Source organism: Bradyrhizobium sp. SUTN9-2 (genome assembly GCF_003122645.1).
Classification (GTDB): domain Bacteria; phylum Pseudomonadota; class Alphaproteobacteria; order Rhizobiales; family Xanthobacteraceae; genus Bradyrhizobium; species Bradyrhizobium yuanmingense.
On the sequence record NZ_LAXE01000001.1, the window covers coordinates 4428164 to 4474246 of the forward strand.

Consider the following 46083-nt stretch of genomic DNA (forward strand, 5'->3'; position numbering starts at 1 on the left):
CGCGGCTATCCAGAGTTTCGGCCACCTTGGGGTCGATCTGGCCGCCGAAACGGGTCAGGCAGCGGAACGCGGCCTGGATGTGGCCGCCGGGACAGCCGAAGCGGTCGTAGAGGTCGAGATGACGGAATGCGGTATCGAGGTCGTCCCGCCACATCAGCCGCACCACGCGCCGGCCGAGCCAGACGCATTCGGGATTGCCGGCCGGGCCGTTGATGACCTGGGCGGCTTCCGCGAACTCGTCGGTGCGGCGCTGATTCTGGGCGGCGTCCTTGGCGGCGTCGGCGGGCTGGGCTGCTGCCTTGCCCTGTTCGGGGCCCGGCGGACCGCTCTGGGCGGAGGCGCCGCCAGCACCGGTCAGAACGAGCAGGCAGGAGACGGCCAAGGTGGCGGCGAACTGCCGCAGGACCGCATTTCGTGACTCGAACACCCGTTGCCGCATGAATTCCCCAATGTATGCGCTGGCCGTCCGCGTCAGGAGCCCCGCGGACGCGCTAGCTGATGGCGTCCAAATAGGTCTCCAATGCGGCGGAAAAGTCTTTCGGAGTCCATGACCTGTATTTCGAATTTTGTCCAGCAAAGTCACGATCCTAGATCACAGTGAACCGGCGCAGGTAAATTCCTTGGGGGCGCAAGGGATCCACCGGACGTGCCCCCTTGGCAGACGGCGTGCGAGAAGGTAATCGACGGCCCTTCGCGGAGGACGGAACCGATTTCTCTTCGTACGCCACTGGCGCTTCTGCTCGTCTCACTGGGTGCGATCGCTGCCGTGTGGTGGTGGCTTGCCACGCCGATCACGCTCGCGCGCGCCCCGATCGATCCCGCCGACAAGGTTCAATGCGTCTCCTACGCGCCGTTCCGCGGCGAGCAGTCGCCGCTGGACGCATGGACCCATATCGATGCCGACCAGATCGAACAGGACCTGCGCCAGCTCAAGGAGATCACCGACTGCGTCCGCACCTATTCGCTGGAGAACGGGCTCGACCAGGTGCCGGCGGTCGCCGCCAAGGTCGGCGGGATGAAGGTGCTGCAGGGCATCTGGCTCTCGAGCAACCGCACCAAGAACTACGAGCAGGCCGGGCTCGCCATTCGCCTCATCAAGCAATTCCCTGACGTCATCACCTCCGTCATCGTCGGCAACGAGGTGCTGCTGCGCGGTGAGATGACGACGGCGGACCTCGTCGCTCTCATCCGCCTGGTTAAGACCCAGGTCGGCGTGCCCGTGACCTATGCCGATGTGTGGGAATATTGGCTGAAGAACCGCGAGGTGTATGACGCCGTCGACTTCGTCACGATTCATATCCTGCCCTATTGGGAGGATTTCCCGATCAGGGCGAAGTTCGCTGCCGCCCATGTCGAACAGATCCGCGAGCGCATGGCGGTGGCGTTTCCCGGCAAGGAGATCCTGATCGGCGAAACCGGCTGGCCGAGCGCGGGCCGCATGCGCGACGGCGCACTGCCCTCGCGCACCAATCAGGCGCGCGTCGTCTCGGAAATCCTCGGCCTTGCGAAGGCGCAGAAGTTCCGCGTCAATCTCATCGAGTCCTACGACCAGCCCTGGAAGCGCAGGCTGGAAGGCACCGTCGGCGGCTATTGGGGCCTCTACGACTCGGTGCGCAGGAGCCTGAAATATCCGCCGGGACAGCCGATCAGCAATTTCCCGTACTGGAAATGGTACATGGGCGCCGGAATGGGGCTTTCCGTGCTGGTGTTCGCTGTCGCGCTGATCACGCTGCGCCGCCGGCCGTGGACACCGCGTTTCCCGGCCTGGCTCGGCGTCGGCATCTCGGCGACGACCGCCGGAATCCTGCTCGGGATCGGCGCCGACAAGATGTACTACGAGAGCTACGGGATCGGCGGCTGGCTGCTCTGGGGCGCGTTGCTGCTGGCCGGCATCCTGTCGCCGATTTTCTGCGCGCAGGCGATGGTGATCGGCCGCAGCCTGCCGACCTTCCTCGACCTGCTCGGCCCGCGCGAGGGCCGGAAATGGTCGAAGCTCACGGCGGTGCTCGGCCTGACGCTGGCGGTGACCGCGGTGATCGCTTCCGCGACCGCGCTCGGCTTCGTGTTCGATCCGCGTTACAAGGATTTTCCTTACGCCGCGCTGACGATGGCTGTGGTGCCGTTTGCGCTTCTGATGCTGAACCGGCCGCAGATCGGCCAGCGTCCGATCGCCGAAGCGGTGTTCGCGGGGGTGCTGGCGCTGTCCGCCGTGTACGTGCTGTTCAACGAAGGTCGCGACAATTGGCAGTCGCTATGGACCTGCGCGATCTATCTGTTGTTCGCGCTCACGCTGTGGCGGGCGCGGGCCGAGCAAAGCCAAGAATAAGCAGGCCGATCGCAAGGCCCGACAGCACGACATTGTAGAGCACGATGCCGAGGCCGGCGGCGATGAGGCCGACGGTCAGCAGCACGATCGACGGCCGCATCAGGTTCAGCGTCGCAACCACCAGCGCCACGATGCCGAACACCGAATTCTTGAACAGCACGGTCGAGACCGAGCGCGACTTGCAGACCAGGGTCTGAAGCCCGGCGTCGCAGGCGAGCGCTACTTGCGAAAACTCGATCGCGAGATAGCGCACGTAGAGCGCGCAGCCGACGGTGACGAATCCGACCACGAGCAGGAACTGCACCTGGTAGGGCGTGAGGCGGAAGGGCTTCTTTGTCATGGCCGCAATATGGTCGGGAAGGCGCGGCCAGGCAACAGGGCAGGCGAGGTTTCTGTTGATCCGCCCGGGCACTCTCCAGGAACACGCGAGCCTCCCGCTGGTTCTCAACATTGTGTTGCCAACACCGCCTAGGAGTGAGGCATGGACAAGCCGACGCAGGAGCAGCTGAGCGAGCTCAAGAGGCTGAGCAAGGAGGCGCGAGTCGAGGATTGGTCGGACATCGTCCAGTCCAAGGACGAGGCGGAGATGCGCATCCGCGATCTGAAGGAGAAGGCGCGCATGGAATAGGTCATCGCCTGCGCCAAGGGGCGATCAGCAGGCGATCAATTGCGACCTTGCGTGTTCCGGCTCTGCTCCGCCAGCCGGCGCTCGTATTTTTCAGCCAAGGCGAGCAGTCGCTTCCTGATGTGGGGATCGGCCCGCTCGGTCAGTTCGCGGATCAACGCGAGTTGCTCCCGCAGAAAGTTCGCGTCCGTCATCTCCGCTCCGAATCAAGTCCGGTACGGAGTGTGCCGTGTCAGGTTGGTCTCGTTCGTATCATTTGGTACTTGGGCGGAGGCATGAAGCCGCTCACCGGCCATGTGCGACTACCAGACTTACTTCAACCCCAGGCGACGTTCGAGCCAGCTGAGCGCGAACAGCACGAATAACGTGACTGCGATGGCGGCGCCCACCAGCAGCCAGGCGCCCAGCGCGCAGGCGATGCCAAGACCGGCAGCGATCCAGACAGTCGCCGCGGTAGTGAGGCCATGAACCGTCTTGGCCTTGACGTCGTGCAGGATGACGCCCGCACCGATGAAGCCGACGCCGCTCAGCACGCCGGTAACAATGCCTTGGACCACCCTCGAGACTGCATCCGGGTGGTCGCGCAAATTCTGAAACTCGATCACGGAAATCGAGATCAGCGCAGAGCCCAAGGCCACCAGCGCCAGGGTGCGCATGCCCACCGGCTTGTCGTTCATGTCGCGGTCGATGCCGATCACGAGGCCCGTAGCCGCCGCGACGAGTAGCCTCAGCACATCATCCAGTTCGTTCATCAAGACCCGCGTTTCTGGAGGGGCGACGCTTCGCGCACGTCGGACATGGACCTGCGAACTTGCTGCCAAGCGCGGCCGAGGTCCAAGCGTCCGTTGGTCGCATGCTGGCTGCGTGCGCGCCGGGACCGAGGCGTCATTGTCGCCTGAAGAACGACGACAGCGTCGATCCCGCGGACGACGCTGCCGCCTCCGGTTTCGCCGGTGCTGGCGCCGGCTGCGCGGCGGGAGCGGGGGCGGGCTCGTCGCGCTTGGTGCGTTTTGAGGAGTAGCTGCGGCGGCGTTGCGGCTTTTCAGGCTTCGCGCTCGACACAGGCGCCGTTTCGGCTGGAGGGCCAGCGTCCTGGCTCGTCTCCGAACCCTTGTCCGGGACTCTGTCCTGAGTCTTCTCTTGCGTCTTGTCTTGTACCTTGTCCGGACCGCCACGCATCGACAGGCGCTGGCCATCGAACACGGTGGTCTCGCAGTGACGATTGCTCTCGGCGAGACCCGCGCAGAATTTTGCGGCGGCGGCGGCATTGACCAGGGGGCCGGCGCCCAGGCGGAGCTGCATGCCGAGGCCGGTGTTGCCTTCCTTGATCATGATGATCGGCCGCAGCGCTGCGATCTCCGGGTTGGACTTGGTCACGCCGCGCCAGAGCGCGCGCAGGCCGTCGATCGAGTTGGCGCCGCCGAGATCGATCGCAAAGCGCGTCTGCTGAACGGCGATGGCAGGGGATTCGCTCTCGGCTGGCTCTGGCGGCTTGGTTGCTGCCGCCACGATTTCGGCTGCGGCGGGCGCCGGCTCGGCCTTCTGCTCGGCTGTCTCAGGTTGAATCAGTTTCGATGCGGCCGGATCAGGTGGCGCCATGAGGGACTTGGCGGGCACCAGCGGAATGGTCGGCAGCGCCGAAGTCATGGCCGGATTCTGTTGCACGAGCGAGGCGGCGGCCGCGGTCTGCGGCGGCGGGCTCGGCGGCTCCTTCAACGTTTCCTTCTGAGCATCCTTTGGCGAATCCTTCTGAGCATCCTTGGCGGCTTCGCTGCGCGGCTTCTCGCTCGTCGCCGTCGGCGTCGAAGCAACCGGCGCGACATTGGGAGCCGCGGGTGCTGCGTCCTGCGGCTTCGCGCCCGGCGGCGGCGCGGCCGCTTGCTTCGCTATGGCGCCGGTGACGGAATCGAGCCCTTGCTCCAGCACGGTGACGCGCGAATACAGCCGGTCGCGGTCGCTGTTCAGCGTCTCGATCGCGGCGGCGAGCCGGCGCGCTTCGTTCTGGCTCTCCTTGGTCAGCAGCTGCAGCCGGTCGGCCTGGTGCACGAGATCGGCGGACGCAACCTGGTCGCGCCGCCAGCCGAGCTGGGCCTGGTTGGCCATCAGGGCAATGACGACGGCGCCGACGGCCGCCACGCCCCACGAGCCCAGCCGCCACATCATGCGCCGGTCGAAGGCGCTTTCCTCGGCCAAAAGTCCGGAGAACAGCCCGCCGGTCTCCTTGGTGGAGAAAGCGTCCGCCAGTGGGTCGGATTCCTTTGCCATGAATGTTAAGCGCCCAGCCCCGTCCGGCTTCCCCGAATCAATCAGGGAACATTAACAGGAAAAGCGCGCCGCACTTGAATTCCGGGCGTTTGCGGGGGTAGCAAGGCGATAGCTTCCGAGGGCGTTGCCGCCCGTCCGCGCCAATTTGATTCGGCCATAGCTGTCAGGATTTCGATGACCGCCCGTTCCAGCCTCACGATCGTGCTCGCCGCCGGCGAAGGCACGCGCATGCGATCGAGCCTGCCGAAGGTGCTGCATCCGGTCGCGCACCGGAGTCTGCTCGCGCATGTGCTCGCCGCCGCACCCAAGGGAACCGGCACCTCGCTCGCGGTCGTGATCGGTCCCGATCATCAGGCGGTCGCCGACGAAGCCAAGCGCATCCGTCCCGACGCGCTGACCTTCGTGCAGGCCGAGCGGCTCGGCACCGCGCATGCGGTGCTGGCGGCGCGCGAGGCGATCGCGAGCGGCGCCGACGATCTCCTCATCGCGTTCGGCGACACGCCGCTGATCTCGGCCGAGACCTTTGCGCGGCTGCGCGCGCCGCTCGCCCGCGGCGCAGCCATTGCCGCGCTCGGCTTTCGCGCCGCCGACCCGACCGGCTACGGCCGCTTCATCGTCGAGGGCGACCGCCTGGTTGCGATCCGCGAGCAGGCCGATGCCAGCGCGGACGAGCGCAAGATCGATCTGTGCAATGCCGGCGTGATGGCGATCGACGGTCGCCGTGCGCTCGACATTCTCGGCCAGATCGGCGATGCCAATTCCAAGGGCGAATATTATCTGACGGATGCGGTCGAAATCGTCCGCAGGCAGGGATGGGAGTCGGTGGTGATCGAAACCAGCGAAGACGAGGTGCGCGGCATCAACACCAAGGCGCAGCTCGCCGAGGCCGAAGCCGTAATGCAGGCGCGTTTGCGCAAGGCGGCGATGGAGGCCGGCGTCACGCTGATCGCGCCGGAGACGGTGTATCTGTCCACTGACACCGTGTTCGGCAAGGACGTGACGATCGAGCCGTTCGTGGTGATCGGCCCCGGCGTGTCGATCGCGGACGGCGCGGTGATCCACTCGTTCTCGCACATCGTCGAGACGACGCTCGGCAAGAAGGTCTCGATCGGACCCTATGCGCGGCTGCGTCCCGGCACCTCGCTCGGCGACGGCGCGCGCATCGGCAATTTCGTGGAGACCAAGGCGGCGACGCTGGAGGCCGGCGTCAAGGTCAACCATCTCTCCTATATCGGCGACGCCACCGTCGGCGCCAATTCCAACATCGGCGCCGGCACCATCACCTGCAACTACGATGGCTTCAAGAAGCACAAGACGGTGATCGGAAAGGGCGCCTTCGTCGGCACCAACTCCTCGCTGGTCGCCCCGGTGACGATCGGCAATGGTGCCTATATCGGCTCGGGCTCGGTGATCACGAAGGACGTACCCGACGACGCGATGGCGCTGGAGCGGAGCCCGCAAACCATCCGGGAAGGCGGCGCGGCGCGCTATCGCGAGATGAAGACCGGCGGCAAGAAGCCGGAGACGTGAGCGGCGCTATTCTTCGTCGGCGAATTCGGAGAAGATCGCGCGGGTCAGGCGCCAGCCGCGCGGCTTGGCGCGCTTCACCGGCTCGCCTTCGGGATGCTTGATGAAGAGGGGCTTGTTCTCTTTGCCGCGCAGCGGCGGCGGCCAATGCGCAAGGTGCGTGCCCGTGGTCTCGCTGGCGCGCAGATACATCGACGACAGACCCTTGCGGTCGGATGAGCCTTTCATGGCCTGGTTCTCCTGACCGGAATCGTTGGCCAAATGTATTGACAATGAGTTAACTAGCGCGGTTTAAGGCCGGCCAATTCGACGCAGACGACGCAGCGGTCGCGGGCCCGTGCTGTCTCAATCAGCAATAATTATTGAGTATCTGGTTCCCTGCGATTTTCGCTAAAAACCGGGCGTGTCGTTTAGGCGATTTTTCGACGATTTGGGGGATAGTGATCCGCATGTGCGGGATTGTCGGCATTCTCGGGCGCGAGCCGGTTGCAGAGCAATTGGTGGATTCGCTCAAACGCCTCGAATATCGCGGCTACGATTCCGCGGGCGTGGCCACGCTCGAAGGCAAGCACCTGGAGCGCCGCCGCGCCGAGGGAAAGCTGAAGAATCTGGAGAAGCGGCTGGAGGCCGAGCCGCTCAAGGGTACCACCGGCATCGGTCACACGCGCTGGGCCACCCACGGCAAGCCGACCGTCAACAACGCCCACCCGCACGCGACCGAGCGCGTCGCCGTGGTCCACAACGGCATCATCGAGAATTTCCGCGAGCTGCGCGAGGAGCTCGAAAAGAAGGGCACGGTGTTCCACACCGAGACCGACACCGAGATCGTGCTGCATCTCGTCGACGATTTGCTCACGCGCGGCAATAAGCCCGTGGAAGCGGTGAAGCTGACGCTGGCGCGCCTGCGCGGCGCCTTCGCGCTCGGCTTCATCTTCGCCGGCGACAACGACCTCATGATCGGCGCCCGCAACGGCCCGCCGCTGGCGATCGGCTACGGCGACGGCGAGATGTATCTCGGCTCGGACGCCATCGCGCTCGGCCCGTTCACCGACACGATCAGCTATCTCGAGGACGGCGACTGGGCGGTGCTGACCCGCAAGAGCGCCGCGATCTTCGACAAGGACGGCCATGCCGTCCAGCGCGACAAGATCAGGCACGCCGCGTCGACCTCGCTGGTCGACAAGGCCAATTACCGTCACTTCATGGCCAAGGAGATCCACGAGCAGCCCGAGGTGGTCGGCCACACGCTGGCGCGCTACGTCGATATGGCGACCGAGCGCGTCGCGCTACCGGTCAAGCTGCCGTTCGATTTCAAGAACATCCAGCGCATCAACATCACCGCTTGCGGCACAGCGAGCTATGCCGGGTTCGTCGCCAAATACTGGTTCGAGCGCTTTGCGCGCCTGCCGGTCGAGGTCGACGTCGCCTCCGAATTCCGCTACCGCGAGGCCCCCTTGCGCAAGGGCGACCTCGCCATCTTCATCTCGCAGTCGGGCGAGACCGCCGACACGCTGGCGGCGCTGCGCTATGCCAAGGCCGAGGGCGTGCACACGATCGCGGTCGTCAACGTGCCGACCTCGACGATCGCGCGCGAGAGCGAGACGGTGCTGCAGACGCTGGCGGGACCGGAGATCGGCGTCGCCTCGACCAAGGCGTTCACGTGCCAGCTCATGGTGCTGGCAAACCTTGCGATCGCGGCCGGCAAGGCGCGCGACGAATTGTCGGACGAGGACGAGACCAAGCTGGTCCACGGGCTCGTCGAGGTTCCGCGCCTGATGGCCGATGCGCTCACGAGCGAGCTCCAGATCGAGAAATTGGCGCACCGGATTGCCAAGTCGCGCGACGTGCTCTATCTCGGCCGCGGCACCAGCTTCCCGCTGGCGCTCGAAGGCGCGCTCAAGCTGAAGGAGATCTCCTACATCCACGCCGAGGGCTATGCCGCCGGCGAGCTCAAGCACGGCCCGATCGCGCTGATCGACGAGACCATGCCGGTCGTCGTCATCGCACCCCACGACCGCGTGTTCGAGAAGACCGTCTCCAACATGCAGGAGGTCGCCGCGCGCGGCGGCAACATCATCCTGATGACCGATGCCAAGGGCGCGGCGGAGGCGACGGTCGAGTCCCTCGTCACCATCGTCATGCCCGATATGGCAGCAGCCTTCACGCCGATGGTCTATGCCGTCCCGGTGCAGCTGCTCGCCTATCACACGGCCGTCGTGATGGGGACCGACGTCGACCAGCCGCGCAACCTCGCAAAATCGGTGACCGTGGAATAGGCAATCTGGATTTCGATCGGCCGCTCTCTTCCAAAACCTGCTAGAAGACCCTAGCTTGTGGTAGCGACCGACCTGGAACCCGAATGACCCCCCGCGACGACGCGCCTGCGCCTCTTGATCCCGTTCCGGAACCGCATACCGGCCTGATGGGCCGTTTCCGCAATTATTTCCTGACCGGCCTCGTGGTGACGGGGCCGATTGCGATCACCCTCTATCTGGTCTGGTGGTTCGTTACCTGGGTCGACGGCGTGGTGCGGCCGTTCGTGCCGCTGGCCTACCGGCCGGAAACCTATCTTCCCTACGTCATTCCCGGCTGGGGACTGATTGTCGCATTCTTCACGCTGACGCTGGTCGGCTTCCTCGCGGCCAATCTGATCGGCCGCACGCTGGTCGATGTCGGCGAGACCTTTCTCGGCCGGATCCCGGCGGTGCGCGCGATCTATCGCGGCCTGAAGCAGGTGTTCGAGACGCTGTTCTCGGGCAAGGGCTCGAGCTTCCGGAAAGTGGGCCTTGTCGAGTTTCCTTCGCCGGGCATGTGGTCGATCGTGCTGATCTCGCAGTCGCCGAACGAGGACATCTCGCGCAGCCTGCCGGGGCAGGAGGAGCACGTGTCGGTGTTCCTGCCGTGCTCGCCGAACCCGACAACCGGCTTTTTCTTCTATGTCCCCAAGAGCAAGATCATCGAGGTCGATCTCACCGCCGAGGACGCCGCGACGCTGATCATGTCGGCCGGCGTGGTGCAGCCGGGCTCGTCGCCCGATCCGAAGAAGGCGGCCGCGCTTGCGGGCATGGCGAATGCCGCGCGTATCGCCAATGCCTCCACGCTCCGGCCCGAGCCTGCGAAGGCGGAGTAGGGCCATTCCGTTGCGGGATGGTCGCGTTCACGCGGGCGCATTCGTCCTCTGCTAGGCTCAGGTCGACCGAACCTGCCGCTCGGAATTCGACCTGGAGTGCACGATGTCCAAAACCATTGCGATCCTCGCCCCCGGCGCGATGGGCAGCGCGGTGGCCCGCCGCCTCAGCGAGAACGGTGCGCGCGTGCTGACCTCGCTGCAGGGGCGGAGCGGGGCGACGCGCAAACGTGCGGCGGACGCCGGCATGGTCGGCGCCGAGGACGACGCGATCGCGGACGCCGACATAATCCTCTCGATCGTGCCGCCGGGCGAGGCCGTCGCGCTGGCCGAATGGCTGGCGGCGCTGATCGTCAGGCGCGAGAAGAAGCCGGTCGTGGTCGATTGCAACGCCGTCAATGTCGACACCGTGCAAAGAATCGAGGAGATCATCGGCTCTGTGCAGGCGCCGTTCGTCGATGCCGGCATCATCGGCTTTCCGCCGCAGCCAGGTGGCAAGAGCCCGGCCTTCTACATGTCGGGCGAGCATGCCAAGGACGTCGTCGTGCTTGGGGATCTCGGCCTCGACGTGCGGATCGTCGAAGGCCCGGTCGGCGCGGCCTCGGCGTTGAAAATGTCCTATGCCGGCATCGTCAAGGGCCTCGCCGGCATCGGATCGGCGATGGTGATCGCAGCCACGAAGGCGGGCGCGGCCGATGCATTGCGCGACGAGCTCGCGCTGAGCCAGCCCGCCATCTTGGCGCGGCTCGAAGTCGCGCTGCCCGACATGATCCCGAAGGCCTATCGCTGGGTCGCCGAGATGCGGGAGATTTCAGGATTCCTCGGGCCCGATCATCCGGCCAGCCAGATCTACGAGGGCTTTGCGCGGTGGTTCGAGCATCTGGCGGAGGATGCGAAGGGGGAGGCGGCGGATGCGGAGCTGATGAAGGCGTTTGCGGCGAGCATCGCGCGGAAGAAGGCCTGATCGCGCGCATTCTCGCTCTCTCAACACGTCATTGCGAGCGCAGCGAAGCAATCCAGACTGCCTCCGCGGAAAGATTCTGGATTGCTTCGCTGCGCTCGCAATGACGTGGAGGTTCCGGTGCCTTTGCGTCTGTCACGAACCTAGCGGCACTGCCTCAAAGTTAGCCCGCTCCGATCAACGGGATCGCTTCGTCTCGTTCGTACAGATACATCAGGCAGCGCAGCGCCTCGCCGCGCTCGCCCTTCAGCTTCGGATCCTCCTTGAGGATTCGCAGCGCTTCGTCTCTGGCCTGGGCGATCAGCTGGCCGTGCACCTCCGGGCGCGCGATGCGGTAGCCGGGCAGGCCGCTCTGGCGCACTCCCAGCACGTCGCCTTCGCCGCGCAGCTTCAGGTCTTCCTCGGCGATGCGGAAGCCGTCGGTGGTCTCGCGGATCACTTTCAGCCGCGCCTTCGACATCTCGCCGAGCGGCTCGCCATAGAGCAGGATGCAGGTCGATGCTTCGGAGCCGCGCCCGATGCGGCCGCGGAGCTGGTGGAGCTGGGCAAGACCGAAACGCTCGGCGTTCTCGATCACCATGATGGTGGCGGCCGGAACGTCGACGCCGACCTCGACCACGGTGGTCGCGACCAGCAGGCCGATGTCGTGCGCGGCGAACTGGGCCATGACGCGGTCCTTCTCGGTGCCCTTCATCTGGCCGTGGACGAGGCCGACGCGATCGCCGAAGCGCTTTTGCAGGGTCTCGAAACGCTTGGTGGCGTTGGTGAGATGCTCGGTGCCCTCAGCCTCGGACTCCTCGACCAGCGGGCAGATCCAGTAGACCAGCTTGCCGGCTTCGAGCGCACGGCCGACGCCTTCCATGACCTCGCCGATGCGGCTCATCGGCACGGCGCGGGTATCGATGGGCTGGCGGCCGGCCGGCTTTTCGCGCAGCTCGGAGATGTCCATATCGCCGAAATAGGTCAGCACCAGCGTGCGCGGGATCGGCGTTGCGCTCAGCACCAGCACGTCGACAGCCTCGCCCTTGGACGTCAGCGCGAGGCGCTCGCGCACGCCGAAACGGTGCTGCTCGTCGACGATGGCGAGCGCGAGATCCCTGAACACGACATCGTCCTGGATCAGCGCATGGGTGCCGACGAGCAGGTCGATCCCGCCCTCGGCGAGCTCAGTGATGATCTCGCGCCGCTCCTTGCCCTTCTCGCGGCCGGTGAGGATCGCGACCCGCAATCCCGCGCGCTCGGCGAGCGGAGCGATGGTCTTGATGTGCTGGCGCGCCAGGATCTCGGTCGGGGCCATCAACGCGGCCTGCTTGCCGACCTCGGCGACCGCGGCAGCCGCGAGCAGCGCCACCACGGTCTTGCCGGAGCCGACGTCACCTTGCAGCAGGCGCAGCATGCGCAGCGGCTGCTTGAGGTCTTCGGCAATCGCCGCCGCAGCGTTGCGCTGTGACGGTGTGAGCGCGTAAGGAAGGGCATCGATGATCTTGTTGCGCAGATGCCCGTCGCCGGCATTGCGCACGCCCGCAGGACGGCGCAGCTGCGCGCGGATCAGGGCGAGCGCGAGCTGGCCGGCCAAGAGCTCGTCGAAGGCGAGGCGCGACCAGAACGGCCGGTCGGGCAAGATGTCGGTCAGCTCGACCGGCTGGTGCACGCGATTGAGCGCCTCCGCGATCGGCGGGAAGTCACATCGGCGCAGCACCTCCGGGCTGATCCATTCCGGCAGCGCGGGAAGCTTTTGCAGCGCCTGCGCGATCGCGCGGCGGAGCGAGCCGAGCGCGAGCCCTTCCGTCAGCGGATAGACCGGGTCGATCCCTGACAGCTTCGAGATCGCCTCCTCGTCGAGCACGCGATCGGGATGCACGATCTGCGGGATGCCGTCGTACATCTGCAGCGTGCCGGAGACGAAGCGCTTCTCGCCGACCGGCAAGAGCTTTTCGACAAAGCCCGGCTTGGCGCGGAAGAAGGTCAGCACCACGTCGCCGGTATCGTCGCTGGCGTAGACCAGATACGGCGCGCGCGCGTTGCGCGGCGGGGGCGGGCGGTGACGATCGACGGTAACCTCCAGCGTCACCATGGTTCCAACGGCCGCGTCGCGGATCTTCGGCCGGGCCCGGCGGTCGATCACCTGGCTCGGCAGATGCAAGAGCAGATCGACCAGCCGCGGCGTCTCGCTGCGGCTGAGCAGGTACTGCAACAGCTTGTCCTGCTTCGGACCGACGCCGGACAGGCTGGTCACGGGAGCAAACAGCGGATTAAGCAGGCTGGGGCGCATGAGAGCGAATCTAGGATCGTTTCGGCCCGTCATGCCCCGCTTTATGCCGGGCATCCACGTCTTTTTTCGTAGCCGCCCGCGAGCTCCGGCCATGCCAAATCAAGGGCTGACACCGGGGGTCCAAGTGGCTATATCACCCCCGCCCGGCACGTCCGGGCTTTCTGCGTTTGACTGGATTTGAGACATGACGGGAACGACACGATCGAGCAGCGGGCTGGATGACCGCCGCAAGCGGCTTCTGTTCCGCTGCTGGCACCGCGGCACGCGCGAGATGGACCTGATCCTCGGCCGCTTCGCGGATGCCGAGATCGGCAATCTGTCCGACGACGAGCTGAGCCAGCTCGAGACCTTGCTCGAGGTCAACGATCCCGATCTCTATGCCGCCATCACCGGCGACAAGGTGCTGCCGGCCGACGTCGCCGGCGCGCTGTTTGCCCGCATCAAGGCGTTTCCGATCGCGGACGGCAACGCATGAAGCAGGGAATGAAATCTCCGGCCGAGCTGCTCGCGCCCGGCCGCGCGCTGACGCTCGCCAATGTCGCGGAAGGTGCCGAAGGCCTCGTCGTCTCCGATCTCGCGCGCGCCATCGCGGCGCGGCCGAAGAAGCCGGCGGTCAGCCTTGCGGTCGTCTGCCGCGACGGCGGGCGCATGCAGTCGCTCGAACGCGCACTTAGGTTCTTCGCGCCCGATCTGCCGGTGCTGACCTTCCCGGCCTGGGACTGCCAGCCCTATGACCGCGTCTCGCCGCATGGCGGCGTTCTCGCCCAGCGCCTGACCACGCTGGCGCGGCTGGCCTCGCTCACCGGCAGCGACAAGCCGCTGATCGTGCTGACCACGGTGAACGCTGTGGTGCAGCGCGTGCCCGCGCGCGAGCTGGTCGCGGCGCAGGCGCTGTCGGTCGCGCCGGGCAACGTCGTGCCGATGGACACCGTCGTCGCCTGGCTCGAGCACAACGGCTACAACCGCTCCTCCACCGTGCGCGAGCCCGGCGAATACGCCGTGCGCGGCGGCATTTTGGATCTGTTTCCGGCGGGCCTCGAGCAGCCGGTGCGGTTCGACTTCTTCGGGGACAGCCTGGAATCGATCCGCTCCTTCGACGCGGAGACCCAGCGCACGCTGCTCGATATGCGCTCGCTCGACCTCGTGCCGGTCTCCGAGTTCCAGCTCGTCACCGACACCATCCGAAGATTCCGCATGGGCTATGTCGCCGAATTCGGCGCGCCCGAGCGCGACGATGCGCTGTACGAGGCTGTTAGCGAGGGCCGCCGCCATCCCGGCATGGAGCACTGGCTGCCGCTGTTCCAGGACCGGATGGACACGCTGTTCGACTATCTGCAAGGCGCTGCGATCGCGATCGAGCCGCAGGCCGAGGACGCCGTGCGCGAGCGCTTCAAGCAGATCCTCGACTATTACGAGGCCCGGCGCGAGGCGATGGAGCATCCCGGCGGCGGCGCGATCTACAAGCCGCTGCCGCCCGACCGGCTGTATCTGACCGAGGAGGAATGGAGCAAGCGCCTCGGCGCGATCCCGCTGGCGCGGCTGACGCCGTTCTCGGTGCCGACCGACGGCACCGGCGTAGTCGATGCAGGTGCGCGCAAGGGCCGCGATTTCGCGCCGGAGCGCAACGACAGCAATGTCAACGTGTTCGAGTCCGTGGTCAGCCACGTCATGGCGCTGCAGGCGCAGCGCAAGAAGGTCGTGATCGCGCTGTGGACGGAGGGCTCGCGCGACCGCATGACCTCGATGCTGCGCGACCACAAGCTCGCCCACACCACCAGCGTCAATTCGTGGCGGACGGTGCAGGCGACGCCGCGCAACGAGACCATGCTCGCCGTGCTCGGCCTCGAGAGCGGCTTCGAGACTGACGAGATCGCCGTCATCAGCGAGCAGGACATCCTCGGCGATCGCCTGGTGCGGCCGCGCAAGGCCAGTCGCAAGCTCGACAATTTCATCTCGGAGGTGACGAGCCTCACCGCCGGCGACATCGTCGTCCACGTCGATCACGGCATCGGCCGGTTCATCGGCCTGCAGACGCTGGACGTCGCCGGCGCGCCGCATGACTGCCTCGAGCTGCATTATGCCGCCGAGACCAAGCTGTTCCTGCCGGTCGAGAACATCGAGCTCTTATCGCGTTACGGCTCTGATCAAACCACGGTCGAGCTCGACCGCCTTGGTGGCTCGGGCTGGCAGACCCGAAAAGCAAAACTGAAGAACCGCATCCGCGAGATCGCGGGCGAGCTGATCAAGATCGCGGCCGAACGCATGCTGCACGAAGCGCCGAAGCTGCCGGTGCAGCAGGGCGTCTACGACGAGTTCTGCGCACGCTTCCCCTATGACGAGACCGAGGACCAGCTGGGCGCGATCGAGTCCACGCTGAAGGATCTCGAAAAGGGCCGCCCGATGGATCGCCTGATCTGCGGCGACGTCGGCTTCGGCAAGACCGAGGTGGCGCTGCGCGCCGCCTTCGCCGTGGCGCTCGACGGCAAGCAGGTCGCGGTCGTGGTGCCGACCACGCTGCTGGCGCGCCAGCATTACCGGACCTTCAGCGAGCGGTTCAAAGGCTTCCCGGTCAACGTCGCGCAGGCCTCGCGGCTGATCCCGACAAAACAGCTCAATGAGGTCAAGAAGGGGCTCACCGACGGCTCCGTCGACATCGTCGTCGGCACCCATGCATTGCTCGGCAAGGCGATCAAATTCCGCGACCTTGGCCTGCTCATCGTCGACGAGGAGCAGCATTTCGGCGTCAGCCACAAGGAGCGGCTGAAGGCACTGCGCGCCGAGGTGCACGTCCTGACGCTGTCGGCAACCCCGATCCCGCGCACGCTCCAATTGGCACTAACCGGCGTCCGCGAGCTCTCGATCATTGCCTCGCCCCCAGTGGATCGCTTGGCGGTGCGCACCTTCGTCGCCCCGCACGATCCCCTGATGATCCGCGAGGCACTCCTGCGCGAGCGCTATCGCGGCGGCCAGGCGTTCTACGTGGTGCCGCGTATCGACGATCTCGCCGAGGTCAAGGACTTCCTCGACAAGAACGTGCCCGAGATGAAGGTCGCGGTCGCGCATGGCCAGATGCCGCCGGCCGTGATCGAGGACATCATGACCGCGTTCTACGACGGCAAGTTCGACGTTCTGTTGTCGACCACCATAGTCGAGTCCGGCCTCGACATCCCCAACGCCAACACGTTGATCGTGCATCGCGCCGATATGTTCGGCCTTGCCCAGCTCTACCAGCTGCGCGGCCGCGTCGGCCGCTCCAAGCTGCGGGCCTATGCGCTGTTCACGCTGCCGGCGCAGCAGAAGATCACGGCGCAGGCCGAGCGCCGGCTCACCGTGCTGCAGTCGCTGGAGACGCTGGGCGCCGGCTTCCAGCTCGCCTCCCACGACCTCGACATCCGCGGCGCCGGCAATTTGCTCGGCGAGGAGCAGTCCGGCCACATCAAGGAGGTCGGCTTCGAGCTCTATCAGTCGATGCTGGAGGAGGCGATCGTCAACCTCAAGGCCGGCGTCTCCGAGCCCGCCGCCGATCGCTGGTCGCCCCAGATCACCATCGGCATGCCCGTGCTGATTCCGGAGGACTATGTCAGCGACCTCTCGGTGCGGCTGTCGCTGTACCGGCGCCTGGCCGATCTCGACACCGAGGAGGAGATCGAGAATTTCGGCGCCGAGATGCGCGACCGCTTCGGCGTGCTGCCGGACGAGGTGCGCTATCTGTTCAAGGTCGCCGCGATCAAGGCGTTCTGCCGCCGGGCCAATGTCGAGAAGATCGACGCCGGCCCGAAGGGCGCCGTCATCGTCTTCCGCGACAATTCCTTCGCCCATCCCGAGCGCCTCGTGAGCTTCATCCGCAGCTACGGCCAGGCCGCCAAGGTGCGCCCCGACATGAAGGTGGTGTTCCTGCAGGACTGGGAAACGCCGGAAGAGCGTCTTGCCGGCACCACGGAGATCATGCGACAGCTGGCGCAGCTCGCCGAGAGCAAGAAGGCGGCGTAGAGGCACCGGCCTCACCGCGTCATTGCGAGGAGCCCTTGCGACGAAGCAATCCAGAGTCTTTCCGCGGAGGGATTCTGGATTGCTTCGCTGCGCTCGCAATGACGGTGGTTATTGCGACAGCCCGCGAGAAAGCTAAGACGCCGCCCTTGACGCGTCCGCCGACAGTCGCGCCAGCAAGGACCTTGCCGTATCCGACGGCGACAGCGAGTCCACGCTGACCACGGGATCGCTGCGCATCTCGTGCTTGCCGTTGGAGGTGTGCCGCATCACCGCCGACAGGCGGCGCGCGATCATATGCGCGGTGCGGAAGTCGGTCTCGGCGAACACGACGATGACCGAGCCGTCCTTCTGCGCGGCGCCAAAATCCATCTGCCGCATCAGGCGGCTGAGGATGCGGGCGGCGTCGAGCTGGGCGCGGGGATTGTTGGGATCGAAGGCGAAGCGCGCGACCGACAGGCCGCCGCCGCGGGCGAGCGTCTGCTCGACCGCCTTGGCGAAATCGCGGGCGAAGGCTTCCACCGTGAGCAGGCCGCTGCGCGGATCGAGCCAGCCGCCGGCATCGATCGAGCGCAGCGTGCGGCTCAGCTGCGCTTCCATGGCGTGCTGGCGGATCAAGGGCAGTGCGTTGGCGGCGATCCTCGGCGGCTCGCCGGTGATCAGCTCGAGATTGGGAAGGTCGTAGCTCTGGGTGAGCTGGTGGGCGGTGACGACCACGGGCAGGCTGCGGAAGCGGGTGTCCTCGGCGAGCACGGTCAGAAACGCATCGGTCACGCGCGCGGTAAAACCTTCGGCGAGCACGACGCCGTCGAGATCGCGGGTGTTGAGGTGTTTCGCGGCAGCCTCGATCGAGAGCGCACCGACCACGCCGACGCGTTCGCCGAACGCGACGGAGAGCGCAGGGTAAGCCGCGCCGCGGCCGATCAGGAGCACGGTGGCATCGCGTGCGGGATCGCCCTGCGGCAGCGCGATTTTCACTTCGGGCAGCCGGCGCAGAACCGTTGCGTGTAATGTCCGCACGCGCAGCGCCGCCCGGAGCCGCGCGATCAGCCGGTCGGGATTGCCGCCGCGCGAGGAGAAGGGCAGGGCGTTGTGCGGCAGCGTGCCCGCCGCATCCAGGGCCACGAAGGGCAGGTAAGGCGATTGAGCGGTGATCGTCTTTGCGAGCCGCGTCACATGCGGCTCGTGTCCGGCATGGACCGCAGCGAGAACCGCGGCCGGCTGCACCTCTTCGACCGCGCGCGGCGCGCTGGTCCAGTCGGTGTCGACGACGGGAAAGAGCCGGGCCTCGTCCAGCGCCGCCACGAAGGCGGGGCGTTCGGCATCGGACACAAACAGGATCGGGCCCGCCTGGGACATGTAAAAACTCTGATCGCGCAACAATTTGCCGCCGCAATCTAGTTTGGCCGCCTTAATGCTGCGTCAACGCAGGCGCTGAAACCGCGCCTAGACCGGCCCGGAGCGGTCGCGAAAAGCCTCGACCATCAGGGGGTTAAGCCCGAGCTCGCTGAGCGCCTCGCGGGCGCGGGCATTGTCCTGGGCGCGCCCGGCGAGCCGGTGGCCGGAGAGGCGGTCGGGCAGCGCCGTGAGCAGCGCGCCCTGGCCGAGCCGGCGCGCCCATTCCTGCAGGTCGTTTGAGAGGAAGCGATAGCCGCCGACCGCCATGATGCCGGAGGGCGGCGCTGTGATGCAGATCGCGCCGCTCGGGCGATCGAGCCGCGCGGCATAGCCGGTGTCGACATAGTCGCGCGGCGGCTGCGCCGTCAGCGTCTCGCCGACCGGCTGCGGCGGGGCGTAGGCCGCGATCGGCACCATCGCGCCGCGCAGGCCAAGCGTGCCCTTCGGCGTCAGCAGGATCTCGCCGGCGATGGAGGAGCCGGACTGCTCGCGCGGAGCGCCGTGCGGCCCCGGCATCACCGGCACCGGCATGCCGTCCTCGCCGCGGCGGGCGCCGAACAATCCGGCCTCGCCGAACAGGTAGACGTCGGTCAGCGGCGCATGCGGCGCAATCCAGGCATCGCTCGCCGCGACCTGCTCGGGCGCGCGCCACAGGCCGATGACGTTGCGCAAAGTCGGCATCCGCGCCGCGAGGTCGGCATCGCCGAGCCGCAGCGCGAGCTGCGCCGGCGCGATCAGCACCTCGCATTCGTGCTCGTTGATCTGCTGCTCCAGCACATCGTTCTCGAACGGATGATGCAGCGCCATCGTGCCGCCCGAGAGCAGCCACACCGCGAGCGAGGAGGCGAGCCCTGCGAACGACATCGGCGTGAACGCCGCCATCACGGTCGCGCCCTGCTTGATGTCGGCTTCGAGCGACATCGCAAGGCCGCCCGCGATCAGGCTGAAATGCGGCCGCGGCACCGGACGGAAGCCCTCCGCCGTGACGTCGAAGGAGATCATGGCCGCCTTGCGGCCGTCCTGGATCACGGCGCGCGTGGTGCCGGGCGGGCGCGCCAGGACGTCGTCGAGCGAAGCCATGCCTTCGGGCAGGTCGCTTCCGAAGCCGTAGACGTGCCGGATCGAGAACGCCTCGGCCGCGGCGTGCATGGCGAGATCGGCATAGCTGACGCCGTCGACCGTGCTCATGGTAACGATGGCGCGCGCGGCGGTGCGGTTCAGCGCTGCGGTCAGTTCCGCATGGCGCCAGAGCAGCGGCAGCACGGCGACGACGAGGCCGGCGCGATGGGCGGCGAGCACGGTCAGCACGAACTCGACCGTGTTGGGCAACTGGATCGCGATCACGGAATTGGCGGGCAGGCCGGATTCGACGAAATGCGCCGACAGCGCCTCGATGGCGGTATCGGCCTCGGTATAGGTCATCCGCCGCGGCCGGTGCCCGGTGATGCGTGCCTTGTTGAGCGGATCGAGCAGGGCGGTCGCGTGGGGCTGCCGCATCAGCGTGCGCTGAAACAATGTGTCGAGCGTCGGCGATATTGCTGGCTGGTTCACGGCGTCACTTCGCTTGATGAGCTTGCGGCTGCCCCTTCGACCACCAGGTCTCCGGCAAATAGCCCGAGAGCGAGGTGGTCTTGGGCCGTTCTATCCGATTCCAGCGCGCGATCCATTGCTCCGATACGTTAAACAGCGGGATTGTGTAGAAGCCCGCGATCAGAGCGCGGTCGAGCGCGCGCACCGCCGCAACGAAATCCGTATGTTCACGGGCCTCGAGCAGGGCGGCGATCATGGCATCGACGGCGGGATCCCTCGCGCCCATGTAGTTGCGGGTGCCCGGATTGTCCGCCGCCGCACTGCCCCAATAGAAGTACTGCTCGTTGCCGGGCGACAGCGACTGGTCCCAGCGGTTCTGGATCATGTCGAACTCGTAGGCGAGCCGGCGCTGGTCGAATTGCACGGGATCGACCGAGCGCACGCTGGCCTCGATGCCGGCGCGTCTGAGGTCGCGCTGGAAGGCGAGCGCGATGCGCTCCTGGTCGCGCGTCGTGACCATGATCTCGAAGGTGAAGGGGCTCTTGGTCGCGCGATTGCGCAGCACGGTGCCGTCGAGATCGTAGCCGGCCTGCGACAGCAGCTTCAGCGCGGCGCGCAGCGTGGTGCGGTCGCGGCCTGATCCGTCAGTGACCGGCAGGCGGTAGCTGCCGTCCAGGATGTCGGGCGGCATCCGTGCGGCGAACGGTTTGAGCAGCTCACGCTCGCGCGCATCCGCAGGCTTGCCATAGGCTGATAGCTCCGAGCCGGCGAAATAGCCGGCCACGCGCGAATAGAGCCCGAAGAAATAGCTGCGGTTCACCAGCTCGAAATCGAGCAGCAGCGTCAGAGCCTGCCGCACACGGATGTCGGCGAAGACAGGACGGCGGGTGTTGAACACCAGGAATTCGGACGGCTGCGGCAGGCCGGGCTTGACGGTGTCGCGGATCACCTCGCCGCTTTTGGCGGCTGGAAAATCGTAGCCGTCGTGCCAGCGCAGCGGCTCGTGCTCAACGCGGAAATCGTAGAGGCCGCGCTTGAACGCCTCGAACTGCCCGTTGGCCTCGCGAAAATAGTCGAGCCGGATCTCGTCGAAATTGTAGAGCCCGCGATTGATGGCGAGGTCGCGGCCCCAATAATCGGGATTGCGCGTGAGTGTCACGCTGGCGCCGGGCTTCACCGCCGTGACGCGATAGGGGCCTGAGCCAATCGGCGCCGTCAGCGTCGTTTCCTCGAAGGTCGCGACGTCGATGGCGTGCTTCGGCAGGATCGGCATCAGGCCGAGAATCAGCGGCAGCTCGCGGTCGTTGGCGCCTGTCAGGTCGAATCGGACGGTGAGGGGGTCGGGCGCTTCGGCCTTGGCGACCTTGCCGTAGTATTGCCGGTGATTGGGGCGGCCGCGGTCGCGCAGCAGCTGCCAGGAGAACAGCACGTCCTCGGCCGTGACCGGCTTGCCGTCGGAGAAGCGGGCGCGAGGATCGAGACGGAAGGTGACGAAGCTTCGCTCGTCATTGGTTTCGACGGTCCTGGCGAGCAGGCCATAAAGCGTGAACGGCTCGTCCTGCCCGCGCGCCAGCAGGCTCTCGACCACGTAGTTGCGGACCGGCTGCACCGCCAATCCCCTCACGATGAAGGGATTGAGGCTGTCGAAGGTGCCGAGAATGCCCCAGGTCAGACGGCCGCCCTTGGGGGCATCGGGGTCGGCGTAGGGCATGTGGCTGAAGTCGGCGGGCATCGCCGGCTTGCCGTGCATGGCGATCGCGTGGGCCTCCTCGGCCGCGGCGGTGCCTGCCGACAGCATCCCGGCAAGCGCAAGGGCAAGGGCAAGGGCAAGGGTATAGAGGCGGAGGCCGGGGCCCTCGAAGAGGCGCTGGAACATGAACATCGGCACAAGGTGATTCGAGGACCGTCGGGCGAATCTTATCACAGGGAATTTGATGGGGCTTTCGCGCCAGACCGGCCAAAGACGCTTGTCGGCATTGATCTTTTCGTCGGCCACGTTAAGAAGGCACCCAATCGCGCAACAGCGTCGAGACCGTCACTTATCCGCCTCAATTGACGGGGAGAGAGCCGCGCCCAAGGCGGCCAGGTTCGGCGCTTCGGAGCGGTTCGGGCACTTCCCGTTCAGAAAGGGTTTTCCGCAATGAATTTCCGTTACTTGGCCGCGTCCGTCCGGCCGCGCGGGCGACTTCTCGCCCTGTTGACGGCGACGGCGTTGGCCGTTCCGTTTGCCGCCGAGGCCCAGACCCCTGCGCCGGCCCCCGGCGCCCCCGCCGCGCCCAAGGCCTCCCCGGCCCCGGCTCCGAAGGCGGCTGCTCCCAAGGCAGCTCCCAAGGCTCCGGCGCCCGCAGCATCCCCGCAGGCTCCCCCGCAGCAAGGCGCCCCGCAACAGGGCGCAGCTCAGCCCGCCGATCAGCAGATCCAGCTGATCTATGCGCCCTGGACCAAGTTCTGCCTCAAGGGCCAGGACGCCAATGCCAAGCAGGTCTGCTTCACCGGCAAGGACGGCCGCATCGAATCGGGCCAGCCGGTCATCGCGGCCGTGATCATCGAGCCGGAAGGCGAGCCCAAGAAGATCCTGCGCGTGACGCTGCCGCTCGGCATGCAGCTCGTGCACGGCACCCGCATCATCGTCGACAGCAACGCGCCGCTGCAGCAGCCCTATGTGATCTGCTTCCAGAACGGCTGCATGTCCGACTACGAGGCCACGCCCGAGCTCATCAACAACATGAAGAAGGGCCAGAATCTCGTTGTCCAGGCGATCAATGCCAACGGCGCGCCGCTGACGCTGCCGCTGCCGCTCGCCGGCGAATTCCAGAAGGCCTATGACGGTCCGCCGACCGATCCGAAGGTGTTCGAGGAAACCCAGAAGAAGCTGCAGGAAGAGCTGCAGAAGAAGGCCGAAGAGCAGCGCAAGAAGCTCGAGCAGCAGGGTGGTGGCGCACCGGGCGCGGCTCCGACCGGTCAGAAGTAATCGGGAGCAAATCCCGGACGTGAAAAAAGGCGCTCGGTTCGAGCGCCTTTTTTGCTGGCCGACGATCGGCGACGATCAGTTCAGCGAGGGATTGCGCGGGCGATAGCCGCCGGCCTTGTCCTTGACGAAGATCTCGGCGACCTGGGAATGCCGGACCGGCTCGCCGGAATCGTCCGGCAACAGGTTCTGCTCCGAGACATAGGCGACGTATTCGGATTCCGCGTTCTCCGCGAGCAGGTGATAGAACGGCTGGTCCTTGTGGGGCCGCACTTCCTCGGGAATCGACAACCACCATTCCTCGGTGTTGTTGAATTCCGGATCGATGTCGAAAATCACCCCCCGGAACGAGAAGATCCGGTGGCGAACGACCTGTCCGATCTGGAATTTGGCGGTCCGCGCTTTAATCATCCCCCGTCGATAGACCAGGATTGTGGCCGATGCTAGTGCCCTCAGCTGGAATTAACCTTCGTCTCCGGGGCGGATAGCCCCCAAGCCTTCAGAAAAAACTTCAGCAATGGTCGATATCCTCAATCTGGCGCTGCCTTATTTCGGCTTGATCTTCGTCGGTTTCGCTTGCGGGAAGGTCAAGTCCATCCCGGAATCGGGGCTCGCCTGGATGAACTTCTTCCTGCTCTACGTGTCGCTGCCGGCGCTGCTGTTTGCGATCATGTCGAAGACGCCGTTTTCGGAATTGAATAACCCGCCGTTCCTGGTGGCGACGACGCTGGCGACGGTCGCGGCATTCACGCTGGCACTGGTGGTCGGCAAGCTATTCGGACGGCTGACGCTGCGCGAAGCGACGCTCGCGGGCCTCTCCGGCGGCTACGGCAATATCGGCTATATGGGCCCGGGCCTCGCACTTGCGGTGCTGGGGCCGAAGGCGGCTGCGCCGACCGCGCTGATCTTCTGCTGCGACAGCATCTTCCTGTTCACGATCGTGCCGCTCTTGATCGAGCTTTCTGACCGCGACCATCCCTCGCTCGTCCATGCTTTCGGCGTCGTGCTGAAGCAGATCGTGCTCAATCCGCTGATCATGTCGGCTTGCTTCGGCGCGGCGGTGGCGGCGCTGCATATCGAGCTGCCGGTCGCGCTCGACCGCACCATCACCTTCCTGCAGAACGCGGCCGCGCCGACCGCGCTGTTCGTGCTCGGCGTGACCGTGGCGCTCCGTCCGTTCGATCGGGTGCCGTGGGAGGTGCCGGGCGTGATCGCGGTCAAGCTGCTGATCCATCCGTTCGCGGCGTTCGCCCTGATGCTGGCGTTCGGCCCGTTCGCGCAGCCCTGGGCCGCCACCGCCGTGCTGATGGCCGCGCTGCCGCCGGCGCTCAACGTGTTCGTCATCGCCCGGCAGAACGATGCCTGGATCGAGTCCGCCTCGGTCGCGGTCCTGCTCGGCACCTTCGCGTCGGTGGTCACGCTGACCAGCGTGATGTGGGCGATCCAGACGGGACGGCTGGCGTTTCCTTGATGGTGATGAGATTGGCTTGATCTCTTCCGCGGGCCGGTGCGCTCCCTCTCCCGCTTGCGGGAGAGGGTCGGGGAGAGGGCTCTCTCCGCGTCGGGATTGTCGAGAGTGCAGAAAAAATCCCGTCGCGGAGAGAGCCCCCACCCGGCGCTTCGCGCCGACCTCCCCCGCAAGCGGGAGAGGTTGCACCGAGCCAGCGGTGAAGTCGTCCAACCTAACGCGCTTCGGAGCTACCTGCGCCAGGTCGGCGTCAGGCCTTCGCGCATGGCGAAGCGGCGGAGCGGGCCGATGGCGCCGAGGAGGTGCATGCCGACGGCGCGGACGGGCTGGAGCGGCAGGAAGTCGTTGAGCAAGGAGCGGTTGGCGATGTCGATCGCAAAGGTACGGCTCAAGATGTCCGGACGCCGCGCGCGGTCATAGCGCTTGAGCACATCGTCGGCGCCGGGATCCTGTCCCGCGGCGATGGCCTCGCCCGCGAGCCGGGCAATGTCGGCGGCATCGCGCAGGCCGAGATTGAGGCCCTGGGCGCCGATCGGCGGCACCACATGGGCGGCTTCGCCAACCAACGCGATACGGTCGCGGCCGAAGCATTTCGGACGCTCGATCGCGAGCGGGAACAGGTTGCGCCCCGGCTCCACATTCATCCGTCCCAGGATCGAATGCGACTGCTTCTCGATCGCCGCAGACAGCTCCTCGTCGCTCAAGCCGCGCAGCCGTTCGGCCTCCGCAGGCGCCGAGACCCAGACGATGCTGGAGCGGTCGCCGGGCAGGGGCACGAACACGCAAGGCCCGTGCGGCGTGTGGAACTCGGTCGAGACGTTGCGATGCGGCCTGCTATGGCCGACGTTGAAGGTCAGCGCGGTCTGGTTCAGCTCGCGCCGCGCCACCGCGATGCCGGCGGCCTCGCGGCACAGCGAGTGCCGGCCGTCGGCGCCGACCACGAGGCGCGCCGAGAGAAACTGTCCGGACGCCGTGCGCAGCGCGACGTCGTCGGCTTCGATGACGACGCTTTCGGCCTCGTCGTCGAAGCGGACCAGATTGGGCAGCTCGGCCGCGCGCGCTTCCAGCGCCAGCATCAGCGAGCGGTTGTCGATGTTGTAGCCGAACGCATCGAGGCCGATTTCGTGACAGGAGAAGCGCACCTCGGGGCTGCGGAACAGCCGGCCGGTGTCGTCGACGAGGCGCATGACTTCCAGCGCAGCCGCCTTGTCCCTGCAGCGCGACCAGACGTCGAGGCCTTCCAACAGATCGATGGAGGCGCCGAGCAATGCGGTGGTGCGATTGTCGGCATAGGGAACGCGGCGCGCCACCAGTGCGGTCCGGGCACCCGCCTGCGCCAGGGCGATCGCCGCGGCAAGGCCGGCAGGTCCGCCGCCGATCACGGCCGCGTCATGGAGTGTCGATGCGTCTATCATGGAACGACATTTGACACGCCGGGCGGCAAATTCAAGCCCACCTATATTTCCCTGATTTTATGGCGAATTTTGCGATCGTGCGCCGCAATGGCGGATGTGCAAACCGGTCGCATTCTGATAGCAGAAGCCATGGATATTCAGCAGGATTCCCTGAAGCCGAGACCGGTGATCCGCGCCGCAGCCTTCTCGGTACACATCTTCACCGCCTTCGGCGCGGCAATCGCGCTCCTGGCGATGCTGGAGGCCGTGCGCGAGCACTGGGCGGCGATGTTTCAATGGCTGGGCGTCGCCCTGATCATCGACGCGATCGACGGGCCGATCGCGCGGCGGCTCGACGTCAAGAACGTGCAGCCGAACTGGTCGGGCGACGTGCTCGATCTCGTGGTCGACTTCTGCACCTATGTTTTCGTGCCGGCCTATGCGATCGTCGCGAGCGGCATGCTGCTGCCGGTCGCGGCTCCCTTGCTCGGCATCGCCATCATCGTGACCAGCGCGTTGTATTTCGCCGACCAGCGCATGAAGGCCGACGACAATCATTTCCGCGGCTTCCCGGCGCTTTGGAACGCGGCCGCGTTCTATCTGTTCCTGCTGCATTGGCCGCCGCTGTGGTCGACGCTGCTGGTCGCTGCGCTGGTCGTGCTGACTTTCGTGCCGTTCCATGTGCTGCACCCTGTCAGGGTCGTGCGGCTGCGCTGGCTGACGATGTCGCTGATCGCGATCTGGGCGGTGCTCGCCTTCTACACCCTGCAGATGGATTTCCGCGTCGGCACCGGGGTGACCGTCGTGCTCTGCGCCATCGCGCTCTGGATCAGCTTCAGCGATGCCTTGATCCGGTTGGCGAAATCCCTGGCGAGATTATCGGCGTGATGGAGCTGCTGACCAGCCCGGAAGCCTGGGCCGCGCTGCTCACCTTGACGGCGCTCGAGATCGTGCTCGGCATCGACAACGTCATCTTCATCTCGGTGCTCGTCTCGCGCCTTCCCGAGAAACCGGCGCAGCGCGCCCGCCAGATCGGGCTTGCGCTGGCACTGGTCTTTCGCCTCATCCTGCTCAGTCTCCTGGTCTGGCTGATCGGCCTGACCGCTCCGGTGCTCTCGATTCAGGGCTATGCTTTTTCCTGGCGCGATCTCATCCTGATCGGCGGCGGCCTCTTCCTGATCGCCAAGGCCACACATGAGATTCACGGCGAGGTCGAATCCGATCACGACGCGAGCGAGAAGGACTCCACAGGCAGCGCCTTCTTCTGGGTGATCGTCCAGATCGTGATCATCGACATCGTGTTCTCGCTGGACTCGATCATCACTGCGATCGGCATGGCCGAGGACATCAAGATCATGATCGCGGCGGTCGTGATCGCATGCGCGGTCATGTACGTTTCGGCGGGTCCGGTGGCGCGATTCGTCGCGGAGCATCCGACCACCAAGATGCTGGCACTGGCCTTCCTGGTGTTGATCGGCGTCGCGCTGGTTGCGGACGGATTCCACTTCCACATTCCGCGCGGCTACATCTATTTCGCAATAGCGTTCTCGGCGGCGGTGGAGTTCTTCAACGTGCTGGCCAGGCGCAACCGCCGGAAAGCCGCCAAGTAGTCGCGTTGGGTCGTTCCAGTCGGCGTCGAGTTGACAAGGCGGGCGCGATAGCTTTCGCTCAGCCGCACGAAGAGGAGGTCAGGTGATGACGAAAGCCATCCGTGTGCACAAGGTCGGAGGCCCCGAAGCCCTGGTCTATGAGAGCGTCGACGTGCCGGCGCCCGGGCCCGGCGAGGTGCGCATCCGCCAGCACGCGGTCGGCCTCAATTTCATCGACGTCTATTACCGCACCGGCCTCTACAAGGCGCCGGGGCTGCCCTTCATCGCCGGCAATGAGGCCTCCGGCGAGGTGGTCGCGGTCGGGCCAGGCGTGACGAATTTTCATCCCGGCGACCGCGTCGCCTATTACCACAATCTCGGCGCCTATACCGGCGAGCGCAACATCCCCTGGGAGAAGCTGGTCAAACTGCCCGATCACATCACCTACGAGCAGGGTGCCGTGCTGATGTTGAAGGGGCTGACGGTCTGGTATCTCCTGCACAAGACCTTCAAGGTCGAGCCGCATCATCGCGTGCTGGTCCACGCCGCCGCCGGCGGCATCGGCCTGCTCGCCTGCCAATGGGCGAGGGCGCTTGGCGCGCATGTCATCGGCACCGTCGGCTCGCGCGAGAAGGCCGAGCTTGCGGAGGCCAATGGCTGCGATCACGTCATCCTCTACAACGAGGAGGATTTCGTTGCGCGCGTGAAGCAGATCAGCCGTAACGAGGGCTGCGACGTCGTCTATGACGGCGTCGGCAAGGCGACGTTCCCGGGCTCGCTGTCGTGCCTGAAGCCGCGCGGCATGTTCGTCTCGTTCGGCAATGCTTCGGGCCCCGTGCCGCCGTTCGCGATCGCCGAGCTCAACAATCACGGCTCGCTGTTCGCGACGCGGCCGAAGCTCAACGATTATGTCGGCACGCGCAAGGAACTGCTCGAAGGTGCCGACACGCTGTTCGCCGCGGTGATCAACGGCAAGCTGCACGTGCCGATCAACCACGCCTACGCGCTCAAGGACGCCGCCAAGGCGCATGTCGATCTCGAAAGCCGCAAGACCACCGGGGCTTCGATCTTGAAGCCGTAGCTCTTTCGGCATCGGCGGTTTCGTAGGGCGGGCAAAGGCGCGGAGCGCCGTGCCCACCATCTTCATTGCGGTGAAAAATGGTGGGCACGCTTCGCTTTGCCCGCCCTACAGCACTACGCGACGCGTCTTGCCGCGCCGGCCTTGGTCAAGATCGCGTCGAGACATTCGATCATCTCGGCGATCTCTTCCTTCGTGACGTTCAGCGCCGGCATGAAGCGCAAGCTGTCGACCTGCGGGGCGTTCAGCAGGACGCCGGCCTCGAACGCCTGCGCGACGATGCCGGGTGCGATCGGCAGCTTGAGATCGAGCGCGAGCAACAGGCCGCGTCCGCGCACGCCACCGAGGCCATGCCGGGCCGAGACCTTCTGCAGTTCGCTTTCGAGCAGGAGGCCGGTCTCGGCGACCTGTTTCAGGAAGTCCGGCTTCTTGACCTCCTCGAGCACCGCAAGTCCTGCCGCGCACATGATCGGATTGCCGTTGAACGTGCCGCCCTGGTCGCCGTGCTCGAAGCATGACGCGCGTTCGGTCGCGAGCAGGGCCGCGAGCGGCACGCCGCCGCCGATGCCCTTGCCGAGCGTCATGATGTCGGGCGCAATGCCGGTGTGCTCGTAATGGAAGAGCTTTCCGGTCCGGCCCATGCCGGTCTGAATCTCGTCGAAGATGAGCAAAAGGCCGTGCGCCTCGGTCAGCGCGCGCAGCTGCTGCAGGAACTGATCGGTCGCAGGCCACACGCCGGATTCACCCTGGATCGGCTCGAGCATCACGGCGACGGTGTTGGCGTTGATCAGGGCTTCGACCGAGCCGATGTCGTTGAGCTTGGCCTTCTTGAAGCCCGCGACCTTCGGCTCGAACAGCGGCTCGAACGCTTTCTTGCCCGAGGCCGACATCGTCGCCAGCGTCCGACCGTGGAAGCCGCCTTCGAAGCTGATGATCTCGAACGCGCCGCCTTTGTGCAGGCTGCCATATTTGCGCGCGAGCTTGATCGCGCCTTCGTTCGCTTCAGCGCCCGAATTGGCGAAGAACACCTGATCGAACGCGCTGTGCTCGACCAGCGCCTGCGCCAGCTTCAGGCTCGGCTCGTTGTAGAAGGCCGGGCTCGGCGTCAGCAGCCGCTTGGCCTGAGCTGCGAGCGCGTCGGCGATCGCGGGCGGGGAATGGCCGAGGCAGTTCACGGCCCAGCCCTGCACGAAGTCGAGATAGCGCTTGCGGCTGTCGTCCCAGAGGTAGGAGCCGGCGCCGCGGACGAACACGGTCTTTGGCCGTGCGGTGATGTGCATCAGCGCGTCATACGGATGCGTGGTCATGTCGTACTCCTCTGGAGGCGGGGTGGAAAAAGGGCGCAAAAAGCAGAAAGGCCGCACCTTGCGGGTGCGGCCTTCTCGAAAACTAGCTGAATTCAGTGGTTCAGCGGCGTCCTCGGACATGGCGCACCCTCTCGTCGTCGCGGGAGCGACGGCGGAGCATTTCGGTGCGCTGGTTGGTCCGGGCGTTGATCATGGGGCGCGTCCGTACAGCCGAATGGCAGGACTTGTCAAGCAGGCTTTTTTCAAGATGCACGCCGAGCGTGCATCGGTCAGGTCGGGTGCGCGGCTTCCTCGGCCTCTGCATCGCCCCAATCCGCGTCCGCGATTGCGGTGTCGATCAGCTCGCCCCGCAGCAGCTTGAGCGGCGAATTCCAGTACAGCGCGATGTTGTGGAAGGGGTCGGTCAGCACCTTGAACACCCAGACCAAGCCCGTGGTGACGTCGCGGGTGGCGAAGAGCTGCAGCATGCGCGCAAGTCCGCCGCCGATGCCGATGGCGAGCCAGAGCGCGCCGACATGCCGGACGAAATCGAGGCGGGACGCCGGCGCATCGAACAATCCGAACAGCGTCGGAAAGGCGAACAGCGCTAGCGGCGCACTGCCCCAGACCAGCAGCAGCACGATCTTGCGGGCCTGATTGTAGCCGACCTTGATCGCTTCCTTGTGTTCGTTGCTGACGCCGTTGACGGCGTCATAGCCGTTCGGCTCGAAGAAGAAATGCCCGGTCTGCCGCGTCAGCATCGCGAGCCAGCCGACGATGCCGGCGAGAGCAGGGTCCTTGAACAGCAGGGCATAGCAGCCGAGGAAGATGACGGCGCTGATCAGGTGCAGCGTCTGGTTGACGGTGCTTTGGTGGTAGAAGCGGTAATCGTCGAAGCGCTGCGTGCGCAGCATGTCCGAGAGGCGGCTCATCCTCATCCCTCGCTCGCGTTGAAGACGCGGGCAGAGTTAGGCCGAGTCCGTGACCGCTGCGTGAATGCATTATAGTGTCACATTCCTAACGTGACGCTTACTCCACGCCATAGTGCGAGAACACATCGGCGATGCCGGCGTTGATCGCCTTTGCGGCCGCGATGTCGCGCTCGGCGCCTTCGCTGTCACCGTTCTTGCGCTTCGCCAGTCCGCGGCCGTAGAGCGAGCCGTCGAGCCCCGGCTTGATGCTCAGCGCGGCATCGTAATCGGCGATCGCCGCGTCGAGGTTGCCGAGCTTGAGATGGGCAAGGGCGCGGCTGTCCAGCGTGTAGGCATCGTTGGGAGCCATCTTGAGCGACTGCTCGCAATCGGCCAGCGCCTCCTGCAGGCGGCCGACGATCGCGCGGGTGAAGCAGCGCGAATTGAACACGTCCGCGCGGTTCGCATTCGCTCTGATGGAGCGGTCGTAATCGTCGAGTGCCAGCGCCACGGCGCGCTCGGGCTCGCCACGTCGCCGAAACATTTCGCCGCGATTGGCGAGCGCGTGCACATCGTCGGGATTGGCCTTGAGCAGGGCCGAGCAGCCGGCGAAGCGCCGGTCGTCACTGTCTCCGCCGTCATTTGCGAAGCACCACTGGCGGGCCTGCGCGGCGGATGGTGATCGCGCGTCGGCGGGGGCCGGCAGCGCGAGCAGGGTTATCGTCAGGCCGAGTGCGGACAGCTTGAGGAGAATCCCTGACGTTTCATCGTGTTTCATTGTTTCTCGCGTCGAAACCATTGCGCCTCTAGCGCGTTTGTGATCGAAGGACGCGACTTGGTTCGAACCGAATGCATCACCGCCCAGACCAAGAAGGCGGGACCAACCAGATAGCTCAAAGCCTTGTCCGATACGCCCTATCCGATCGACCTCGACAGCATTCGCGGCGCGTTTCCGCCTGGCATCGAGGCGCCGCCGCTGCTGGTCGACTTTGCGGCCTGGCTGAAGGGGCGTCCCTGGGGCAGCGTCGGCTGCTTCTCGCTGCAGGGCCAATTCTCGGACTCCGCGCCGATCGTCGACGGCAGTTCCTTGCGCGACCGGTTCTCGCTGTTCATGCGCCTGCCTGACGGCTCGGCCGTCGGCGGCTGGTATGGCGCGGGTCTTGATCGTGACAATCCACCGATCGTCGGGCTGGGATCCGAGGGTGACTACGAATTGCTGGCGCCGAGCCTCGATGCGCTGCTGACGAGGCTGACGTCGCAGCAATTCGACAGGGCCTGGAGCGATCTGAAGCCGCATGACGAAGTCGAGCCTCAGACCGTCGAACTTGCGCAATGGCTCGCTGGACAGCCCGTTGGCGACAAGGCGGCCTGTGACGACGGGCCCCCGGAGCTGCCTGATTTCCGCGGCTTCATGGAAAAATGGAGCCGGGACCGCGAGGACTATTGGGCTAACCATCGCATGATGGCCGAACTCGGCTGGCGGCTGGCCGCCCATCTGCCCAAGGGCAAGAATGCCTGGGATAAGACGCGTTTCGAGGTCGCAATCGTCGGCAAGCAATACCAAGCGCGCGTGCTGACGCGCGGGCCGCAGCCGTTCGAGGAAGCCGCTTCGATCGAATCCCTGCTGCGCGAGCTGCGCGAACAGATGTGGAAGGCTCAGCCTGAGCTCGGGTTATGGTATGCGATGAGGTTCGGCCTCTACGCCGACGGCCGCGTCATGCCGAGCTTCGAATACGATGCGCGCCCGACCATCGACGGCGAACCGGCATTGCTCTCCGAGGCGAAAGCCGATCTCGCCCGTGCACCAAGGCCGGAGCGCTGGGTGCCGAAATGGCTGGCGTGATTGTCTCCACACTGTCATTGCGAGCGTAGCGAAGCAATCCAGACTGTTCCCGCGGAGGGATTCTGGATTGCTTCGCTACGCTCGCAATGACGGAACGCGGTCAGAATCCCGCGACGCTGCCGTGCAGATCGTATGCGTCGGCGCGCTCGATCTTCGCCGTGACGATCTCGCCGACGCGCAAGGGGCGGCGGCTGGTCAGATACACCGCGCCGTCGATCTCCGGCGCATCGACTTTGGAGCGGCCCTTGGCGACGGTCGGGCCGACCTCGTCGATGATGACCTGCTGGCGCGTGCCGACCTTGCGCTTCAGCCGGCGCGCCGAGATCTTCTGCTGCCGGGCCATCAGCGCATTGTAGCGCTCCTGCTTGACCTCTTCAGGGACGGGATTCTCGATTGCGTTCGAGGTGGCGCCGGCGACCGGCTCGTATTTGAAGCAGCCGACGCGGTCGATCTCGGCCTCGTCGAGCCAGTCGAGCAGATGGGCGAAATCGGCATCGGTCTCGCCGGGGAAGCCGACGATAAAGGTCGAGCGCAAGGCGAGATCGGGACATTCCTCGCGCCAGCGCTTGATCCGCGCCAGCGTCTTGTCCTGCGCCGCCGGACGCTTCATCGCCTTCAGCACCTCGGGGCTCGCATGCTGGAACGGGATGTCGAGATAGGGCAGCACCTTGCCCTCGTTCATCAGCGCGATGACCTTGTCGACATGCGGGTAGGGGTAGACATATTGCAGCCGGACCCAGGCTCCCAACTCGCCGAGCTCGCGCGCGAGGTCGAGGAATTTGGCGCGGACCTGGCGGTCCTTCCACGGGCTCTCGGCATATTTGAGATCGACGCCGTAGGCTGAGGTGTCCTGCGAGATCACCAGGAGCTCTTTGACGCCGGCGCCGACGAGGCGCTCGGCCTCGCGCAGCACGTCATCGGCGGGGCGCGAGACGAGGTCGCCGCGCAGCTTCGGAATGATGCAGAAGGTGCAGCGGTTGTTGCAGCCCTCTGAAATCTTCAGATAGGCGTAGTGGCGCGGGGTCAGCTTGATGCCCTGCGGCGGCACCAGGTCGAGATGCGGATTGTGCGCCGGCGGCAGCGCGCGGTGCACGGCGTTCAGCACGCTCTCATATTGCTGCGGGCCGGTGATGGACAGCACGCCCGGATAGGCCTGCTCGATCGCTTCCGGTTCCGCGCCCATGCAGCCGGTCACGATCACCTTGCCGTTCTCGGCCATGGCCTCGCCGATCGCCGAGAGCGATTCCTGCTTGGCGCTGTCGAGGAAGCCACAGGTGTTGACGATGACGATGTCCGCCCCGTCATGCTTGCGGGCGAGCTCATAGCCCTCCGCGCGCAGCCGCGTGATGATGCGCTCGGAATCCACCAAGGCCTTGGGACACCCGAGTGACGTGAATGAAATGCGCGGCGCTCTGTCCATGTAATCGCCTGGAGCCTATCTGAATTGTCTGGATTTGCGATCCAAGTAATTGAACCGATGGCGAAATTCAACAACTAACGTATGCGGCGCGCGGCTAAAGCAGTACGCGCGCGTAGTTGGCGTGATCGGCCAGTCACCAGCGACGGTATTACTGACTGACGGTTCCTGGTCTGGAAGCTCATTCGGATCGAGCGAGTGGAGGATCCGAGGTGAATTGCTCGAACACGCCCGTTTTGGTTGTTATTCGGTTTCTTGCTTGATTTCACGGAGCTTAACCACGATGCGCCGCTTCATCTTCGGCTTGGCTTTCGTTACCGTTTCCTATGGCGCCATGTTTCCGGCCCGCGCTGAAGTCGACAAGATCATCCATGTCTGCGATCGGCAGGAACGATTGTGTCCGGAATTCAGGCCTCGCGTGAAGGCACCCGACGGGTGGACGAGGGATGAGGCCGCGAGTCTCAAATACGGTGCATCGATGTTCGTTCCCAAAGGGAAGACATTCGGTAAAGCAGAAGCAATCATCTATGCCGAAGGCCGCTATAACGAGGACCGGACCGAACTGGTTCAATGGATCGCAACGAGTGATAAGGATTGGGCGACGACATCCGGCGACCATGCCAAGATCACCACGCTTCCCTCGGTCAACCCGAAGGTCATCATCAACCGCTACGACAATCCGTCCTTGAAGGACCAGCCGATCGAAGTCATCGCGCATTACGCCGACCGCGACAAGGACGGCAATTCCTACGTCGTGCGGCTAGCGGTCTCCGGCCGCACTGAGGCGGCGGTGCTGGCCGCGGTGCCACTTCTCGACAAGATGATCGTTGGCGCGAAGATTCCGTGAGAGCATGAGTTCTGCTTCGCAGCTGAAGGCTGCGCGAGCGTTTTCTTGCGGGAGGGCGGCACGGAGAGTTTACATTCGTCGTGTCAGGGACGCCCGAGCGACCCGAAGCTGACCTTGGGCGCAGCCGTCTGATCCATATCTAATCTGCCTGATTGACCGGCCTGAGCTAGTCCCAATTGCCCATAATTACAACCCTTTGCAGGGCGATCCGGCGTGCTATGGATGAATCAGCTGCCGCGAGTGAGCCATGAGCGCCGAACAGTCGCCCAAAATCGTGATCGTCGACGAAAGCCCGATCCGGGCCGCGATCCTGGAGGAGGGATTGCGCGAGGCCGGGTTCACCCAGGTCGTCCATATCAGCGAGATGCAGAGCCTGCTGGCCCGTATTTATGCGGCGGACCCCGACATCATCGTGATCGATCTCGAAAACCCCAGCCGCGACGTGCTGGAGGCGATGTTCCAGGTCAGCCGCGCGGTGAAGCGGCCGGTCGCCATGTTCGTCGACCAGAGCGATTCAGCCTCGATCCAGGCCTCGGTCGAGGCGGGGGTGTCGGCCTATATCGTCGACGGGCTGAAGAAGGAGCGCATCAAGCCGATCCTCGACCTTTGCGTGTCCCGTTTCAACGCCTTTGCCAAGCTCCAGGAGGAACTGGAGCGCACCAAGTCGCAGCTCGAGGACCGCAAGATCATCGAGCGCGCCAAGGGCATTCTGATGAAGGTGAAGGGCCTGACCGAGGACGAGGCCTATGTGCTGCTGCGCTCCACCGCGATGCGCGAGAAGAAGAAAATCGGCGAGATCGCGCAGTCGATCATCACCGCGTCGGAGATGCTGAAATGACCGTCCCCCTCCGCATCGGGTTCATTCCGCTGGTCGATGCCGCCGCGCTGATCGTCGCGGTCGACAAGGGCTTTGCCGCCGCCGAGGGGCTCGAGGTCGAGCTGGTGCGCGAGGTCTCCTGGTCCAACGTCCGCGACAAGCTCAATATCGGCCTGTTCGATGCCGCGCATCTGCTCGCGCCGGTGGCGATCGCGTCCTCGCTCGGCCTCGGTCACGTCAAGGTGCCGATCGCCGCGGCCTTCAATCTCGGCATCAACGGCAATGCCATCACGGTGTCGCCGGCGCTCCATGCCGCGCTGATGGAGGAGATCGACGGCGATCGCTTCGACCCGATGGCGACGGCGAACGCGCTGGCGAAGGTGGTTGCCAAGCGCCGCAAGGCAGGGGCCGAGCCGCTCACCTTCGGCATGACCTTCCCGTTCTCCACCCACAATTATCAATTGCGGTTCTGGATGGCGGCGGCGGGCGTCGATCCTGACGAGGACGTGCGCCTCGTGGTGCTGCCGCCGCCCTATATGGTCGACAGCCTCAAGAACGGCCATGTCGATGCGTTCTGCGTCGGCGCGCCCTGGAACTCGGTCGCGGTCGATCTCGGCATCGGCCATATCCTGCATTTCGTCGCCGACATTCTGGTCCGTGCGGCGGAGAAGGTGCTGGCAATCCGCCAGACCTTTGCCGACAAGAACCCGGACGTGGTCGCAGCCCTGGTGCGGGCAGCCGTGAAGGCCGCCGAGTTCATCGAGCATCCCGAGAACCGGACCGAGGCGGCGCAGATCCTGGCCCAACCCGAACGGATCGGCGTCGACGCCGAGGTCATCCAACGCACCCTGACGGGGCGCCTGAAGATCTCGCCCGATGGCACCTTCCGCGAAAGCGGCCGCTACCTGCTGGTCGGACGCGAAGGGGCAGGGCGGCCCGATCCGGTCCAGGCCGCCTGGCTCTATGCGCAGATGGTGCGTTGGGGCCAGACGGCGCTCACCCCCGACGGGGTCAAGACGGCGATGGCGGTGTTCAGGCCCGATCTCTACGACGCGGCGCTCGGCAACAGGGCGCCGCTTGAGGCTCCCGCAGCGTTCGGCGCCTTTGCCGGTCCGGCCTTCGACCCCGCCGATATCCGCGGGCATCTCGAGGCCTTCGGGGTCGGGCGCTGGAGGGCCTGATTCGCGGTTGCTTCGCTTTTGAGCATCTAAGATCCTTGGCTAATGTTTGAGCTGGCTGCTCGTATTTCGGGAGAGTTCCCAAGCCAGCAGTTTCCGGGTTCCATCCTAATTATTTGAAACTTCATTGGTTTTTATTTCGACCAAGCTGGCACGCAACTTGAATGTTGCGCTGCGGCCAGCTTGTCATAGGTGCCTGCTGAGCCAAGTCCCGCAGCAACGAAGCTGATCGGACCGTGAGTAACAAAGCCGGCTCCTGAGCCAGCCTGACGTTCCTCGCGGGTCGCGCAATCCGTCGAAGCCACCGAAGGTGGCCGCAGGAGCTTCGTTACACACCATGAAAATCGATACGGTCTCAGTCGACTTTACCGACGAGCAGAAACGCTATCTCGAAGGCTTCACGACCGGCCTGCAGATCAGCCGCGTCGGCCGCGGCCTTGGTGGTGGCGGCAGCGGCAAGGCGAATGCCGAGCCTGTGGGTCCCGATGCCGTGCACATCAAGGCGCAGGACAAGGTGATCGCGTCGGGCAAGAAGCTCGCCGATCAGGAGAAGTTCAAGCGCGACGAGCATCCCTTCGACGCCTATCCGCGGCTTCGCCAGCAGGCGCTCGACAACACCCCGCCGAGCCCGGCGGACAATTTCCGCTGGCGCTATTACGGCATCTTCTACGTCGCGCCGACGCAGGACTCCTACATGTGCCGCCTGCGCATCCCGAACGGCATCATGAAGCATTGGCAGCTGTCGGGCCTTGCCGATCTCGCCGACGAGCTCTGCGGCCCCTACAGCCACGTGACGACGCGCGCCAATCTCCAGCTGCGCGAGATCCCGCCGAAGCACGCGATCAGAATGATCGAGGGCATCCAGGAGCTCGGCCTGTGCTCGCGCGGCTCCGGCGCCGACAACATCCGCAACGTGACGGGAACGCCGACCGCCGGCATCGATCCGCAGGAAATCATCGACACGCGGCCCTATGCCCGCGAGTGGCACTACCACATCCTCAACGACCGCTCGCTCTACGGTTTGCCGCGCAAGTTCAACGTCGCCTTCGACGGCGCCGGCCGGATCGCGGTGCTTGAAGAGACCAACGACATCGCCTTCACGGCCTATGAGGTAAAGGACGGTTTCGGCGTCGAGCCCGGCGTCTGGTTCCGGCTCGGCCTCGGCGGCATCACCGGTCACAAAGACTTTGCGAAATATTCCGGCATCATCGTCAAGCCGGAGCAGGCGACCGCCGTCGCCGACGCCATCGTGCGCGTGTTCATCGAGCATGGCGACCGCACCAACCGCAACAAGGCACGGCTTAAATACGTGCTCGACGCGATGGGCCATGACCGCTTCCTCAAGCTGGTCGAGGAGCGGTTGAAGACGCCGTTCACGCGCGTGCCGGAAGAGGCGTTCGCGCCGCGTCCCGCGGCGGATCGCATGGCACATATCGGCGTGCACAAGCAGAAGCAGGACGGCCTCAACTGGATTGGCGTATCGCTCACGCTCGGCAAGCTCACCTCCGATCAGATGCGGGGCCTCGCCAAGGTGGCGCAAGATCTCGGTGACGGCGAGATCCGGCTCACGGTCTGGCAGAACCTGTTGATCTCGGGCGTGCGCGACGAGAATGTCGAGCTCGCCTCTGCCGCCATCAAGCAGATCGGGCTCGCGGTCGAGGCCTCGCACATCCGCGCCGGCCTGATCGCCTGCACCGGCAATGCCGGCTGCCGCTTCGCAGCGTCCAACACCAAGCGCAATGCCGCCGAGATCGGCGACTGGTGTGAGCCGCGCGTCGCCATGGACAAGCCGGTGAACATCCACCTGACCGGCTGCCATCATTCCTGCGCGCAGCATTACATCAGCGACATCGGCTTGATCGGCGCGCGCGTGCCGATCAATGAGGAGGACACTGTCGAGGGCTATCACCTCTTCACCGGGGGCGGATTCGGTCCCGATGCCGATGTCGGGCAGGAGGTCTATCACGACCTCAAGGCCGAGGACGCACCGAAGACGGTCGAGGCGCTGCTCAAGGCCTATCTCGCCCATCGCGCCTCGCCCGACGAAACCTTCCTCTCCTTCGCGCGCCGCCATGACGGCGAAACGCTGCGCAAGCTTGCCGATGCACAGGTGTCCGCATGAACCAGATCACGCCTCCGCCGAAACTCGATATCATCCCCGCCAGCGCCCCGTTCTCGGATGCGCAGCGCTCCTGGCTGAACGGCTTCTTTGCCGGGCTTTTGTCGCCTGACGTCGCAACGCCGCTGTCGGCAGAGCAGGGCGCCGCCGTCATGCAGGCCGGTGACGGCGACGACGGCGAAGCGCCGTGGCATGACCAGACCATGCCGATCGCCGAGCGGATGAAGCTTGCCGAAGGCCGTCCCTTGCGCCGCAAGATGATGGCGGCGATGGCACAGCAGGATTGCGGCCAGTGCGGCTACAATTGCCACGATTATTCGGAAGCAATCGCGAGCCGTAGCGAAGCGCGGCTCAATCTGTGCGTCCCCGGCGGCAAGGAAACCGCGCGGATGCTGAAATCGCTGTACGAGGAGCTCGACAAGGCGCCCGCGGCCAAGACCACCGACAAGACCACCGACAAGGCCGGCGCTCCGGCGCCGGCTGTGACCGTGACGATCGCAGAGCCCGGCCGCTCGCGGGACAATCCGATCCAGGCGACCTTCCTGTCGCGCCGTCTTCTCAACAAGGGCAAGTCGGAGAAGGAGACCTATCACATCGAGTTCGATCTCTCCGAGGGCAAGCTCGACTATGTGGTTGGTGACAGTTTTGGCGTCTTCCCGCGCAACGACGTCGGCCTCGTCGACCAGATCATCGCGCTGCTCGGCGCCTCCCACACGACCAAAGTCAACGGCAAGACGTTGCGCGAGGTGCTGATCGACGACGTCTCGCTGTCGCCGGCGCCCGACACGCTGTTCGAGCTGATCTCCTTCATCACCGGCGGCGCGCAGCGCGAGAAGGCGCGGGCGCTGGCGCAGGGAGAGGATCCCGATGGGGATGCCGCGACGCTCGACGTGATGGCGGCACTGCAGAAGTTTTCCGGCACGCGGCCGCATCCCGAGGCCTTCGTCGAGGCGCTGGAGCCGCTGCAGCCGCGGCTCTACTCGATCTCGTCCTCGCACAATGCGACGCCGGGAAAGCTGTCACTGACGGTGGACTCGGTGCGCTACGTCATCGGCAAGCGCAAGCGGCTCGGCGTCGCCTCGACCTTCCTCGGCGAGCGGATCAACGAAGGCGAGAAGCTCAAGGTCTATGTGCAGAAGGCGCACAATTTCGGCCTGCCGCAAGACCCGAAGACGCCGATCATCATGGTCGGTCCCGGCACCGGCATCGCGCCGTTCCGCGCCTTCCTGTTCGACCGCAAGGCGACCGGCGCGCCCGGCAAGAACTGGCTGTTCTTCGGCCATCAGCGCAGCGATTGCGATTTCTTCTATCAGGACGAGCTCAACGCCATGAAGACCTCCGGGCTTCTGACGCGCCTGTCGCTGGCCTGGTCGCGCGACGGCGAGAAGAAGTTTTACGTGCAGGACCGCATGCGCGAGGTCGGCCGCGAATTGTGGACCTGGCTCGCCGAGGGCGCGCATCTCTACATCTGCGGCGATGCCAAGCGCATGGCCAAGGACGTCGAGCGCGCGCTGGTCGACATCGTCGCCCAGTTCGGGGCACGTTCGACCGATGAGGCCGTCAGCTTCGTCGCCGAACTCAAGAAGACCGGCCGCTTCCAGGCTGACGTGTATTAGTCGGACGACTCCCTCTCGGGGTTGGGCGTCATCCGATTGTCATCCGTCCCGGTTCCAACTGGCTTCGATTCTAACGAATAAGATTCTCGGAACCTGCTGGTGAAGAGAATTTGCACCTGCGATGGGGGGCCTCCGGAGAACCCCCATCGCTATTTCCGCCACCGTCTTGCCTCGCGCCCTGGTTGATCCTTCATACTCCCGCAAATGGGGCGTTGGAGATCGACCATGCGCGAACTATCGGCGGAAGCCAGGCTGCACTTCTACGCGCGCTCGCTCTCGCGCCGGACCGGGGCGAGCATGCACCACGTTGCGATGTACAGCGCGTTTGCGGTGATCGCGGCGATCGTGTTCGGGACGCTGTCGGTGCATCCGTTTTGATGTGTCTGCGTAGGGTGGGTTAGCCGAAGGCGTAACCCACCACTTGTATGGCTGCAGCAGAAGAGGTGGATTACGCTTCGCTAATCCACCCTACGACACCCACCCTGCTCACGCTCCGCGCTTGAACGGCGCCACCTCGATCCCCGCAGCCTTCAACGCCTGCCGCACGCCGCGTGCGATCTCGACCGCGCCGGGCGTGTCGCCATGGATGCAGACCGTATCCGTGCGCATCTTGATGACCTTGCCTGTGACCGACACCACCGCGCCGTCCTGCACCATGCGCACGACGCGGTCGGCGATCGCCTTGGCATCGTGCAGCACCGCGCCGGGCTTCTTGCGTGAGACGAGGTTGCCGTCATCCTCATAGGCGCGGTCGGCGAACACCTCGTGCACCATCGGCAGGTTGGCGTCTTCGCCGGCCTTCACCAGCTTCGAATTGGCGAGCACGACGAAGATCAGGCTGGGATCCACCGCCTTGATGCCGGCGGCGATCGCCTTCGCCGTCATGTCGTCCTCGCAGGCGACGTTGGAGAGCGCGCCGTGCGCCTTCACATGGGTGACCTTGTAGCCGGCCGCAATCGCGATCGCCTGCAACGCGCCGATCTGATAGGCGACGAGGTTCTCGATCTCGGAGGCCTTGAGCCCTGCGATCGGATGCCGGCCGAAGCCGTGCAGGTCGCGATAGCCGGGATGCGCGCCGACCGAGACGCCGCGCGCCTTCGCAAGCTCCACCGTCCGGCGCATGATGTCGGGGTCGCCGGCATGGAAGCCGCAGGCGACGTTGACCGAGCTTGCCAGCTCGATCATCGCGGCGTCGTTGCCCATCTCCCACGCGCCAAAACCTTCGCCGAGGTCGCAATTCAGATCGACTGTTTTCATGGGTTGCTCTCCGCCTCTGGTCTTGTTGTCGCTTACGGCTCCGCCGTGACCTGCCACGTCCCGGCATCGACCGCGCTCACCGCATAGCCCGCCACGTTAGCATCGCTGAGCGCCTCGATGTTGAGGGCGACGATGTCGGAGGAGCGCAGGCGATCGGGCAGGCTGCGGATCGCTTGCGCGAACTTGCGCGCCTCGTCCTGCGCTTCGGCCATGCTGACCGCCTTGAAACGGAACGCGGTTCCTGCCGAGGTTTGGGCGAGGCGGCCGATATCGGCCGTGATCACGGTTGCGATCTTCGGATAGCCGCCGGAGGTGCCGCGATCCATCATCAGCGCGATCGGCGCGCCGTTGCCGGGCACCTGGATGCTGCCGTTGACCGTGCCGTCGGAGACGATGTTGTGGCCGTGGAGATGCTTGATCGCAGGGCCTTCGAGCCGGTACCCCATGCGGTCGGAGGTCGCCGAGATCTTCCATTCGCTATCCAGGAACAGCGCCTTGTTGGCGTCGTCGAATTCGTCGTCCTGAGGCCCCAGCAGCACGCGGATCGGACCGCTCGCCGGCTTCGGCAGCTCGATGCGCAGCTCCGGTGCACCGCTCGCGGCATCCACAGTGAATTCGTCGCCGGCCTGGAGCGGGCGTGGGTAGGGGCTGCCGAGGCCGGCGCGGGCATTCACGGCGAGACTGCCGAACACTGCCTCGCCCTTGATGGCGCCTTCGATCGCGAGATAGGTGAAGGCGCCGCCGCGGGCAAAGCCGAGCGTCAGCGTCTCGCCATCCTTGAGCGTCACCGAGGTGTCCATCGCGACCGGGCTGCCGGCGATGTCCGCATTGCGCGGCGCGCCCGATATCGCCACGCGCACGGCGCCGTCGCGAGCGGTGAAGGAGGCACCGAACGGGCCGATCTCGATGGCGGCCGCGAACGGCTCGTTGCCGACCAGCGTGTTCGCCGCCGCAAGCGACAGCTGGTCCATCGCTCCGCTCACGGTCAAGCCGTAGCGCTGCGCGCCGTGGCGGCCGCCGTCCTGGACCGAGCTGGCAGGGCCGATGCTGGCAACGACGAGCCGGCTCATGCGTCCACCTGCTCGGCGACGATCTCGCCGGCTTCCGCAGCGCGGTCCATGTCCTCGAATGTCTTGTGGTCGATCGGGTAGAACGTGACGCGGTCACCGGGCTCGGTGAGGAAGGTCGGATTGCGGTGGAGCTGATAGGTTCGCACCGGGGTGCGGCCGAGCAGGTGCCAGCCGCTCGGGGCGGCCAGGCACTGGATGCCGGCCTGAACGCCGCCGATCGAGATCGTGCCTGATGGCGTCAGCAGCCGTGGCGATTGCCGCCGCGACATGTGCAGGAATTTGTCGAGACCGCTGAGATAGGACCAGCCCGGCGTGAAGCCGATCATGGCGACTTTATAGTCGCCGCCCGAATGCCTGATGACGATGTCATCCGGCGTGGTGCCCAACGTCTTGGCGACGTCCTCGAGGTCGATGCCGTGCTCGCCGCCATAGGCGACCGGAACGCGCCAGCGGCGCGCTTTGGTGACCGGCGGCAGCGGCCGGGTGGCGATCGGGAGGATCTTTTCGCCCAGCGCCTCAAAGCCGATCTCGCCGGGATCGTAATGGACCAGCAGCGAGCGATAGGTCGGCACCGTCTCGGTGATGCCGTCGATGGGTGTCGCAGCGAGCGCCTTGTCGAGCGCCAGCACGCGCTGGTTGGCATCGTCGTCGATGGTGCGGCTGAACTCGACCGTGACGGCACTGTCGCCGCTGGGCAGAAGGCGGGGCGGGGGAAGCGTCGCGGCCATTGAGCTGTCAGAGCGCTGTCGTAATCGGGCTTCTCGGGAATGCGGGCTCGACCTTGAGTTCCGCTTGTCCCTGCTTCGCGTAAATGTGCCCGCAAGTCCAATAAATTAATGCAAGGGGAAGCGATAAAGCCTTGTTATCGCATCGCATAACGGCGCTGCGGCCCTGCGTAATTGCTAGCCTCTTGGCCCTTGACGCAAAGCTCGCGGCTCGCAAGATGCGCGCGTTCTGTCCCGCACCTTGGAGCTCGTTCTCGTCCATGTCGCTGTCCCCCGAAGCCCGCAAGACCCTCGCCGGCATCACCACCGCCACCATCACCACGGTCCTGCTGAAGAAGGGCCTGCGCAATGTGTGGATGCGCGGCGCGCGTCCGTTGCGGCCGGGCCTGCCGCGGCTGGTGGGACCGGCCTTCACGCTGCGCTTCGTGCCGGCGCGCGAGGATCTGGCGACGCCGGAATCCTGGTCGTCGCCGATCTCGACCCGCACCGCGATCGAGGCGATGCCGGAGGGCTGCATCGCCGTGGTCGATGCCATGGGCATCACCGATGCCGGCATCTTCGGCGACATCCTTTGCGCGCGCATGGTCAAGCGCGGCGTCACCGCGCTTGTCACCGACGGCGTGGTGCGTGACGTCGAGGGCGTGCTTGGCACCAATTTGCCGGTTTGGTGCGACGGCTATGCCGCGCCGCCGTCGGTTGCAGGCCTCACTTTCGTCGGCTGGGGCGAACCGATCGGCTGCGGCGGCGTTGCCGTCTTCCCGAACGACATCGTGGTCGCCGACCAGGACGGCTGCGTGCTGATCCCGCAGGCGATGCTCGATCATGTCCTCAATGAGGGCGTCGAGCAGGAGCGGATGGAAGCCTGGATCGTCAACGAGGTGAACAACGGCGCGGTGCTGCCGGGCCTCTATCCCATGAACGCCGAAACCAAGGCGCGCTACGCCGCCAGCAAGAAGTAACGGACAAAGGAACGAGGACCCTCATGGACATCACGCTCGCCGGCACGCGGCCGACCCGCCGCGCGCCGAAGGAACACTTCACCGGCACCGTGTGGCAGGACCCCATCAACATGGCGCCGGCGCCTGCACGGCTGAACGTCTCGCGCGTCGCATTCGAGCCGGGCGCGCGCACCAACTGGCACCACCATCCGCTCGGGCAGACGCTCTACGTGATCTCGGGCGTCGGCCGCGTTCAGACCAAGGGCGGCCCGGTCCAGGAAATCCGTCCCGGCGACACCGTCTGGATTCCGCCGGGTGAAGTGCACTGGCACGGCGCATCGCCGACCAACGGCATGTGCCACATCGCCATGCAGGAAGCGCTCGACGGCGTCTACTCGACCTGGCTGGAGCCGGTCACCGACGCGGAGTATGGCGCGGCGGTGGGCTGACTCTCGTGTCCCGGACAAGACGCATCGCCCAAGGCGATGCGTCGCCGATCCGGGACCCAGATCTTCGACCCACTGAGAGCACTGGGTCCCGGCTCTGCGCGGCAACGCTTCGCGCTGCCGCTTGTCCGGGACACGGCACCTAAATCTTCTCCGCGGTCCACGTGCCCGTGCACATGGCGCCGCGCCAGGTGCCGGAGCCGGACGCGCCGCTGAGCCGGCCGAAGCCAACGGCACGCTTGATGCCGGTGCTCAGGGTGACCTTGATGTTGCCGGCATCGGCGACGCGCCCCGACGCCGTCACTGCGGCGCTGCTCGAGGCGATCTGGCCATTATTGATGCCGATGGAGACAGTCGCACCGTTGCCGCAGGCCTGGCTTGATGACGCGATGCGGACGTTCCACGCGCCATCGAACGTGCTTGTCGCAGCGTCGGCCGGCGCGAGCGGGACAGCGATGACGACGGCGGTGGCGAATAGAGCCTTGCGAAACACGTTCATGACACGCCCCTGTGGTTGACCATGCGGGGGACCGTGACACGCGTGCGGAACCGGCGATGTGAGGGCTGTCACGTGCGCAGGGGGCTGTGTGAGCCTGCGCACGCCGGCACGGCAGGGCGCAAAAGCAAAGGGACCCGCATCGCGGGCCCCTTGTCTGCGTAAGAACGATCAGGCGGATCTCAGTTCACCCGCGTCCAGGTCTGGCCGCCGCAGAACATGCCGCCGAAGGCGCAGCCCTGCACGCGCAGCCGGTCGGTGCCCTTCATGGCGATCGTCGAATCGTAGGTCGAGCCCGAGTTGGGATCGAGGATGCGGCCCGACCATTTCTGGTCCTTGCCCGCCTTCATGTTGATCAGCACCTGCTCGCCGTTCTGGTTCGACTTGCTGTCGACCGAATAGCCGCAGAGGTTGGTGCCGCATTGCTCGATGCGGACCTTGCCTTCCTTCTCCTCGGTGAGCCAGACGCCGACCGGCGAATTGAGGTCGCGCGTCGGCGCAGTTGCAGGAGCAGGCGGCACTGCGGCCGCCTGAACGCGAGCGGGAGCAGGCGCAGGTGGCGGAGGCGGGGCTGGCGGAGCCGCAGCCACGGCAGGGGCGGG

General features: G+C 65.7%; 43 protein-coding genes. 22 read left to right on the forward strand and 21 right to left on the reverse strand.

All coding sequences use genetic code 11. The annotated features are described in order from the left end of the window. A partial coding sequence (locus tag XF30_RS20665) for a beta-1-3, beta-1-6-glucan biosynthesis protein (protein ID WP_109145791.1) occupies positions 1-439 on the reverse strand: 439 nt, incomplete at its 3' end. A gap of 327 nt (positions 440-766) precedes the next feature. Between XF30_RS20665 and XF30_RS20670 the strand changes: the two genes are divergently transcribed. Beyond that, entirely contained in the window at positions 767-2326 is a 1560-nt protein-coding gene (locus XF30_RS20670; RefSeq protein WP_244608984.1) for a glycoside hydrolase family 17 protein, read from the forward strand. Here the strand turns inward: XF30_RS20670 and XF30_RS20675 are convergent. Beyond that, positions 2286-2666 (reverse strand): hypothetical protein, encoded by a 381-nt coding sequence (locus XF30_RS20675; RefSeq protein WP_036012544.1) that lies wholly within the window; start codon positions 2664-2666, stop codon positions 2286-2288. The two genes, XF30_RS20670 and XF30_RS20675, sit on opposite strands and share 41 nt — an antisense overlap. 141 nt (positions 2667-2807) lie before the next feature. On the opposite strand from XF30_RS20675, the gene XF30_RS38180 reads away from it, so the two are divergent. Next, positions 2808-2954 (forward strand): hypothetical protein, encoded by a 147-nt coding sequence (locus tag XF30_RS38180; RefSeq protein ID WP_156447140.1) that lies wholly within the window; start codon positions 2808-2810, stop codon positions 2952-2954. A gap of 35 nt (positions 2955-2989) precedes the next feature. Here the strand turns inward: XF30_RS38180 and XF30_RS38565 are convergent, their stop codons facing one another. The 3 genes from XF30_RS38565 to XF30_RS20685 all read right to left on the reverse strand — a co-directional run bounded on the left by XF30_RS38565 (position 2990) and on the right by XF30_RS20685 (position 5216). Further along, positions 2990-3145 (reverse strand): hypothetical protein, encoded by a 156-nt coding sequence (locus tag XF30_RS38565; RefSeq protein WP_192893202.1) that lies wholly within the window; start codon positions 3143-3145, stop codon positions 2990-2992. Between the two features lie 117 nt (positions 3146-3262). Then, the gene (locus tag XF30_RS20680) at positions 3263-3703 is read right to left on the reverse strand and encodes an MgtC/SapB family protein (protein WP_036012541.1); all 441 of its coding nucleotides are present in this window, start codon (positions 3701-3703) and stop codon (positions 3263-3265) included. A gap of 133 nt (positions 3704-3836) precedes the next feature. Then, a complete protein-coding gene (locus tag XF30_RS20685; protein ID WP_109143694.1) occupies positions 3837-5216 on the reverse strand; it encodes a hypothetical protein in 1380 nt (459 codons plus the stop codon). A gap of 174 nt (positions 5217-5390) precedes the next feature. Here XF30_RS20685 and glmU point away from each other — a divergent pair, with 174 nt between their 5' ends. Beyond that, on the forward strand, positions 5391-6746 hold the full coding sequence (gene glmU, locus XF30_RS20690; protein WP_109143695.1) for a bifunctional UDP-N-acetylglucosamine diphosphorylase/glucosamine-1-phosphate N-acetyltransferase GlmU: 1356 nt from the start codon (positions 5391-5393) through the stop codon (positions 6744-6746). Between the two features lie 6 nt (positions 6747-6752). On the opposite strand, the gene XF30_RS20695 is transcribed toward glmU, so the two are convergent. Continuing rightward, the gene (locus XF30_RS20695; protein WP_036012532.1) at positions 6753-6971 is read right to left on the reverse strand and encodes a hypothetical protein; all 219 of its coding nucleotides are present in this window, start codon (positions 6969-6971) and stop codon (positions 6753-6755) included. A gap of 221 nt (positions 6972-7192) precedes the next feature. On the opposite strand from XF30_RS20695, the gene glmS reads away from it, so the two are divergent. From glmS to XF30_RS20710, 3 genes are all read left to right on the forward strand, one after another. Then, the gene (glmS, locus tag XF30_RS20700) at positions 7193-9019 is read left to right on the forward strand and encodes a glutamine--fructose-6-phosphate transaminase (isomerizing) (protein ID WP_109143696.1); all 1827 of its coding nucleotides are present in this window, start codon (positions 7193-7195) and stop codon (positions 9017-9019) included. An 83-nt stretch (positions 9020-9102) separates the two neighbouring features. Further along, positions 9103-9873 carry a DUF502 domain-containing protein gene (locus XF30_RS20705; RefSeq protein WP_036012517.1) on the forward strand — a complete coding sequence of 257 codons (771 nt, stop codon included), beginning with the start codon at positions 9103-9105 and terminating at the stop codon, positions 9871-9873. A 103-nt stretch (positions 9874-9976) separates the two neighbouring features. Continuing rightward, entirely contained in the window at positions 9977-10834 is an 858-nt protein-coding gene (locus XF30_RS20710) for an NAD(P)-dependent oxidoreductase (RefSeq protein WP_109143697.1), read from the forward strand. A 160-nt stretch (positions 10835-10994) separates the two neighbouring features. On the opposite strand, the gene recG is transcribed toward XF30_RS20710, so the two are convergent. Then, positions 10995-13103, reverse strand: coding sequence for an ATP-dependent DNA helicase RecG (gene recG, locus XF30_RS20715; RefSeq protein WP_109143698.1), 2109 nt, complete (start codon positions 13101-13103; stop codon positions 10995-10997). A 184-nt stretch (positions 13104-13287) separates the two neighbouring features. Between recG and XF30_RS20720 the strand changes: the two genes are divergently transcribed. Next, entirely contained in the window at positions 13288-13578 is a 291-nt protein-coding gene (locus XF30_RS20720; RefSeq protein ID WP_036012510.1) for an FAD assembly factor SdhE, read from the forward strand. Then, positions 13575-17093, forward strand: a complete 3519-nt coding sequence (mfd, locus tag XF30_RS20725; RefSeq protein WP_109143699.1) for a transcription-repair coupling factor — start codon at positions 13575-13577, stop codon at positions 17091-17093. The genes XF30_RS20720 and mfd overlap by 4 nt, the downstream gene beginning before the upstream one ends. Before the next feature lie 132 nt (positions 17094-17225). On the opposite strand, the gene XF30_RS20730 is transcribed toward mfd, so the two are convergent. The 3 genes from XF30_RS20730 to XF30_RS20740 form a co-directional block, all read right to left on the reverse strand. Continuing rightward, complete coding sequence (locus XF30_RS20730) at positions 17226-18449, reverse strand: hypothetical protein (RefSeq protein WP_109143700.1); 1224 nt, start codon at positions 18447-18449, stop codon at positions 17226-17228. 87 nt (positions 18450-18536) lie between these two features. After that, positions 18537-20039 carry a class I adenylate-forming enzyme family protein gene (locus XF30_RS20735; RefSeq protein WP_109143701.1) on the reverse strand — a complete coding sequence of 501 codons (1503 nt, stop codon included), beginning with the start codon at positions 20037-20039 and terminating at the stop codon, positions 18537-18539. A gap of 4 nt (positions 20040-20043) precedes the next feature. Beyond that, a complete protein-coding gene (locus XF30_RS20740) occupies positions 20044-21900 on the reverse strand; it encodes an extracellular solute-binding protein (protein WP_192893433.1) in 1857 nt (618 codons plus the stop codon). Positions 21901-22158: 258 nt separating this feature from the next. On the opposite strand from XF30_RS20740, the gene XF30_RS20745 reads away from it, so the two are divergent. Then, complete coding sequence (locus XF30_RS20745; protein ID WP_036012492.1) at positions 22159-22989, forward strand: invasion associated locus B family protein; 831 nt, start codon at positions 22159-22161, stop codon at positions 22987-22989. 75 nt (positions 22990-23064) lie between these two features. On the opposite strand, the gene hspQ is transcribed toward XF30_RS20745, so the two are convergent. Further along, positions 23065-23397, reverse strand: coding sequence for a heat shock protein HspQ (gene hspQ / locus XF30_RS20750; protein ID WP_024341905.1), 333 nt, complete (start codon positions 23395-23397; stop codon positions 23065-23067). Positions 23398-23503: 106 nt separating this feature from the next. On the opposite strand from hspQ, the gene XF30_RS20755 reads away from it, so the two are divergent. Beyond that, positions 23504-24457 (forward strand): AEC family transporter, encoded by a 954-nt coding sequence (locus XF30_RS20755; protein ID WP_109143702.1) that lies wholly within the window; start codon positions 23504-23506, stop codon positions 24455-24457. A 227-nt stretch (positions 24458-24684) separates the two neighbouring features. Here XF30_RS20755 and XF30_RS20760 read toward each other — a convergent pair whose 3' ends face one another. Then, entirely contained in the window at positions 24685-25869 is a 1185-nt protein-coding gene (locus XF30_RS20760) for a UbiH/UbiF family hydroxylase (protein WP_109145794.1), read from the reverse strand. Positions 25870-25956: 87 nt separating this feature from the next. On the opposite strand from XF30_RS20760, the gene pcsA reads away from it, so the two are divergent. The 3 genes from pcsA to XF30_RS20775 all read left to right on the forward strand — a co-directional run bounded on the left by pcsA (position 25957) and on the right by XF30_RS20775 (position 28518). Beyond that, the gene (gene pcsA, locus XF30_RS20765; RefSeq protein ID WP_192893203.1) at positions 25957-26736 is read left to right on the forward strand and encodes a phosphatidylcholine synthase; all 780 of its coding nucleotides are present in this window, start codon (positions 25957-25959) and stop codon (positions 26734-26736) included. Next, positions 26733-27458 carry a TerC family protein gene (locus XF30_RS20770; RefSeq protein WP_036012482.1) on the forward strand — a complete coding sequence of 242 codons (726 nt, stop codon included), beginning with the start codon at positions 26733-26735 and terminating at the stop codon, positions 27456-27458. Before pcsA ends, XF30_RS20770 begins: the two co-directional genes overlap by 4 nt. A gap of 85 nt (positions 27459-27543) precedes the next feature. Then, positions 27544-28518 (forward strand): quinone oxidoreductase family protein, encoded by a 975-nt coding sequence (locus XF30_RS20775; RefSeq protein ID WP_109143703.1) that lies wholly within the window; start codon positions 27544-27546, stop codon positions 28516-28518. A gap of 113 nt (positions 28519-28631) precedes the next feature. Here the strand turns inward: XF30_RS20775 and XF30_RS20780 are convergent, their stop codons facing one another. From XF30_RS20780 to XF30_RS20790, 3 genes are all read right to left on the reverse strand, one after another. Beyond that, positions 28632-29822 carry an acetylornithine transaminase gene (locus tag XF30_RS20780; protein WP_109143704.1) on the reverse strand — a complete coding sequence of 397 codons (1191 nt, stop codon included), beginning with the start codon at positions 29820-29822 and terminating at the stop codon, positions 28632-28634. Positions 29823-30091: 269 nt separating this feature from the next. Further along, positions 30092-30733, reverse strand: a complete 642-nt coding sequence (locus tag XF30_RS20785; RefSeq protein WP_036028106.1) for a hypothetical protein — start codon at positions 30731-30733, stop codon at positions 30092-30094. A gap of 97 nt (positions 30734-30830) precedes the next feature. Then, positions 30831-31490 carry a tetratricopeptide repeat protein gene (locus XF30_RS20790; protein WP_244608986.1) on the reverse strand — a complete coding sequence of 220 codons (660 nt, stop codon included), beginning with the start codon at positions 31488-31490 and terminating at the stop codon, positions 30831-30833. Between the two features lie 123 nt (positions 31491-31613). Between XF30_RS20790 and XF30_RS20795 the strand changes: the two genes are divergently transcribed. Continuing rightward, positions 31614-32555: a hypothetical protein gene (locus XF30_RS20795; protein WP_057029232.1), complete on the forward strand. Its 942-nt coding sequence runs from the start codon at positions 31614-31616 to the stop codon at positions 32553-32555. A 100-nt stretch (positions 32556-32655) separates the two neighbouring features. Here XF30_RS20795 and rimO read toward each other — a convergent pair whose 3' ends face one another. Beyond that, complete coding sequence (gene rimO / locus XF30_RS20800; protein ID WP_109143706.1) at positions 32656-33975, reverse strand: 30S ribosomal protein S12 methylthiotransferase RimO; 1320 nt, start codon at positions 33973-33975, stop codon at positions 32656-32658. Between the two features lie 280 nt (positions 33976-34255). Here rimO and XF30_RS20805 point away from each other — a divergent pair, with 280 nt between their 5' ends. The 6 genes from XF30_RS20805 (at position 34256) to XF30_RS20830 (ending at position 40927) form a co-directional block, all read left to right on the forward strand. Next, complete coding sequence (locus XF30_RS20805; RefSeq protein ID WP_057029230.1) at positions 34256-34819, forward strand: hypothetical protein; 564 nt, start codon at positions 34256-34258, stop codon at positions 34817-34819. A gap of 247 nt (positions 34820-35066) precedes the next feature. Further along, the gene (locus XF30_RS20810) at positions 35067-35657 is read left to right on the forward strand and encodes an ANTAR domain-containing response regulator (protein WP_036012463.1); all 591 of its coding nucleotides are present in this window, start codon (positions 35067-35069) and stop codon (positions 35655-35657) included. After that, on the forward strand, positions 35654-36817 hold the full coding sequence (locus XF30_RS20815) for a CmpA/NrtA family ABC transporter substrate-binding protein (protein WP_109143707.1): 1164 nt from the start codon (positions 35654-35656) through the stop codon (positions 36815-36817). Before XF30_RS20810 ends, XF30_RS20815 begins: the two co-directional genes overlap by 4 nt. Positions 36818-37151: 334 nt before the next feature. Further along, positions 37152-38936 (forward strand): NirA family protein, encoded by a 1785-nt coding sequence (locus tag XF30_RS20820; RefSeq protein ID WP_192893204.1) that lies wholly within the window; start codon positions 37152-37154, stop codon positions 38934-38936. Then, positions 38933-40549: a sulfite reductase subunit alpha gene (locus tag XF30_RS20825; protein ID WP_109143709.1), complete on the forward strand. Its 1617-nt coding sequence runs from the start codon at positions 38933-38935 to the stop codon at positions 40547-40549. Before XF30_RS20820 ends, XF30_RS20825 begins: the two co-directional genes overlap by 4 nt. A 225-nt stretch (positions 40550-40774) precedes the next feature. Further along, positions 40775-40927 (forward strand): hypothetical protein, encoded by a 153-nt coding sequence (locus XF30_RS20830; protein ID WP_036028094.1) that lies wholly within the window; start codon positions 40775-40777, stop codon positions 40925-40927. Between the two features lie 108 nt (positions 40928-41035). On the opposite strand, the gene XF30_RS20835 is transcribed toward XF30_RS20830, so the two are convergent. From XF30_RS20835 to pxpB, 3 genes are read right to left on the reverse strand one after another with little or no spacing between them, the layout of a single operon-like run. Continuing rightward, positions 41036-41806 (reverse strand): LamB/YcsF family protein, encoded by a 771-nt coding sequence (locus tag XF30_RS20835; protein ID WP_109143710.1) that lies wholly within the window; start codon positions 41804-41806, stop codon positions 41036-41038. 32 nt (positions 41807-41838) lie between these two features. Then, positions 41839-42876, reverse strand: a complete 1038-nt coding sequence (locus XF30_RS20840; protein WP_109143711.1) for a 5-oxoprolinase subunit C family protein — start codon at positions 42874-42876, stop codon at positions 41839-41841. Beyond that, positions 42873-43604 (reverse strand): 5-oxoprolinase subunit PxpB, encoded by a 732-nt coding sequence (pxpB, locus tag XF30_RS20845; RefSeq protein WP_109143712.1) that lies wholly within the window; start codon positions 43602-43604, stop codon positions 42873-42875. Before pxpB ends, XF30_RS20840 begins: the two co-directional genes overlap by 4 nt. Positions 43605-43861: 257 nt before the next feature. On the opposite strand from pxpB, the gene XF30_RS20855 reads away from it, so the two are divergent. Both XF30_RS20855 and XF30_RS20860 read left to right on the forward strand, forming a co-directional pair. Beyond that, complete coding sequence (locus XF30_RS20855) at positions 43862-44560, forward strand: ribonuclease activity regulator RraA (RefSeq protein WP_036012452.1); 699 nt, start codon at positions 43862-43864, stop codon at positions 44558-44560. Positions 44561-44583: 23 nt separating this feature from the next. After that, complete coding sequence (locus XF30_RS20860; RefSeq protein WP_036012436.1) at positions 44584-44988, forward strand: (R)-mandelonitrile lyase; 405 nt, start codon at positions 44584-44586, stop codon at positions 44986-44988. Positions 44989-45127: 139 nt separating this feature from the next. Here XF30_RS20860 and XF30_RS20865 read toward each other — a convergent pair whose 3' ends face one another. Together XF30_RS20865 and XF30_RS20870 are read right to left on the reverse strand one after the other, a co-directional pair. Beyond that, positions 45128-45484 carry a hypothetical protein gene (locus XF30_RS20865; RefSeq protein WP_192893205.1) on the reverse strand — a complete coding sequence of 119 codons (357 nt, stop codon included), beginning with the start codon at positions 45482-45484 and terminating at the stop codon, positions 45128-45130. Positions 45485-45663: 179 nt separating this feature from the next. Continuing rightward, the coding region (locus XF30_RS20870; RefSeq protein WP_146207803.1) for a DUF2147 domain-containing protein at positions 45664-46083 on the reverse strand (420 nt) is incomplete at its 5' end.

Bases quoted from the DNA above. Each gene is read 5' to 3' on its own strand.
- XF30_RS20675 (WP_036012544.1), bottom strand. From the start codon at position 2,666: ATGACAAAGAAGCCCTTCCGCCTCACGCCCTACCAGGTGCAGTTCCTG.
- XF30_RS38180 (WP_156447140.1), top strand. From the start codon at position 2,808: ATGGACAAGCCGACGCAGGAGCAGCTGAGCGAGCTCAAGAGGCTGAGC.
- XF30_RS38565 (WP_192893202.1), bottom strand. From the start codon at position 3,145: ATGACGGACGCGAACTTTCTGCGGGAGCAACTCGCGTTGATCCGCGAA.
- XF30_RS20680 (WP_036012541.1), bottom strand. From the start codon at position 3,703: ATGAACGAACTGGATGATGTGCTGAGGCTACTCGTCGCGGCGGCTACG.
- XF30_RS20685 (WP_109143694.1), bottom strand. From the start codon at position 5,216: ATGGCAAAGGAATCCGACCCACTGGCGGACGCTTTCTCCACCAAGGAG.
- glmU (WP_109143695.1), top strand. From the start codon at position 5,391: ATGACCGCCCGTTCCAGCCTCACGATCGTGCTCGCCGCCGGCGAAGGC.
- XF30_RS20695 (WP_036012532.1), bottom strand. From the start codon at position 6,971: ATGAAAGGCTCATCCGACCGCAAGGGTCTGTCGTCGATGTATCTGCGC.
- glmS (WP_109143696.1), top strand. From the start codon at position 7,193: ATGTGCGGGATTGTCGGCATTCTCGGGCGCGAGCCGGTTGCAGAGCAA.
- XF30_RS20705 (WP_036012517.1), top strand. From the start codon at position 9,103: ATGACCCCCCGCGACGACGCGCCTGCGCCTCTTGATCCCGTTCCGGAA.
- XF30_RS20710 (WP_109143697.1), top strand. From the start codon at position 9,977: ATGTCCAAAACCATTGCGATCCTCGCCCCCGGCGCGATGGGCAGCGCG.
- recG (WP_109143698.1), bottom strand. From the start codon at position 13,103: ATGCGCCCCAGCCTGCTTAATCCGCTGTTTGCTCCCGTGACCAGCCTG.
- XF30_RS20720 (WP_036012510.1), top strand. From the start codon at position 13,288: ATGACGGGAACGACACGATCGAGCAGCGGGCTGGATGACCGCCGCAAG.
- mfd (WP_109143699.1), top strand. From the start codon at position 13,575: ATGAAGCAGGGAATGAAATCTCCGGCCGAGCTGCTCGCGCCCGGCCGC.
- XF30_RS20730 (WP_109143700.1), bottom strand. From the start codon at position 18,449: ATGTCCCAGGCGGGCCCGATCCTGTTTGTGTCCGATGCCGAACGCCCC.
- XF30_RS20740 (WP_192893433.1), bottom strand. From the start codon at position 21,900: ATGTTCATGTTCCAGCGCCTCTTCGAGGGCCCCGGCCTCCGCCTCTAT.
- XF30_RS20745 (WP_036012492.1), top strand. From the start codon at position 22,159: ATGAATTTCCGTTACTTGGCCGCGTCCGTCCGGCCGCGCGGGCGACTT.
- hspQ (WP_024341905.1), bottom strand. From the start codon at position 23,397: ATGATTAAAGCGCGGACCGCCAAATTCCAGATCGGACAGGTCGTTCGC.
- XF30_RS20755 (WP_109143702.1), top strand. From the start codon at position 23,504: ATGGTCGATATCCTCAATCTGGCGCTGCCTTATTTCGGCTTGATCTTC.
- XF30_RS20760 (WP_109145794.1), bottom strand. From the start codon at position 25,869: ATGATAGACGCATCGACACTCCATGACGCGGCCGTGATCGGCGGCGGA.
- pcsA (WP_192893203.1), top strand. From the start codon at position 25,957: ATGGCGGATGTGCAAACCGGTCGCATTCTGATAGCAGAAGCCATGGAT.
- XF30_RS20775 (WP_109143703.1), top strand. From the start codon at position 27,544: ATGACGAAAGCCATCCGTGTGCACAAGGTCGGAGGCCCCGAAGCCCTG.
- XF30_RS20780 (WP_109143704.1), bottom strand. From the start codon at position 29,822: ATGACCACGCATCCGTATGACGCGCTGATGCACATCACCGCACGGCCA.
- XF30_RS20785 (WP_036028106.1), bottom strand. From the start codon at position 30,733: ATGAGCCGCCTCTCGGACATGCTGCGCACGCAGCGCTTCGACGATTAC.
- XF30_RS20790 (WP_244608986.1), bottom strand. From the start codon at position 31,490: ATGAAACACGATGAAACGTCAGGGATTCTCCTCAAGCTGTCCGCACTC.
- rimO (WP_109143706.1), bottom strand. From the start codon at position 33,975: ATGGACAGAGCGCCGCGCATTTCATTCACGTCACTCGGGTGTCCCAAG.
- XF30_RS20805 (WP_057029230.1), top strand. From the start codon at position 34,256: ATGCGCCGCTTCATCTTCGGCTTGGCTTTCGTTACCGTTTCCTATGGC.
- XF30_RS20810 (WP_036012463.1), top strand. From the start codon at position 35,067: ATGAGCGCCGAACAGTCGCCCAAAATCGTGATCGTCGACGAAAGCCCG.
- XF30_RS20815 (WP_109143707.1), top strand. From the start codon at position 35,654: ATGACCGTCCCCCTCCGCATCGGGTTCATTCCGCTGGTCGATGCCGCC.
- XF30_RS20820 (WP_192893204.1), top strand. From the start codon at position 37,152: ATGAAAATCGATACGGTCTCAGTCGACTTTACCGACGAGCAGAAACGC.
- XF30_RS20825 (WP_109143709.1), top strand. From the start codon at position 38,933: ATGAACCAGATCACGCCTCCGCCGAAACTCGATATCATCCCCGCCAGC.
- XF30_RS20830 (WP_036028094.1), top strand. From the start codon at position 40,775: ATGCGCGAACTATCGGCGGAAGCCAGGCTGCACTTCTACGCGCGCTCG.
- XF30_RS20835 (WP_109143710.1), bottom strand. From the start codon at position 41,806: ATGAAAACAGTCGATCTGAATTGCGACCTCGGCGAAGGTTTTGGCGCG.
- XF30_RS20840 (WP_109143711.1), bottom strand. From the start codon at position 42,876: ATGAGCCGGCTCGTCGTTGCCAGCATCGGCCCTGCCAGCTCGGTCCAG.
- pxpB (WP_109143712.1), bottom strand. From the start codon at position 43,604: ATGGCCGCGACGCTTCCCCCGCCCCGCCTTCTGCCCAGCGGCGACAGT.
- XF30_RS20855 (WP_036012452.1), top strand. From the start codon at position 43,862: ATGTCGCTGTCCCCCGAAGCCCGCAAGACCCTCGCCGGCATCACCACC.
- XF30_RS20860 (WP_036012436.1), top strand. From the start codon at position 44,584: ATGGACATCACGCTCGCCGGCACGCGGCCGACCCGCCGCGCGCCGAAG.
- XF30_RS20865 (WP_192893205.1), bottom strand. From the start codon at position 45,484: ATGAACGTGTTTCGCAAGGCTCTATTCGCCACCGCCGTCGTCATCGCT.